Origin of the sequence: Treponema sp. OMZ 857 (assembly GCF_024181085.1) — a bacterium.
GTDB lineage: Bacteria > Spirochaetota > Spirochaetia > Treponematales > Treponemataceae > Treponema.
Genome location: NZ_CP051147.1, coordinates 922745 through 980415 on the forward strand (window position 1 = coordinate 922745; position 57671 = coordinate 980415).

Below are 57671 nucleotides of genomic sequence, written 5' to 3' on the forward strand. Positions count from 1 at the left end.
AACTTTTTCGGAACGGTATGCTGCAGTTGTGTGTTCAATATAATAATTGAAAATATCGATTGTTTCTTTTTTATATTTTGCAGTCAGCCTGTTAAAATGTATATTCATAAGGACATCTCCATACGTCTTGTATAAAAATAGCACAAAAATTTACCCTGTTCTATTATATGTATTGTAGCGGTATTATCTACAGCAATAATCGTAAAAGCTCACTGTAAATGCTTTTCCCAATCGCGCCAGCTCACATAGGAAGTACCGTTGATGTCCATACTCATATCGGATAAATAAAACACTGCATTTTTTGCCGTTTCATCATTCAGCAGCTGCAAATATTTTTTTGTGCTGCGCGACAGCTTTGCATCCGGGGCATTGGAGCTTTTTATCTCAATCGCAAAAGTACGGTTCCAATCCGCAATCGTATCTACCTCCAAACCCTTGCTGTCTCTAAAAAAGGTTAGATTCGCTTTTTTGCCCTGATTCAGGCGATATTTCAGTAATTCCGAAACGGCAAAGGTCTCAACCGCTGCTCCCTTGTATCTGCTCAAGAGCAAATCCTCTTTTGTCTCCAGCCGCAAAAGATGACACAGCAGCCCGGAATCAACAAAATAGAGCTTCGGCGTTTTTACAATACTTCTTCCAAGATTATTGGTGTTCGGTTCAAGGAAGTGGATAATAAACGAAGCCTCTAAAATAGAAAGCCAGCTCTTGACCGTCGGTGCGGAAATGCCGGTATCCCGCGCAATGCTATCCATAGAAAGCAGCTGCCCGCTCTGCACCGCGCAGATTTGAACAAACTTCTTAAACAGCGAAATATTACCGGAATTAATCTGATCCCGTATGTCCAAGTCCAAGTAGGTATCGATATAATTTTCATACCAATCCTCCGGAATAAAATGCCGGGCAGTATCATAGAGGGGCGGATATTGACCCGAAAAAATCAGCGTATACGGATTGTCTGGCAGCACACCGCCCGTCTGTAACTCGTGAATAGAAAATGGCAGCAGCTTCAAAAACGCCACCCGTCCAGCCAAACTGTCCGTCATATTTGCTTTTAACCGGAGCTGACTGGAACCCGTTACGATAAACGTTCCCGGCGCGCTCTGTTCCCGATCCGCATGCAGTTTTATCGCATCAAAGATTTCCGGCACTTTCTGCGCCTCATCAATCACCGCACCATCGGGAAACGCCATAATAAAGTCATTCGGATTCGACGCTGCAAGATCCCGCATTGTCCGGTCATCAAACGTCACATATTTTTTATTAGGGAAAACCGCTTTTGCCAGTGTTGACTTCCCGCTCTGCCGCGGCCCGGTTATCCCAATCACCGGAAACTGAGAAGCCAACCGCCGCAAGGCCTCTTCCGCTGTCCTTTTAACCATATCGCCGCTCCCTTTTTAATCCGATTACGAGTAAACCTGCTTGCCTCTTCTGTTACTGAATAGGTCTAGCATTGGTGGTAATAATCCAAAGTATACTATGGGAGAATCCTAAAGTCAATATTGGTAATAATCCAAAGTTTTATATGGTAATAATCTAAAGTTTTGACGGGTTGTAATCCAAAGTTTTATGTAGTGATAACCTAAGTTCTTGTCTTTATATGGAGGTTCCCCTCACTCCGTTCGGGTCGCTACGTTCGCTGTTTCGCTTTCGCTCCATTCCTCCGCTTCGTTTCTATACGGACAAGGATGTCCGTGATGTGAATCAGAAGCTCCCATCGCTAATCCTATTGTAGCGGTATACATTATCTCTCTATAGACTAAGGCTATGGGCAAGGGGCGGAGCGGTTTGTTACATTATACCGCCCGCCTATGATATTATTTACTGTACTTCTTTTCTATATCGCCGATCATATTGACGCGTTTTGTGTAGCTGCCGCCTTCAAACTGTGCATCAAAAAAAGCATCGACAATTGCTTTTGCTATTTCAGGGCCTACGATACATACACCCATAGAAACAATATTGATATCACTGTGCTCAACAGCCAATTTTGCGGTGCACGGTTCACTACACGCGGCAGCGCGGATTCCCGGAACCTTATTTGCAGCGAGGGAAATACCGATACCTGATCCGCAGATCAATATTCCTTTTTCAACCTCCTTCGATTTAATTGCCTCAGCAACCTTTAAACCGAATTCGGGATAATCGACCGGAACCTTCGGATCTGTTGTTCCGTAATCGACACATTCATACCCTTTGTTTCGTACATGTTCCATTAAGATATGTTTTAATCCAACCGATGCATGATCGCATCCAAAACCGACCTTCATAGTATGCTCCCTTTGTATCGTAAGATTTTTGATCATTTTCTACAAACCGGAATCTTATAGAAAAGATCGTAATTATTGCAGCTTCTATTGAAGTGCTACAACATAATAACACATTTATAGCGAAAATAAAAATACTATGGATAGGATATCTCTAAAAAACTCGCATAGATTTGTTTCGCATCCTTCGGAATAGATACCTTCATCCCCTTGACACCTACCGCGATCGGTTGTATGTTTATATGTGTTAGCTAACACTGTATGCCAAAGAAGGTACCCATGCCGAGAGACAAAACCGCCAATCATATAAAAATCATAGCCGCAGCAAAAGCCGAATTTATGGAGATGGGCTTTGATAAGTCTTCCATGCGGAGCATTGCTGAACGCTGCGGTATGACGGCTGCGGGAATATATCGGCATTGTGTCGATAAAGCAGATCTCTTTGATCAAATTGTCGCTCCTGCGGTGGATCGCATAAACGCTTGGTTGGATGCGCACGTTGCGCGGTATGTGGATGCAGTTCATCACGAAGAACGTATACAGTGGCGGGATTCTGAAATCGACATGATGCGTGAGATTATCTATCCGAATATGGAAGAATATCATCTATTGCTGGCAAAATCGCGGGGGAGTAAGTACGAGCATTTCCTCCATGATCTTACAGAGGGGCAGCAAGCGCAGCTTTTACAATATATGCCGATGCTTAAAGCGCAAGGCTACGCGGTGAAGGACATTACGCCAAAGGAGCTGCATCTTTTGCTTTCGGCATATACGACCGCGCTCTTTGAACCGGTTATCCATAATTACAGCGTGGAAGAAGCGCTCCGCTGCTTAACAACGGTAGAGGCATTCTTTGTTCCGGGCTGGAAGCAGTTATTCGGGTTTTAGAGATTTTTAATAGATAGGACTTCTAAAAAATTAACCGCCAAGACGCAAAGAGCGCAAAGGGAAATTAAGGGGAAGCTGAACAGGTAATCCTTTAAAAACTTTGCGTCCTTTGCGCCTCTGCGGTGAGTAATTGAAAGTTACAGTTTTTTAGAAGTTCCCGTAAGGAGAATTGCTTATGAAGGAAAAAGAAAAAAGTCCTTCGCCTATCGCGTGGGCTTTGGGACAAACAGGGGAACACAAAGGACAATATGTATTGAGTGTTATCCTCGCAGTTATCGGTGTGGCTTTTTCCATCGCACCGTATTTTGTTGTTGTCGGCATTGTACACGGTTTGATGAGCGGAAACAAAGACCTATCATATTATATGATACGCTGTCTGATTATTGCAGCGTTCTGGTTTTGCCGTGTACTGTTTCATGCGCTTAGCACATCGACAAGTCATAGAGCAACGTTTGCAGTACTCGCTGAACTCCGAAAACGCTGCACGGAAAAACTGACAAGAATGCCGCTGGGTGCGGTGCTGGAGCAAAGTTCCGGGGCGCTCAAAAATACGCTCATCGAACGTATCGACAGCATTGAAACAACACTGGCGCATATCGTTCCGGAGTTCACCGCAAATTTACTGATCCCCGTCATCATTTTGATCTACATTTTTACCATTGACTGGCGTATGGGGCTGGCATCTCTTGCAACGATACCGGTGGGCTTTTTCTGTTACGGTCTTATGATGAGGGGCAGTCCGCAATTCTATCAACGCACGGTTACAGCCACAAAAGCGCTCAATGATACGGCGGTTGAATATATCGGCGGTATTCAAGTCATCAAGGTTTTCGGAAATACAAAAAGTTCCTACGACCGCTTCGTGCATGATGCGTATGAAGCCGCTCACAGCTATATCGATTGGATGCGCTCCTGCATTCTCACCTTTACATTCGCCACGGTAATCATGCCCGCCACAATGGTTTCCGTGCTCCCCATCGGCGGTCTTTTGGTAAAGGGAGGATATCTTCCTCCGCAGAATCTGGTAACAATTATTATTCTGTCTGTCGGCATCATCACACCGCTTATAACCTTGATGAGTTATTCGGACGATTTTCGAACCATGGGAACCATCTTCGGTGAAGTTCAAAGTATTTTGTATGCGCCGGAAATGGAGCGCCCTGTAGACGGAACTGTTCCAATGGAAAACACGTTGAAGCTGCAAGATGTTCATTTCTCGTATAAGGAAAAGGAAGTGCTTCACGGCATTTCTCTGGAAATCCCGGAGGGCAGCTTTATTGCGCTGGTCGGTCCCTCCGGCAGCGGAAAGAGTACCATTGCGCGCCTTATCGCTTCGCTCTGGGATGTGAGCAGCGGCTCAATTTTGCTGGGAGATACGGACATTCGTGAAATTCCGCAAGAAGCATATTCGGATAAGATTGCCTTTGTTTCGCAGGATAATTATCTATTCAATATGACGGTCAGGGAAAATATCCGCATCGGGCGGGCGGATGCAACGGATGCGGAAGTGGAGGAAGCGGCAAGGCACAGCGGTTGCCATGAATTCATTTTGGAGCTGGAGCACGGTTACGATACCGTGGTAGGCACTTCCGGCGGACATCTTTCCGGCGGCGAGCGGCAGCGTATTTCCATTGCCAGAGCAATGCTGAAAGCGGCGCCCATTATTATTTTGGATGAAGCAACCGCATACACCGATCCTGAAAACGAGGCAGTTATTCAGCGCTCTATCTCTAAGCTGACGGAGGGGAAGACGCTCATCGTGATTGCGCACCGGCTCTCGACGATTACCGCTGCCGATTGTATTTATGTCATTAAAGACGGCGCCGTTGCAGACAGCGGAACCCATGATGAGCTTCTTTCTCATCACGGGTTATATGAAACGATGTGGAATGCACATATGGAGGTGAAAGATCATGCTTAAAGTTATTAGAAAGTTTTTTGCGTTCTGCGATGAAGAAAACCGCCGGAAATTTATCACTTCCATTCGGCTCAATGTTATCCAGGCTCTGTTTGAGGCGCTAAAGATTCCGGCGATTGCGGTGATGATTCGGGCGCTGATGAATGGAACGGTAGACACAAAAGATATCCTGCTCTCGTTAGGGATTATGCTGATCAGCATTGCCGGATCGGGATTGCTAAAATCAAAGGCCGTTATGTTACAGACCGAAGGAGGCTATAACACTTGTGCGAAAAAACGGGTGGAGATTGCGGAGCACATGCGGTATCTTCAGATGGGATACTTTAACGCCAACAGCCTCGGGCAGATTACGTCTATTACAACTAATATAATGGAAAGCCTTGAAAATATCGCGGCTCGTGTGGTAATGCTTGTCTGCGACGGCTTGCTTACAACCTCGCTTATTATCGTCATGCTGTTTTTCTTCGACTGGAGAATCGCCTGTGTGCTGCTCTGCGGTTTTTCGCTGTTTCTTTTTGCAAATAGCCGTCTCCGGATTGCTTCCGAAAAGGTGTCGGGAAAAAAGATACGCGCAGATGAAAGACTCGTAGAAAAGGTTCTAGAATACCTGCAAGGGATGACCGAGGTTAAGGCTTACCGGTTGACGGGAGTTAAGAGCAAGGAATTAAATGAGGCAATCTCGGAAAACAGTAAGATCAATATCGATATGGAAATGACACTGGTGCCCCGCATAGCATTGCAGAGTTTTATCGCCAAGCTTACCGGTGCGGCAATGGTAGCTTTTTCATGCGCATTTTATTGTGCCGGAAGCATGGACGCGCTGAATGCTGTTGTCATGGTAATCTCCGCATTTATCATCTATACCAGTCTGGAAACGGCAGGACAATATTCGTCACTGCTGCGCGTGGTTGATATGAGTGTTGACCGGGCGCAGGAAATTCTGAACACGCCGCAGATGGATATATCCGGAGAAAATATTACACCGTCAGTACGCGATATTACTGCGCAGGATATAGCGTTTTCTTATGAGAAACGAAAAATCATCGACGGTATTTCATTGCATATTCCTGAAAAGACCACGACGGCGATTGTCGGTCCTTCCGGCGGAGGCAAAACTACCTTGGTAAATCTGCTTGCACGGTTCTGGGATGTAGACGGGGGTACCGTTATGCTGGGCGGCCGGAATGTGAAAGATTACGATATGGATTCTTTGATGGCGAATTTCAGTTTTGTGTTCCAATCGGTTTATTTATTCCACGACACCATCGCCAACAATATCCGCTTTGGTCAGCCCGGCGCTCCGATGGAGGATGTGATCGCTGCGGCAAAAAAAGCCTGCTGCCATGACTTTATCTCAAGCCTTCCCCACGGATACGATACGGTAGTCGGTGAAGGCGGCGCAAGTCTTTCCGGCGGCGAAAAGCAGCGCATCTCTATTGCCCGCGCCATGATGAAAAACGCACCTGTCATCTTTTTGGATGAGGCAACCGCCAACGTCGATCCCGAAAATGAAAACGAACTGATGCACGCCGTCCAAGCGCTTACCGCCGAAAAGACCGTTATCATGATTGCCCATCGGCTGAAAACCGTAGAGAGAGCCGATCAGATCATCGTCGTAGACCACGGCAAGATTGTGCAGCACGGCACCCATGCCCAACTTTTGGAGCAGGACGGCATTTACCGAAACTTTATCGGCGAGCGTCGCGAAGCTGCAAGCTGGAAGGTACATAAATAATTATATGGAGGTTCCCCTCACTGCGTTCGGGTCGCTACGTCCGCTGTTCCGCTACCGCTCCATTCCTCCACTGCGTTTCTGCACGGACAAGGATGTCCGTGATGTGAATCAGAAGCGAGTTCGCATTGCGAACTCGTAGCCCAAGGATGTACAAGACGTACATCCTTGGGCGCAGCTACCATCGCTAACCTGGGGGAAAAATCTGACAGTGGAAAAAAGCCTTAAAAATAGTATAATATCGGCAAATATGTAGAGAGAAAACTGTGAAGAAAAAGGTGGTGAGTTCATTTGCTGAACTCAATAACCGGAACTTAGAAAGCAAAGAAATAAATCAAGTGTATAAGTTGGCCAGTAAATTTATTGTCTGACAAATTTGAATTTAAGGGGAAATTTATGAGTCGAAAAAAAGCAATTTTCCTTTATTTATTAGGAACCTTAGGGCAAATATGGATGATATTTATTATAGTTTTTATATTGCGTAATTTGGGTATGGTTGTAGATTATACGATGCCAATGGGAATGGTTGCTATTGGAATAGGTGGAGTTTCATCTGCTCTATGGGGAACTGTTATTGCAGTTAGATACAAAAAGTACAGTACGAAGAAAATATTAAAGGATTTTTTCGCTATAAAGCAAAACACCGGCAGTTATTTATTCGTTATGGTGTTCTTGTTTTTGGATTTTTGCTATGTTGCATTTGATGGAAAATTAGCGTTGAATGCGTGGTATATTCCTATTATCTTATTTCTTAAAGCAATCCTTTTTGGAGGGATTGAAGAAGTAGGGTGGAGATATGTTTTTCAACCAATTATGATGGAACGCCATAGTTATATTAGTTCAACTTTAATTACTTTTGTTCTATGGGGAATATGGCATTTTTCTTATTTCTACATTGAGGGAACATTGCCACAAGTACGGGCGTTTGGATTTTTGCTTGGACTGTTGACTAATTGCTTTATTTTATCCGCATTATTTATAAAGACAAACAGTTTGTGGATATGTGTGATGACACATTCGTTAACAAATGTTTTCTCACAATTAGCAGTAGGTGGTAATCAAAATATAGCTTATGCTTGTAAAATACTTATTATAGTAATGGCAACTGTTCTTTCGATTAGAGAGCAAAATAAAAAAGCAACTGATGTGTCAGTTCTTTAAAGAGCGACAAATTTCAGTTTGTCTAACTTAATTAAACAATTAAATAAGTAGTAATTCACGAAGTAGTAAATCTGACACTGCATTGACACGCGGGTTGGGTGCTCCGATAAAGTGCACTAACATCTGCCGTATCGGATTTCGAGTGCAGGATTTGATACTGCTGGTTATCTACCTCGCCGCTGTTGTTATGTGGATTTTGGAGCTTTGCAGAGTAGACGGCAAAAAACAAAAAATAACCTGCGCTTCCGTAAATGTATCCGAACCGAAAATCATACTGCTCTCGTTGTAACCCACGACAGCGAACTTATCCGCTCCTGCTGCACGAGGCGTATAACCGTATAAGTTTTTTCCACATCACCAAATATACGGAATGATTTTGTATTTTACCTTCTTTTTATATTCGGTGTATCCGTCTAAATCTTTTTCAAGCACTGCTTCTTCGTTTATAATTCTTTTTGCAATAATGACAGGATATGCAAGAAAAACGACAAAAGAGATAAGAGAACCCAGCACCAAAGGCATCGACAGAAATAAAAAAATCGTTATGGTATACATAGGATGGCGAACGATCCCATATAATCCGGTATCAACGACCTTTTGCCCCTTTTGGACTTCAACCGTTCGTGATAAGTAGGCATTCTCCTTTAATACTTCCGCATAAAGCATATATGAAAGCAGAAATATAGCGGTACCTGTCCATGACAACCAATCGGGTGCTATTATCCATCCGAAGCGGAAATTCAATCCAGCTAAAACAAATCCCAAAAGAAACATTGCGGCACTTAAGTTTATCACCAGACGTTGTTCCGCTTGCGATTCTTTTGTATTCAAGCGTTTTTTGAGCAAGTCCGGATTTTTCAACAGTAATACAATTCCTGCGAAGAGCATCGGAATAAATAATATCCCCATCAACAACCATGCTTTCCAATAATGAAAAGTTCCTGCAGGTAAAAACAATAAAATTCCTATGGCCACCACGCCGAGAGAAAACTTTAACAGTGCTTTAAAGCATAAATCTTTTTCCATACAACCTCTTTTATATTCCCCTTCGCTCAGTTCTTTATGAGCTGTATAATTTTTTCACAATGCCTTTCTGTTGTTTTTACGGAAACTTATCTACGGTTCTGTATATATTCTTTTCTGAGCTTATCGGCAATACCGCTCTTTTGAATATGGTGAATAAGATTTGCATGCGGAAACGGTATGGTTTTGATATCTTTATCATATTCTGTAATTTTTCCGGTTTCATTAAAAAGCGGACGCCCTTCTATTTTGCCGAACTTAATAAACTGTATCCAGTCCTTTTGAATTGCAATAACGGCAGCCTTATTTTCATCGGTAATGTGTATATTCATGTTATCTATGGTGCCGAAGAAAAATGCAAGTTCCGCCCCATGATATGAGCCGCGAAGTCCATTATATAGATTAGGAATATAATTCATTCTATATCCGTATACGGGAGATTTTTCTCCGATTTTTTCCATGAGGAACAGTGCACTTGAGTGAAATACAAGCAACTCCATGATTTGAATTTGTAAGTCTACGATTCCGTTCGCTTCCGGTTTTAGTTCGGATTCAAGAGAATCTGCAAATTCTCCGTATTTTTTCAACAGAAATTCTTTTAAATGTTCTTTGTTCTTTGTAATTCCAAGGGCTTTGTAGTACATCGGTAATTCAATCATGGAAAATTCATCTTTATTTGACCCTATCAGTACCGGCATACAAGGGAATGATCCTCGTTCCAACAGATTCATCGGGTGCTCTGTAAAAAACTTGCCGTCAATGATATCATTTTGACCTCCTTTTAGTTTCATCAATTTTTTAGCCGACAATTTTTTCAGGTCTTCAAGTCCGTTTAAATGATTTTTTGACAGCATTTTTTCATATTCATTTTTTGCGAAATCATATTCAGACAGTATCGGGACATTTCCCGCACAAAGCATGAGTTTATGAAACAGATTATTACTCAGCGGATTTAAATAATGATACAGGGCTGCGACTGCGCCTCCGCAATGCCCCATAAGTGTAATGTTTGTATTATCTCCGCCGAATGAGTTGATATTATTATGAATCCAAGTTAAAGCTGCTTGCTGATCAAGGTAGGAAAGCGACCCTCTTACTTCTCCTTTTTCAAAAACAGGCATATAGCCGAAGTTTCCTATTCGATAAGTAATTGTAACCGCTACAATACCTTGTTCGGCAATATGCGCCATTGTGTATATCGGAACCGTTCCCGATCCTTCTCCTCCGCCGTGTAAAAATACAAGCACCGGTTTCTTTTTCGTAAAATTGTCAGGTGCCCATATGTTTACTACAAATGCATTTTCCGTTTGGGTATCTTTTAACGGTTGAAATTCCGGACGCAGCATATGATGTTTCATTAAAATATTTAAAAACAGCGGATATTTTCTCTGCGGAAAGCATACTGTCTCCGTTCGGTTAATTACTGTTTCCGGTGTATAGTCTTTTTTATTAAGAATTTTTGCATATTCAAATCTTTTTCCTTGTGCATAGGGGACGCTCAATATAGAATACACTGTTCTGCCTTCTTCCGTTTTTCCGACTATATCCGCATATACTCTGCCGATTTCTGTCTGTACTGTTTTCATTTTATATCTCCGTTATGCCAATTTTTATCTCTTCTTATTTATAAATAGTATATCGTTTTTAAGATACATTTTCTATCAGTCGGCAGATCAACGTCGGATTGCCTATATTCTCAATACTTATATTTTTTTGTATAATCGCAGAGTGTCAATTAAAAGCGATTTTTTCAGGGGATTCCGAATAAGTGATAGGGCATCTCGAAAACCTGACCTTGAGCGAATTTGTTCGAGACTTAAAGAAACGATATGAGAGAATCAAATCAATTAAAAGAATGTCAGAAACTTTGGGCAGTACATAAGTATCTCGTTCTCAGCAAGTCCGGCTCTATTTATAACGAGATTCGCGAGTATTTAAAGCGGGAGAATGCACAAGTGCAGCATGTGTTGACTCTCATTGATCAGGCGTGCACTTTACCGGAGGATCGAGGACAAGTCTGCAACGCGTTTCAGCATATCTGGGGATATTTTAAGAAGCAGGCTACTCAGGATGAAAAGGCGGAGTTTATGTATTGTTTGGAGCAATATCGCAGCGGTCAGGCGGAACAGGAAATTTTGTTGGGCGCTGTGCGCAAGCTCCTTGCAGTCTACCCTAACAAGTATTTGCAGCAATCGCATCTATTATTCGGAGAACAAGATGAGACTGTGGCATCAAGATATGATTAGCAAACTCCCGCGTCAACAGCTGTTGGGACAACATAGGGAGTGTTGTGCCTTGCGCGGAAACGGCTGGGGCAGGCAGCATGCAACTGTCAATTATGTTTTTCGTTATTCACCCTATCTGCTTTATTGTTATCACCGACTCATTATGGCAGAGATGAATCGGCGAGGCTACAGGGTCAGTCCGGAGTGGTTGGACAAAGACTATCGCGGCAGGAGATGTCCGTCATATAACAATTTAGCGGTCATCGAAGTACTCAACCCCATATATACTGAACATGATGATTGCTATTATCGTGAGTGTCTCAAGAATTTGGAAACCAAGGGAATTCATTTGGATTAAGTAGGGTAACATCAAATGTATGGAACTTTGTATGGATAAAAGCGAAAAGCTCATTAAATATATACTGGGGGACTCCATAGCCCTAGACATCACTCTTTGTGTATGCTTTGTTATCGGTTTTTCACTGGGACTTGGAAGTGTGGAGATCGGCTTTTTTATGGTAGGTCTTGTTTTCCGGTACGGACTAACCATAGCCATCATCAGCATTTTATTGAAGTTTGCTGTTATTGCTTTGAGTTTTCAAAGAGATACAAATATAAAAAGAAAGTCATGGTCCATCGCTTTTCTTTCTCTGGTAAGGTTGTTGATTATAGGCGGAGTAATCTGGGGAATTTATTATATCGGTAAAGTGATGACTGCCGTAGGATAACCCATCGCTAACCCTTTTAATATCTTTTTTTGCTCATCTCTTGCAGCAACAAAGCTCTTCAAACAAGAATCTACTGAATGAATCTTTTAAACATAGATAGTGCTCAATACTTGTGGTATAATACGGGCAGCTGAAAATCGGTCGGGGTGTTGTGGTTATGGTAAGAGAAGCGGTTAAAGAAGATTTATATGAGTTATTGGATCTATCTCTGTTTTTGCACGAAAAAAATATTCCGGAAAATTCAAGCCGCCTGGAAAATACATGGAACGCAATTATTGAAGATGAGAATCATCATATCATCGTCAATGAAATAAACGGTAAAATCGAAATCCGAGGAGATGATTTTTAGACGATGGAAACAGTGATTATACACGGACAAAATCATAAGGGATCAACATATCATATTGCGAACAATCTGGCATTGAAAGTCGGGGGAAACATAAAAGAGTTTTTTTTGCCGAAAGATTTCGGTGAGTTTTGTACCGGTTGTACAAAGTGTTTTTTAGAATCGGAAAAACAATGTCCGCATTTCGACAGACTTAACCCTATTACCGAGACGATAGACAAAGCCGATTTGATTATTCTTGCAAGTCCCGTATATGTAATGCACCCAACGGGTTCTATGAAAGCATTTTTAGATCATTACGGATATCGTTGGATGGTACACCGGCCGGAGGAAACAATGTTTTCGAAGCAGGGTGTGTGTATTTCCACTGCCGCGGGTGGGGGTATGAAATCTGCAAATAAAGATATGGCAGACAGTTTGTTTTTTTGGGGAGTTGCTGAAATTTACACATACGGCAAAGCTGTTCAGGCTGTAAAATGGCAAGATGTAAGTGAAAAAGATAAAAAATCCATAGATAAAGCATTAAGCTCTCTTGCAAAAAAAATTACCGATAAGTACGGTAAAGCGAAGCCCGGAATAAAAACAAAACTGATGTTCAATATCATACGCCTCTTACAAAATAAAATCCGGAATCGGGCAGATACGGATTATTGGCAGGAAAAGGGATGGCGGGATAAAAACCGTCCGTGGAAATAATGATAAACTTTCGAAATATTCTATAGGGAACCTTTGAAAACCAACGGGATTTTTAGAGATGCCGCATATTAACTTGAAAGTTTAGTTGAGAAATTCAACGATCCACCCTTTTCCCGAAATTCAGCTTTCCAATATTCTCCCTATATGGCGTTTTTCAAAGAACATATCTTTGTTTGTAAAAACAATAATTACAGCGGCAACTGTAACACAGATTGTTTCGACGCATTTTGTCGTTTGGGTCATCGCAATCTTTTCCTGCATGAAGTTTACAAAAAGGTGAAAAATAATACTTGCAAGCATGCTTCGGTTATTTTTTACATAAACCCATGTTGTTATAAAACCGAAGGGAATAACGGAAATAAAAAAATTGAACATATACAAAACATTCATTTCATGTATTGCAAAATGGTAGGTGCCTGGGATGAAAAACAGCGGTAGGTGCCATAATGCCCATACAAAGCCGAATATAATAGATTCTGTGAACCAACTGCAATATTGAGCGATTGAGTCTTCACCGTAACCGCGCCAACCGACTTCTTCTAAAACTGAAGCAAGCAAAATCGTTAAAAATGCAGAACTGATTCCAGCCCCGGTAAAAGAAAATCCTTCTGTAAAAGAAAACTGATTTAAAGACTGTCCCCAGAAGGTTGAAAGCAAAATGGAGCAGCCGACTATCAGTGAAAAAACAATTACGGCAGCAAAAATGTATTTCGGTCTTAATTTATAAAACCTGCAAATCTTGCGTTTAAAGTCCGCTTTTAGTTCTTTGTTTTTTGAACCGAACACGGTGATGAGTGCAATTATTGCCGGCGAAAGGAGTCCGAGCAGCATTGTGAGTGTACAAATAAAACCTTCTTTAAAAATAAGCGCGCAAAACCAAAATCCCCATGTTGCTAGAATGGTTGTAACATAAAACCTTACGGGTCTGTATATATAGGGTTTGTTTATGCAATCTACCGATATGGTCGTTGCATGACGATTTGTGCTGCATTTTTCTGTAAGTTCTTCCTGCACAAGATTTTTTTGCTTTTGCAAGGTTTCTGATTTTTCCGAAAAGTTCATAATTCATCTCCTTCACGGATGTTCTTCGGCATCCGCAATATTAGACGGATAATAACCTTGCAGCTGCAATTATGAAAGAAATGATACATTACAATCCGAGAAATTTTCGCTACTTATAGTAGCAGGGGATGTCTCAAGACATCAATTTGTTATAAATGGCTTCATCCTGTTTGCTGAATACATTAAACACGATTTTCATTGTGCTGTTGTTTTTTGCTTTCCAGTCTTCAACCATCGCGATGGCAATCTCCGCAGCTTTTTGAGCAGGGAACCGGAATACACCGGTTGAAATACAGCACAAGGCAATAGATTTTACGCCGTTTTCGGCTGCGAGGTTCAGGCAGGACGTGTAGCAGTTTGCAAGCAGCATGCAGTCGCGGTCGGTAAGTTGACCGCTGATAATCGGCCCTACGGTATGCAGCACATACTTGCACGGTAAATTGAACGCAGGCGTAATCTTTGCGGTTCCGGTCGGCTCTTCGTGTCCTTGTTTTTGCATGATGCCGGCACACACGGCGCGCAGCTGCACCCCCGCGAAGGTGTGGATGCAGTTGTCGATGCACGCATGGCAGGGCTGCCAGCATCCGGTCATACCGCTGTTCGCCGCGTTCACAATCGCATCGACCTTAAGCGTTGTAATGTCGCCCCTCCACACATACCAATCCCCGTTGCCCCGTCCGGTAACCGGTTTTAAATCGGCAAGGTCGGTAATGCCGCGCTGCCGGACCGCTTCCTGTAAATAGCTGTCCTGTATGCGCAGGAACTCTTCGCTTGTATGCTGCGGCGGCCGAATGTTCATCAGAGAGCGAAGCAGATTCTTCTGTTCATCCTCATCATCCGGCATCTGCACATCGCGATAGTTGGTATTTTCTTTTAAAAGATATTTGATTAAAAAAATACGCCGTTCCTTTTGTGTCATCTTTCCCTTCCATAAAATGCAACAGTTGAACAAAGTTTCAACTTTGGAAACTGTTGCATTGGTACGCGATAGCGTACATACAATAAGTAAGTTTTCGGTAGAAAACTTGACGGTTAACGAGGCTGCGCAATGTTAGCAGCCGAAGTTATACTTTCTGATAAATGCATCAATATTTTGGAAATATACGCCTCTCGTTCTACCGCTGCTTACTATCGCCCCAGCCGTGCCAATGCCCGTGTATCGGGATCTACATCGTATTGTATTTCTTCATAGAGATTATCGTCAATACAGCGGCGTTCAATCATCTTTTCAATAATGGTGTTGCGGCAGAGGGAATATTTGAAAAAGGAATTCAACACACAAAGGATTCCGTGTTATTGGCGGCTTTTGAGCTTACTATCACTGATCACCACTGAATCTTCGATTGACAAAGAACGGCAAATAATTATAATCACGCTAATAAAACCTTGTTTTGTAAATTCGATTTTACAAAACGAGGTTTTCACTTCTTAATCTAAAGAGGGGTGATTCGTTGGATTCGATTATTGGCATTGGTAAAGGTATGTTTTGTTCGAGACCTATTCCAATGCACTTCTAATGCTTGATTCTAACACATTTTTATTTTAGGAGTTTATAATGATACACACCTACAAGGCGCGGATTTACAGGATTCTTGTAAATATCGCTATGGGATTGGCGGTTGCTGCAGTTATAAGTGCGGTTGCAGGTTTTTTTATATCGAGCAATATAATAAGAGCCCTTATTTTTATTGCTGTTCTGGCGGGATATGTTTGGCTTGTTATTATTGGTAATCTGATTACTATAGAAGTCGATGAAAAAACGCTGACTGTAAAAAAAGGCAAAAAAACGGATGTGTACGATCTTGCAACAACGGCTGTCAGAGCAGAACTCGTTACCACAACATACGGCCGATCTCGAGCTGGCAGCGATACATCCTGCACACTGTATTTGACGAGGCAGGGTGAACAGGAAGTATCCGTTGATTGCGAACTTATCGGTGTTTCCCAGTTTAACGAGCTGTTGGGGAATTTGGGGATTACGGGAGATACCGTAACTAAGCTCGAAGAACCGGTACACACTAAAGACAATAACTAGGAGAATTCAAATGGCACGATTTTATTATTTTATTATTCTTCCAATAGCGGTGGCTATCTATCTGGCGTATATGTTTTTTAAAACGAAAACCGATAAAGCGCGTATCGCCGGTTGGCTGAATGAAAATCCGAATGCGGCAAAAGTATATATCGCCAAGCCCACTTCATTACTCGGCTTCCTGTCCAAAGCATGGAATCATCTGAACGTTATTAGTGTAGACGGACAGCGCCCGCTGTTTTTTAGAGAAAAACTTTCGGTAGGTTTCTATGTCGCTGCCGGAACACATGTTGTTGAATCTTCTTTTTCAAAAACACGTCCCGGATTTTTTTACCGTACCGTTACAACATCCTACGGACCGAGCAAACAGGAAATCAGCGTAGAGTCTGCAAAATCGTATAACTACACCTTTGATAAAGGTGAAGAATCCTACCATTTTGAACAAATAAACGAGGTATTATAGGTATTGATTTGTAATTCGGTTCGGATCAAGCCTATGAAAATGATATGGGAAACCTCTAAAAACAGAAGTTTTTAGAGGTTTCTCTTTTATCACTGCGTACTATCGCCCCATCCGTGCCAATACCCGTGTATCGGAATCTACGTCGTATTGTATTTCTTCATAGAGATTATCGTCAATGCAATGGCGTTCAATCATCTTTTCAACGATTCCGTTGCGGCAGAGGGGGCATTTCATGTTACGATACAGTATCCGGAGAATATCGTTAAACACGGGATCTTCGGCTAACGCCTTTGACTCTAGAGCCGTATGTTTTATCTCATGTATATCGAAGATAGTGCACAGCTCAAGCAAGTTAAAAAGCTCGGTCTTTTTGTTTTCAGAGTAATATTTCAAGCAGACTTTTATAAAGGCATTTCTGGTATTGTCGTCATACCGGTCTTTTAAAAAATCATAGACGGCAGGATCATTGAAGGGAACAAGTGCTTCGATAATATCTTGCCGAAACGACTTATTTTCAGTTGCTTCAAAAGAATCGAAGAGTACCTGTGCAGGAATTTTGATTTGCCGTTCGCCGAATAATCGGATAAGTCTTTTTTTCAACGGCAGTTCAGCTTCAAGAAATACATTCGAAAGTTTTTGGATATCGGCTTCGCTTGCACGTCTTCGTACCCATCTCCAAAGGCTGATACGTTCCAGTCGGGTTGGGGAGGGTTTTCTTTTCAACAGTGCAATGGCTGTATCCGCCGTATACTGTTTTTGTTTTTTCCTTCGTGTCTTTCGTTTTATGTGCGCGATTGCGAGATAGCGGTCGATTGCCGCATCATGTTCGTTGCGGAGCTTTTCTGTCAGCTCCGCTTCAGTGTATCCGATATCTTCCGCATATATATCGTAAAAAGTAGAGTCGATAAACTCTTTTTTATTATCTTCTGTAATATGGGTACCGAAATAACGAGCGAGGTATACAACCGCCTCATATTTATCGAGCAGCAGTAAATCGCTCAAGCCGATCATGCCATTATACATATCTTCTTCGGCATACTGTTCGAATTTTTTGTACAGCTCGGTCTTATCGAACCGCCTCGACTCGGCGAGCTTCCGTACAAATCCGAATACCTGCAATTCGCCCCAATCTCTATCGTCCATTGTGTTAAAATATGCGATAACGCGCTCGTCGATTTTTTCTCTGTGCGGATATAATTCCAAGAGATCGTACAGATATTCGGTGCGGCTGCCTTCACATTGCGGATCGTAGGCTTTGTTTTCTATAATGTTAGCATATAAGATTTCTTCAATTTGCTCCGAAGGTTGAATACAGCCTTTTCTCAGCAAAAGATACGGTACACCGGTACCCTTCTCAAGTTCCTGTTCAAAAACGGTAATCATAGTTACTCCTATTTTCAATACTCCAATTGTGTAATAACCCCGACATCAACATTGAGCCCGCGGATTTTCAGTGCATTAAAAATGATATTTTCCACATCTACTGAATATTTTTGCGTAAAAGCGCAAAAATATTCAGTAGCGGTTTTGCTTATTCTATAAAATCTTTCCTATTTTGTCTCTTTTCTTTCTCAATAAGGCTGAAAAAAAGCCGAAAATCATAAAGACGAACGTTTATTTTCAGCCGTTGAAATAGCGCGGCTGAAAAACACTGCGAGTTTGCTTTCGCAAACGTCGTAGATTATATGTGCGCTTTTCGCGCACGAATGCAACAGTTTCCAAAGTTGATACTTTGTTCAACTGTTGCATTTTAAGGAAAGTTTATCTATATAGAGGCAAATTGGAGGTTCAATACATGCAAGCACTTGATGTCCAGAACGATATGCAGCCGGTCAATTACACGGATGCAGTACAGTCAAGTAATCAGGATAAAAAAAATGCAAAAGAACCTGATGTGAAGGGCTCATCCTTTATTGATATAATAAAAAAGCTGATGGCGGAGGAGACCGACAGCCGTACTGCGGGAGAAGAAAAAATATCCGGCAGCACCGCATTGGCTCAAGAGGCGTCGGAACAGACTGAGCGTAAAAAAAATGCTGCGGCGCAAACCGAATTATCCCGGCTAAAGAGCAAAGCGGGAAAGCAAAGCGATACGCGCGCACAACACCTTGCCGAAGCAGATGCACGGGAAGGGGAGGCTGTCGAAGCGCTTGCAGACGCGGATGTTTTGCTTGCCTTTGAGGACGGGATCGATGTAAAGAATGCGCTTGAAAACGACGCGGATAAGCAGCTTCAAACTTCGATGTTTGCTCAAGCGGAGACGGATGCCGTGCCTGAGGAAGCCGCGGTGCTCTCTGCCGAAGAAGCTCAACTGTTAAAAAAGCAGAAAAACGGCAAAGCGGAATCCGGCATGGCTGTAGGTATATCGGCTTCCGGTACGGCAGAGCTGTCCGGAAAGCTGAAAAAAAATGCCGATGAGCCCGCCGCGGATCATTCTCTCGAAAAAAGCACAAAGGCGCAGCAGGTAAAACAGCACAAGCCGGTGTTTACCATTATAGATGAGCGCACGGTGAATGCCGCTCCGGTTGTTGCGGACGGTTCTGTACACGAAGCGGGCGCCGCCGTGCGGGTTACCAATGCGCCGTCGGTTGATATGGCGGCGGACTTCCGCAGTATGACGGCAGGTTTGGGCACCGCTGCAAACGGTACGCAGACAGCACAGGAGAGCGGCGCACCGAGTTTTGCCTCGTTGGTAGCGCAGCAAGTGCAGGATATGGCGCCCGACTTTGTGCAGGCAGGGCGGATTGTGCTGCAGGATAACAACGCAGGCGTCATCCGCTTGCAGATGCAGCCCGCGCATCTCGGCAATGTCAGAATCAATTTGGAATTGGCCGGCGGGAAGAAAATCGTCGGGAAGATTATCACGGGATCAAAAGAAGCATACGAAGCATTTAAAGAAAGCATCGAACAGCTTGCCAAGGCCTTTGAACAGGGCGGATTTGCAAGTGCGCAGTTTGATGTCAGCTGGTCGGGCGAAGGCGGCGGGCAATTTGATGGTGAGAACGGTCAATTTAATGAATTATTTGCACAAAATGACCGGCTTGAGGTAATGCAGGGTAATCGTTATGCCGATACTGAAACTGTCTATGCCTTCGGGCAAGATCAAGCGGTGAATGTATTTGCGTAAAATGGGGGATAAAGAGATATGAATATCGGTATGGTAGCGCAGGGAAACGGAATTCCGATGCCTTCTTTTGACATGAGTCCGGAAGAAAAAGCCCGGCTCAACATGGAAGTAGACACAATCAATAAACAGAATTTTCCGGAAGGGAGAAAGCCTAAGCAGGAGCTGGGAAAGGACGATTTTCTCCAGTTGCTCGTAGCACAGCTGACTCATCAGGATCCTACCAGCCCGATGGAAGATACTCAGTTTGTCGCTCAGATGGCACAGTTTACGTCGCTTGAGCAACTGACGAATATGAACCAGAGCTTCGGAATCTTGAACAGGCTGATCGGAGATTCTTCGGCGGTTAATGTGGTCGGTAAGCAGGTTGATATCCAACAGAGCAGCGGTACCGTTTCGGGAACCATTACGGCTGCGACCCGCGGAGAAAACCCGCAGGTACAGGTTAACGGCAAATGGTATGCATGGTCGGATGTACAGACCGTCTATGCAAATAACTAAGATATAATAGAGGAGATTACAGATATGATGCGGTCATTATTTTCCGGCGTTTCCGGAATGCAGAATCACCAAACGAGAATGGATGTTATCGGTAACAATATTGCAAACGTGAATACCACAGGCTTTAAGCGCGGACGGGTTAATTTTCAGGATTTGATTTCTCAGCAGTTGAGCGGCGCTTCCCGTCCGAACGAAGAAGTCGGCGGCGTGAACCCGAAAGAAGTCGGCCTCGGTGTTATGGTTGCCAGCATCGACACCGTGCATACGCAGGGCGCTTTGCAGTCAACCGGCATCAATACCGATATCGCGGTGCAGGGAAACGGTTTCTTCGTACTCAAGTCGGGTGAAAAGAGCTTTTATACTCGCGCCGGTGCCTTCGGTGTCGATAAAGACGGCACGATGGTGAACCCTGCAAACGGTATGCGTGTTCAGGGCTGGATGGCACAGGAAGTAGACGGCACCCGCCTTATCAACACCTCCGCACAGACGGAAGACCTCATCATTCCGATCGGGCAGAAGATCGACGCCCGTGCAACCACATCGGTGAACTATGCTTGTAACCTCGACAAGCGGCTTCCGGAACTTCCCGAAAATGCGAACCGCGCGCAAGTGCTGGAATCGACATGGACAACCGAGTTCAAAGTATACGATACTTTCGGCGAAACCCATGAACTTAATTTAAGCTTTTCGCGCGTCCCGGGCACACAGAACCAGTGGCTCGCGACGGTCAATGTTGACCCTGAAAACGCAGAAGCAACGGCAACGCGCACGGGCGTCGGTACTATCGAAGGCACCGGCAACACGTTTACCGTTACCTTCGACAACTACGGACACCTTGCTTCGGTTACCGATACGGCAGGAAATGCCTCCGCCGCAGCAGGACAAGTACTTGTGCAGGTTTCCTATAACGTTCCCGGTGCAACAGCCGGTGAAGATGGTGCTCCTGTCCGCCACACCTTCGATATTAACTTAGGCGAGATCGGTACTTCCCGCAATACGATTACCCAATTTGCCGAACGCAGCACCACCAAGGCTTACGAACAGGACGGATACGCAATGGGCTATCTTGAAAACTTTAAGATCGACCAGAGCGGTATTATCACCGGTGTGTATTCCAACGGCGTAAGCAACGAGATCGGTCAGCTTGCAATGGCAGGCTTTGCAAACCAGGGCGGCTTGGAAAAAGCAGGTGAAAATACCTATATTCAGTCGAATAACTCCGGTATTGCGAATATCACCACATCGGGTGTTATGGGAAAGGGTAAACTGATTGCCGGTACCCTCGAAATGAGTAATGTCGATTTAACCGATCAGTTTACCGACATGATTATTACACAGCGCGGGTTCCAAGCAGGGGCAAAAACCATTCAAACGTCCGATACAATGCTTGAAACCGTATTGAATTTGAAGCGGTAATAAGGTAATATAAAGGATACATTATGGTAAAGGTTACGCGGCTTAACGGTACACAGTATTGGATAAATCCCCATCAGATTGAAACGATAGACTGTAATCCCGATGTAACGCTGCACATGCTGTCGGGTAAAAGCTTTGTGATAAAAGAAACGCCCGATGCGCTGATCGATGCTATTGTCGCGTACCGCAAATGTATCGGTATCTTTAAAAACGAAATGTAAGGGAGCTGTCTTAAGTTATGGATATAGCATCATTTATAGGTATATTCGGCGGTATTGCTATCGTTCTGTTCGGAGCTTTCATGGGAAGCTCGTTGGGCGGACTTATCGACGTTCCTTCGATGTTCATCACGATCGGCGGTTCGTATATGTGTTTGTTCTTAACCTATCCGCTTTCTTACGTTATTGGTATTTTCAAGGTTATGGGCAGGGTGTTCAAAGTTGCCGACTATAAAGAGAAAGAAATGGTACAAAAACTCGTCGCCTTGTCAGAAAAAAGCCGCCGTACCGGTCTTTTAGCTCTGGAAGAAGAAATTCAAGATTTTGAAGATGATTTTCTCCGTACCGGATTACGCAATGTTATCGACGGTATCGACGGGGCTGCTATCCGTGTGTCGATGGAAAACGAATTAACACAGATGGAAGAGCGGCATAACAAATGGATTTCGTTGGTAAACGCATGGGCAACCCTCGCACCGGGCTTTGGAATGTTGGGAACGGTTATCGGTCTTATCGGTATGTTGCTGAACATCGAAGATAAGAGTTCATTAGGTCCAAACATGGCTGTTGCATTGGTTACGACGTTCTACGGTTCTATGATGGCAAACTGGATGCTTATTCCGATAGCGTCAAAGCTTGCTTATCAGAATAATCTGGAGGTACGGTCAAAGGAAATGATTATCGAGGGTATCCTTGGTATTCAATCGGGCGATCACCCGCGTATCCTTGCGCAGCGTTTGCTGACGTATCTTGATCCTAAAGACCGAAAGGTTTTGGAATCCGAGCTTGTAAGGGATTAGTTCATGGCACGGAAAAAGAAAGGCGCGAGCGCTCCCGGCAGCGGATGGCTCACAACGTACGGTGATATGGTTACGCTGATGCTCTGTTTCTTTGTTATGCTCTATGAACCGAGCGAAGTAGATATAACTCGGTTACAGGCGTTATCGGCATCTATCAGCGGCGACCCTACCGGCGGTTCCATCTCGTTATCGGCGGGCAAACTTGCCGACCTCGGCAATACCATCAGTTCAATGCCGTCTATGGAAAAAGGGAAGATGCTTGGAACCGCCTTAAAAAAGGCTGTTTCGATTTTTACGCCCGAAATAAAGACGACTAAGATTGCTGTTACGAGCGATGAACGCGGTATTGTTATTTCACTTATAGCTGAGTCCTTTTTTGCCCGGAACAGTGCAGAGCTGAATATCGAAGAAAGCCGCGAAACATTATTGAAAATTGCGCAGTTTTTATCCGATAAAGAATTAGCGGCTCGCCGTTTCCGCATCGAAGGACACACGGATTCAAGCGATGCGCTTGCGGGAAAGTGGACAAGCAACTGGGAACTGTCGGCCGCCCGTGCAATCAGCGTATTGCACAATTTGACTGACTTCGGTGTGCAGGAAGATAAGTTTTCCATTGCCGGCTATGCAGATACTCGTCCCATCTATTCCAACGAGACTGCAGAAGAGCGTGCATATAATAGACGGGTTGATATTATCATTTTGGATGATGCACATTTTTAGTGCTTCCCTAAAGATTTACTTGAAGAGAGAGGAGTAACCACAATGGCTGACGAGCATACAAATTTGACTGATGAACACGGAATGGATGAAAACATCGGTGTCGATAATCCGGTAAAGGCTAAAAAAGCGGGGCTTATTCCGACGCTTCTGAAATACATTGCCATCACGCTCGCTGCTTTGATTTTTATTGTAACGGTTGTCGTTATTACGGTTAATCTGATGTCAAAGCGAGGGCAATCTCAGTCCGAATATCCCATTGCTGAGGAATATCGCGACTCACGCGAAATGCTGCAATATTATTCTGCAATCGGTGCTGTAAAGACATTTACCAAAGATGTCGTGCCGGGTACCGTTGTGGTTAACGTCGAGCTGGGATATCCGCAAAACGATAAGACAACTTCGCAGGAACTGACAGCACGGTTGGTTGAGTTGAAGGATTTTCTTCGTGGTTATTTCCAGAGTAAAACGATTGCGGAACTGAAGCAGGAAGAGAAGATTAAAATCGAAATCCGTAATCAAATCAATGACAATATACTATCAAAGTCGAAGATAAAAGCAGTTGCTTTTACCCAATATGATATTATAGAACAATAGGGATTGTATGACTGAAGTATTATCGCAGGACGAAATAGACCAGCTTCTCACTGCAATCAGCTCAGGGGATACCGAAGCGGAAGAGTTTAGACCGGTTAATGATACTCGTAAAATCAAAATTTACGATTTTAAGCGGCCGGATAAATTCTCTAAGGAGCAGATGCGTACCGTTTCAATTATGCACGAAACCTTTGCGCGTTTGACTACCACCGCTCTTTCTGCTCAGCTGCGGAGTATGGCGCACGTACACGTTGCCTCTGTCGATCAGCTGACATACGAAGAGTTTATCCGTTCAATCCCTACGCCGACTACGCTGGCTGTAATTAACATGGATCCGCTCAAGGGTAATGCCGTTTTAGAAATAGACCCTTCCGTTACCTTCTCTATAATAGACCGTCTTTTCGGCGGTACGGGGCAGGGGACGATGGTACAGCGGGAATTAACCGACATCGAAGCCTCCGTTATGGAAGGAGTTATCGTGCGTATCTTGGCGAATATGCGTGAAGCATGGACGCAGGTTATCGACTTGCGCCCCCGCTTGGGTCAGATTGAAACCAATCCGCAGTTCGCGCAGATCGTACCGCCTTCCGAAATGGTCGTTTTGGTTACGCTTGAAACCAAGGTTGGCGAAGAAGAAGGAATGATGAACTTCTGTATTCCCTACATCACGATAGAGCCGATTATTTCAAAGCTGTCCAGCCAGTTCTGGTTCTCGTCCGTGCGCAGAAGTTCGACAACTCAGTATATGGGTGTACTGAAGGAAAAGCTGTCTACGGTAGATATGGATGTCGTCGCCGAAGTAGGTTCGTTAAAACTGCCGGTACGTGATGTGCTCAATCTGCGTGCAGGCGATGTGGTTCGTCTTACCGACACCAGGGTAGGGCATCCGTTTACGCTGAGCGTTGGCAGCAGAAAGAAGTTCTGGTGTCAGCCCGGCGTTGTGGGAAATAAAGTAGCCGTACAGATATTGGAAAAGATTGAGGATATCAATCAAGATGAATTTGAAGAGCTAAGTGCTGATCAGGAGGAATTATATGAGTGATGGTTCCATTTCTCAGAACGAAATAGATGCGTTGTTGTCGGGTATGGGCGGTTCCGGCAGTGCGCCTGCGGATGGAGCGTTTACGCCGGCACGTCAAGAAGCATTACAGAAGTTTTTTGACGGGAATGTTCCCGCGCTCTCTGCAAATCTGGATTCGATGACGGGTAAAACCGTCTCCGTGTCCAATCCTGTGATCGAGCTGAGCGGTCGTGAAGCCTTTTTGCAGAAAGTGCCGGATATGGCGGTTGCCGTTACCATTGACTTTGAAGGTGCACTGACGGGCGATCACTTGTTTGTGTTGGCCCCCGAATTTGCGGAAAAGCTGGTAGGGCTTGTAAACAATGAGGAGAGCGTTACAATCGATGATATGGCGCTTTCGGTTATCAGTGAAACCATTGCGCAGTATGTCGGAAAAGAAATCAGCGCGTTTGACGGTCAAGATATTAAAGGTGTTACCAATATGCCTGCCGAAGCTCATCATGTGCCCAAGGCAATGGTACGGCTTTCGCAGGACTTTGCACTTTTAACATATTCGGTTACAATTGATGATACAACTTTTAATTTATGGGAGATTATCTCCAAAAAAACAGCGGAACAACTTGCCGATAAATTAAGCAATATGGAGAGCGCTTCGCCGGTAACACCTGTGCAGCCTATTCCCGCACAGCCTGTTCCTGATCAGGGAGGCGCAATGGGGGCAATGAATATGCCGATGAACGGAATGAATGGAATGCCGCAAATGGGTCAGCAACCGATGGGCATGGGAATGCAAATGCAAGGCGGAGTACAGGCTCAGGGCGGAATGGTGATGCCCGGTATGAACCCGAATGTACAATCCGTGCAATTTTCTCCCCTGTTAAATGGAGTAACTGAATCGGAACAGGGAAATATCGGGCTGATTATGGACGTGTTCATGGAAATGACCGTTGAACTCGGCCGTACCCGCAAGATGATTAAAGAAATTTTAAGCATGGGTGAAGGGCATATTATCGAATTGGATAAGCTTGCCGGTGAACCGGTTGATATATTAGTTAATCATAAACCGATTGCAAAAGGGGAAGTCGTCGTTATCGATGAAAATTTCGGTGTCCGCGTTACCGAAATTTTGTCGCCGGCGGAACGTATTAGCGATACATAGCGGATCTGTGAGTACGGCTTTTGCATACTGCGGCCGTAGAGCACATGGGGTGGGAAATGTATAGCAGCTTTTATAAAAGTATATTATTCTCTTTTCTTTTACTCTGCAGCGCCGTGTGTGCGTTTGCGGATAACGGAACAGCAGCAGAACCCGGTAATCCGGCTGTCTCTCAGACATCACCTGCAGAGACTAATATTGTTTTACAGACGGATGAATCGACATTGCCGGTACAAGATGTACCTGTGCCTCGATCTTCAAGAACTTCAACTGTTTCAATGCTGTTTCAGTTGATCATATCATTAGCGGTTGTGTGTGCGCTTATTTACGGAGTGCTGTATTTTATCCGGCGTTCAAAGCAATTTACCGCCGCAGATGATCCTTTCTTAAAGAATGTTGCCAATTTACCGCTTGCGCCTAATAAAACCCTCCACATTGTGACTCTTATTGATAAAGCATATTTAATCGGCGCATCGGATGCTTCGTTGTCGCTGATTGCGGAAATCACCGATAAAGAGCTCATCGATGCGATGAATCTGCACGCGGCGCAAACACCCGGTCCAAAGCAGAGCTTCAACTCATTGCTGCATACCTTTTTCCCTGCAGCAAAACCAAAAGAAGCCGATGCGAATCCCTTCGACTCGTTTTTAGCTAAGCAGCGGGGACGTCTGCAAAATTCAGGTGCGGTGCAGGAAAACGGAACTCCACGAGAGATGGAAATCGGCGGCACGGGGAGGGAAGGCCGATGAAAAAACTTGCACTATGTATTGCGTGTATCTGCTTGTTTTGTATTCCTGCGACACTGGCTGCGCAGAGTAATACCGGTACCTCGCAGACCGGACGTACTGAAATAGACGCCACCCGTCAGGCAACGCGTATTCCCTTTGTCAACCTGAATATCCGCGAACCTCAAAATAATCAGGAAGTAGCGTTTTCCATTCAGCTGCTTCTGTTAATAACACTGATCACTCTTGCGCCGAGTATTCTCCTTTTGATGACATCGTTCTTGCGGCTCAGTATTGCGCTTGACTTTATTAAGCGTGCGCTGTCGCTGCAGCAGGTACCGCCGACGCAGGTACTCAACGGCATTGCTCTTTTTTTGACGATTTTTATCATGTGGCCGACTTTAACGGAAATATACGATAAATCGTTTAAGCCGATGGCAGACGGGCAAATCAATATCGAAACCGCTTATACCGAAGCGGAAAAACCGTTACGTCTCTTTATGTATAAACAGATGGCGCATGATCCCTCTCATATCAGACTCTGCATGTCGCTTGCCCGTATGGAAAAACCCAATACACTCGCCGACGTTCCCACTCATGTGTTAATCCCTGCATTTATCCTGCACGAGTTAACCATTGCTTTTCAGATAGGCATCTTCCTTTATTTGCCGTTTATCATCATCGACATGGTGGTTGCAAGTATTCTAATGTCGATGGGTATGATCATGCTGCCGCCGGTACAAATTTCGATGCCGTTTAAGCTGATTTTATTTATACTGGTTGACGGCTGGAATTTGTTGGCCGGTCAACTCTTTCAGTCGTTCTTGTAAGATTGCCCGGCGCCTCTAAAAATCTAACAAGAGGGTTTCTTTGATTATAAAATATAAGGAGGAAAGCAATGAGTATCGGGATGATTGTCAGTCTCTTGCGGGAGGGTGTTTTTCAGGTATTTATATTAGCCGCCCCTATTCTGCTGGCTGCATTAGTTGTCGGTTTAATCGTAGCAATTTTTCAGGCGACCACCTCCATTCAGGAACAGACGCTTACCTTTGTACCGAAAATTTTGACTATTTTGGGTATGCTTGCGCTTTTGGGCGGCTGGATGATCAGCGTATTGCGGGATTATACCGTCCGCCTTTTTGACATTATTCCTCAGCTGGTGCAAGGTTAGCTAACCCGTAGGCGGCGTGACTAATGGAACCTAACCCCTTCTCTTTTTTACTTGTTAAGGCTCCTCTCTTTTTTTTGGTATGCGTACGGATATTCGCGATAATTTCTACGACGCCGCTTCTTTCGACGAGGGCGGTGCCGCGCATTGCAAAGATTTCACTGGCGGGATTAATCGGTTTTTTGGTGATGCCGGTTGCCTATGGTTCCCCGCTGGACGTGCAAGGATTTAATCTTGACTATGTGCTGCTTGTTGTCGGCGAAGCGCTGCTCGGAGTGCTGACCGGCTTTTTTATCAGCATTATCTTTGCCTCGTTTAGTACGGCCGGTCAATTTTTTTCGTATCAAATGGGATTCGGCGCATCGGAAGTGTATGATGCACTTGCTCAAATTGAAAATCCGCTGATGGGACAATTTTTAAATTTTATTGCAGTGCTGCTTTTTTTGCAGATTAAGGGATTCCAGACGTTGTTTTTAGGCGGTATGGTTCGCAGCTTTCAGTCGATCAACTGTTTTATGTTTCTGGAAAAACGGGAATTGCTTGCTTCATTTCTTATAACAAATCTTAGCAGTCTTTTCTTAAATGCAATGATGATTGCGCTGCCGGTGATGGGGACGCTCTTTTTAGTACATGTTTCGATGGGCTTGCTGTCAAAGGCCGCGCCGCAGATGAACCTTTTATCGGAAGGCTTCCCGATAACCATTTTGCTGACCTTCTTTCTTTTAACCGTTTCGCTGCCGTTTATGGCAAATTTATTTGTACGGATTATGGAAAACGGATTCGCGGCATTTGAGTCGCTTCTGGGCCGTGTCGCCGGAGGTGTATAGGATGCGGAAACTCGTGATGGAGACTGCAAGCGGATATACCGAACAGAACTTTTTTATTGACTTGCAGTGGTTTGCAGCAGAGGATGAAGGACGTACCGAAGACCCAACCGACTATAAGATACGCAAAGCCCGTGAAGAAGGACGTGTCGCAAAAAGTCAGGATATCAATGCCGCTTTGGTAATGCTTTTTCCCGCCGGAGCCCTGATCTTCCTTTCTTCCTTTTTTTTGGAAGAGTGTATGGAAATCCTCCGCTTCTTTTTTTTGCGGAGTACACAGGCTGATATCCGTAGCGGTATTTGGTTCGGAATCTTTGTGCAATATTTTTTAAAGCTTGCGCTCCCGCTTGCACTTATTGCAATGATTGCAGGTGTGATTGCCAATATCCTTCAAAATAACGGTTTTTTATTTTCTACTAAACCCATTCAACCTCAGTTTAATAAGATTGTTCCCAATTTTATGCGTTTTTTTAAGCGGGCACTTTTTTCTGCGGAAGGTTTATTCAATTTTGCAAAGTCGTTGACAAAGGTTGTCGTATTGGTATTTGTTGCCTTTTTGATGATACGGGCAAACCTGCCTCACTTTATCGAATTGCTAACGGTGAGTTTTCCCCAGGCGATTTTTTTTATCGCGGGACTTGCCGCAAAATTACTCGCAACCGCTGCTCTACTGCTGTTGATTCTGGCAATCCCCGACTATTTTTTTCAGCGTAAGCAATTTATCGATTCGCTGAAGATGACAAAGCAGGAAATAAAAGAAGAATACAAGGAGTTGGAAGGAGATCCGCAGGTTAAGGGGAGGATCCGGCAGCAAATGCAGGCAATCCTTTCCCAAAATGCAATCCGCAATGTGCCAAAGGCCGATGTCGTTATTACAAACCCGACGCACTTCGCTATTGCAATGCAGTGGGATTCAAAAACGATGGCGGCGCCGATGGTGCTGGCCAAAGGTGCCGATGCGATGGCGCAGAAGATAAAGGCAATCGCCCGCGAGCATAATATTCCATTAATAGAAAACAAGCCGCTTGCCCGTGCGCTCTATGCTAAAGTTCAAATCGGTGATATAATACCGGAGGAATATTATCGGGCGCTTTCGTTAGTGTTTGCAGAAGTGTACACCCTCAACAATAAAAAACAGGAATTTTATAGAAGATAATCATGGCAGCAAAAAAGTATAATATCGATATCGCAGTTGCATTTACCGTCATCCTCATGGTGCTGATGTTTATTATCCCGCTTCCTACCGTGTTGCTTGATTTTTTTATGGCGTTGAACCTTACATTCAGCCTTGTCGTATTGTTGATTGTATTGTTTACCGCACGTGCTACCGACTTTTCGGTCTTCCCTTCATTATTGCTGCTTAGCACTATTTTCGGATTAGTGCTGAACGTGTCTTCTACCCGCCTTATTCTTTCAAAGGGAGAAGCCTTTGACGGAGCGATGATACGGGCATTCAGTTCATTTGTTATCGGCTCGACCGGCAGTCAAGGTCTTGTTATCGGCTTTGTCATCTTTATCATCCTTATTGCGGTACAGGCCTTTGTTATTACGAAAGGCGCTAAGCGGGTTGCCGAGGTTTCCGCCCGTTTTAAACTCGACTCTCATCCGACAAAGAGTATGTCCATCGATGCCGAATACAATGCGGGTATTATTACCGATGAAGAAGCCCGGAAGAAAAAAGAGCAGCTGCAGCGGGAAGACGACTTTTACGGCGCGATGGACGGTGCGAATCAGTTTGTGTCAGGTAACGTAAAAGTCGGTATTTTTATTACGGTTATCAACGTTATTGCCGGTTTGATTATTGGGATGGTGTTCCGGACTGAATCTTTTTCCAACGCACTGCGTACCTATACGACGTTGACTATCGGAGACGGCTTGCTTGCGCAGCTGCCTTCCCTCTTTTTGTCGGTAGCAACCGGCTTGCTGGTTACCCGTATGATCGACGAAGGGTCATTCGGGCAGGATATTAAAAAGCAGTTTTCCCAAATCGGGTGGATTTACTTTGTTGCTGCCGGTACGCTTGCCATTATGGGCGTACTGCCCGGATTTCCTCATGTTGTGTTATTTATTATCGCGTTTGTTTTGGCTTTTGTCGGCTGGAGAATCATCAAAGAAGAACAGACATTTAAAGCCGGTAAAGAAAAGCAGACTGCGCAAAAACAGGCTGGGCAGCAGCGCACAGGAAGCGGAGGAGAGCCTGGGGCTGCCGGAGAAATTGCTCCCATCGTACCGCTTGATCCTTTGTCACTGGAGCTCGGCTATGCGCTGATTCCGCTTGTCGACAAGGACAAGGGTGCGGAACTGCTTGAGCGTATTACGCGCATTCGGCGGGAGGCTGCCCTTGACCTCGGTTTGGTTGCCCCGCGCATCCGTATTATCGACAATATGCGGCTTGAACCGAGTGAATATTGTTTTAAGATTAGGGGCGTAGAAGTGGCGCGGGGAAAAATCCGTATGGGTTGGTACCTCGGTATAAACCCCGGCGGCGTTTCCGAAGAAATTGCCGGCGAGCGTACTGTCGATCCTACCTTCGGCTTACCCGCTGTGTGGATATCCGAGGAAAACCGCGACCGAGCCGAGCGAGCCGGTTATACCGTGGTAGATCCTCCTGCGATTATCGCGACACACCTCACCGAGGTGATTAAAAAACACGCAGCTGAAATTCTTGGACGGCAGGAAGTACAGGGGATTATGGATGCGCTGCGTAAAGACTATCCGGCGGTTATCGACGAAGCGGCAAAAGTATGCAGTCTCGGCGAGGTGCAGAAAGTTCTCCAAGGTTTGTTACGGGAACAAGTGTCTATCCGCAACACAATTGTTATTTTGGAAACGCTTGCAGATTTCCGCCCTATTACATCCGATATTTCCCTTCTTGTTGAAAAGGTTCGGCAGGCACTCGGACGGCAGATATGTTTACAGTACGCCGATGAAAATAAAACACTCCATGTGCTGACGGTTGAGCCTGCACTTGCTCAAAAAATTATTGAAAGCAGAATAGATACGGTAAATGGGCCGATGGCGGCGCTTGAACCGTCCGAGCAGCGGATGTGGATACGCTCGCTTATTCAAGCGGTTACAACGATGCAGAAAAACGGCTTTCTGCCTATTGTACTGGCGCCCGAAGCTTCCGCCCGTGTTTTGATTAAAAATTCAACCGATAGGGAGATTCCTGATCTTGTTGTACTCTCCATCCCCGAAATTGCGAAAGATATACAGGTTGAAGTGATCGGCGAGATAAAATTGGAACAGGATAAGAACTAATGGAACTTTTTGTTGAGCAAGATTCGACGTATGACAAATGTCTGAAAAAAATTACAAAAAAGCATGGTGATGCCGTTACCATCTGGAGAAGGAAAGACGCTAAAATCAGCCGCCTTTTTGGACTCTTCGAAAAAGATGTGGTTGAGGTAACCTTTACGGTAAACGATAAAATACCTCCGCGGCCGTCCTTGCTTTCAGAACAACAACCGGTGATGAGACCTCCAACCAGATTGTCCGGTGTGAGCAATCTGAACGATGAAGAAGAGCGGCTGAAAATCGTAACACGGTATGCAAATAAAAATCCTGCTGCTGCCGATGAGCTGCGCCAATATGTCGATATGACTTCGAAAAAAAATCCCGAGAAAAAGTCCGTACCTGTTTCTACACCGAATGAGGAGAAGTCTGTAGAGAAACTTGCCGAAACGGTTGAACGGCTTGTGACGGAAATGAAAAAACAGAATGCGTCGCACGCTGATGCTGAACATGCACATATCGTTAAAGTGCAGAAAATTCTCGAAGAAAATGATTTTTCTCCTTCATATATCAAAAAATTGTCCGCCCGTTTGAAGGATGAGTTGAGCTATACGGAAATCGAAAGTTTTTTAACAGTACAGAAAAAACTCTTTGAACTGCTTGCCGAATCGATCAAAATTAAACCTGCCGACAGTCAACCTAAAACACGGGTGGTGCTATTGGTCGGCCCTACAGGGGTTGGAAAAACAACGACACTCGCAAAAATTGCCGTACAGTATATCCGTAAAAATTCCGAGCATCCATTACGGGTTAAAGTGATTACGATTGATAACTGGCGTATTGGGGCAGCGTATCAGATGAAGCGTTACTGTGAATTGATGGGAATTCCTTTGATGGTAGCGTCAAGCCCTGCCGAAGTACGTAAATATATGGCATTGTATCGCGAAGAAGCCGATGTTATTTGTATCGATACCATCGGGCGGAGTCCGAAAGACCGAGAAAAGATTTCGACCATGCAAAATTATTTTACCGAACTGGGTGACGACGCCGAGGTATATTTGACAGTATGTGCCGGGACCCGAATAAACGACATTCGGGAAATTATGAAAGAGTATGCGGTTTTTAAATACAAATCACTGATCATTACAAAGTTTGATGAAACCTCATATATCGGCAATTTATTGAGTATTATTTCGGAAACGAATATACCGATAACGTATATAACAGCGGGGCAAGAAGTTCCGCAGGATTTTATGCTTGCCGATGTCGAAGTCTTTTTAAGAAAACTAAAAGGCTTTTCAATCGATGACGAATATATCAATCAACTGTGTAATAAAGATAGAGAGCAACTGCTCAAAGTTTCTGCTTTATAGGAGCTCGAAACACAACCGATTTGATAAAAGTTCAAAGTGTGGAGAAAAAAATGGGTGATCAAGCTGACGGATTACGTCTCTTAATGAAAGAAATAAATAAAGGCGCCGACAATACCGGAGGCGGGCAGGATACGGCGCAAAAGACTCGGATTATTGCTGTGACCAGCGGCAAGGGGGGCGTGGGCAAAACCAATGTTGCTACCAATATGGGAATTGCGTATGCTCAGATGGGAAAGAAAGTTATCGTTATCGATGCGGATCTCGGGCTTGCCAATGTCAATGTTATTCTGAATGTCATTCCGCAATATAATTTATATCACGTTATTAAAAAGCAAAAGAGATTGTCGGAAATTATTATCGACACCGAATACGGTATTAAGCTGATTGTCGGCGCTTCCGGTTTTGCAAAGATTGCAAATATGGCAGAAGCGGAACGCAATGAATTTATTAACGAAATGTATACCCTTTCCGATGTCGATATCATTATTATTGATACCAGTGCCGGTGTATCTAAGAATGTATTGAGCTTTGTGGCTGCTGCCGATGAAGTGGTTATTATAACGACCTCCGAGCCGACCGCAATTACCGATGCCTACGGTATTATCAAGGTGATTGCAACGGAAGTCGATAACATGAACCTCAACCTCAAAATGATTATCAATAGAGTTGATTCTGCAGCCGAAGGCAAGCGGATTGCAGACCGTATGATAAAAATAGCTGCACAGTTCCTAAATCTTAAAATTGAATATTTGGGCTTCATCTATAATGATCCTTTGGTAACAAAAGCCGTACTCAAACAAAAACCTTTTATTATTGCAGAACCCAACGGTAAAGCGGCAAGCTGTCTAAAGCATATCGTATCCCGTATGGAAAAAACCGAAATTCCCGAAACCGGCGGTTTTGCGCACTTCGTAAAAAAATTATTCGGACGCAGCTGGGAAACGGAGTAGGATAGCAGACTGCATACAAATTTTATGAGTATATAGGGAAATTCCTGATAATTTTCGTCTTTTTGAGACTGTCTTTATTAACAAAAAGGAGAGCAATATGATGGCGTTTGCAATCGCTTTGTTCGATTGGATTATTATCGGACTTGGTGTGTACTTTTTTTGTCTTTCTGTGAGTAATGCTTTGTGGTTGGCAAAGGAATCTCGTCCTGCCGATTTAACCGATGGCCCGCTCGTTTCGGTACTTATTCCCGCTCGTGATGAAGAAGTACATATCGAGCAATGTATACAATCGTTTATGAATCAGACCTATACAAATTATGAAGTACTTGTATTAAACGATAATTCTACTGATAAAACAGGTGAAATATTAAACAGCCTCCAAGCGTTATATCCCGATAAGCTGAAAGTTTTTCAAGGCGTGCCGCTGCCGCCGGATTGGCGAGGTAAGCCATTTGCGATGGATCAGCTTTGCAAACAAGCAAAGGGAAAATACTGGCTGTTTACTGATGCTGATACTATTCATTCTCCTCGTTCCATCTCACTTGCAGTTACCAATATTATTTATCATAAGGTTGATTTTTTATCCGGGTATATTACACAAAAAATGAAAACGTTTGGAGAAAAAATAACAGTCCCGTTGATGTATTTGCTTAGCGGTTTTATTTTGCCATTACAGATGTGTAAATGGAGTAAATTATCGGTTTTTGCAGTAGCTATTGGACAATATATTTGTGTGAAAAGTGATGCGTTTATGGAGTGTGGTGGGTTCAGTTTGGTTAAGGGGAAGACAACGGAAGATGTATTTATGGCTCGAACGATGAGGCGTCACGGGTATAAGACCGTTTTTTTAAATCTTAGAGATGCCGCATTATGCCGGATGTATACATCATGGCAAAGTGCTGTGAAAGGAATAAGCAAGAATATTTTTGATTTTATAGATAAAAACCATATTCTCCTTGTGTTTGCCGTACTCGGTATTTTTATTTTTTTAACTTTGCCTCCTTTTTTAGCGGTTGGATTAACGGCATATACACTCATTGGCACGCAGACTGTTTCATTTACGCTTGTAGCGCTATGGATTAATCTGATTTTAGTAGGCGGAACATGGGCGGTCATATTTAGAACGCAAGACATCGATAAAAAATTTATATGTATATACCCGTTACTGTTTACTAATCTGCTATATACTGCACTCCTTTCATGGGTTCATTCTGTAAAGAAACAAGGTTATGAATGGAAGGGGCGAATAGTTTATTGATGGAGATAATGCGTATATGACGATGACGGCACGGTTTAGGGCGGTATTTTTTGATAAAAATTTTTTACGAACGCTATTCACAATCGCTCTTCCGATTATGCTGCAAAATTTCCTCAGTGCCTTTGTCAATATTCTCGATACGGTGATGATCGGTAAGCTCGGTACTACCGAGCTTGCGGCTGTCGGTTTGGGGAACCAACTTTTCTTTTTGCTCAACCTGATTTTATACGGTATCGGTTCCGGCAGCATGGTATTTACGGCGCAGTTCTGGGGCAAGAAAGATTTTAAGGGCTTACATAAAACGCTCGGTATTTCTATGCTGGTGTCCGTATTCTTCGCTGTTTTGTTTACGGTTTGCTGTGTAAGTATGCCGAAAGAAATACTGTCACTGTATACAAAGGACAATGCCGTAATAGAAACCGGTGTGCACTATCTACGGCTGTCGGCGTTGTGCTTTATCCCATTTGCGATAAATTTTATGCTGATGATTACCCTGCGTTCTATCGAAAAGGTGAGAGTTGCAGTCGGTGCTACGCTCGTGTCTTTGGTTGTCAATACGACGCTGAATGCCATTTTAATTTTCGGGTTATTCGGCGCTCCGGCATTGGGTGTCCGCGGTGCGGCTATCGCAACCGTGATTGCCCGCTTTGTCGAGCTCTTTATTACGTTTACCATAACAAAGTATCGGAAATATCCTGTTTTAGGAACGTTAAAAAGTCACTTTACCTTTGATGCTAAATTCTTAAAAGTGTACCTCTTAATCGTATTGCCGGTACTGTTAAACGAAACGCTGTGGTCTTTCGGCATCACATTCCATCATAAAATTTTTGCAAGTATTAATACGTTCTCTTATGCAGCCTTTAATATTACTAATACTATTTCTCAGTTGACATGGGTTATCTTTATCGGCTTTGGGAATGGTGTGAGCGTTTTAATCGGAAAGAAAATAGGCGAAAAGCATGACAGCGAAGCGCGGCAATATGCTGCTAAAGTTCTGTTGTTTATTCCGATTGTTGCGATCTTTATCGGCGCCGCGCTGATTCCTATTTCCTATCTTGTTCCTTTTATCTTTAATGTGGAACCGATTGTGTTGTCAACGGTTAAAACACTGTTTGTCGTGTTGGCGTGCTGTTATCCCCTTAAAGCCTGCAATATGTGTATATTGATAGGTCTGGTGCGCGCGGGCGGCGATACCCGTTTCGGTATGATTTGCGACACCTTTATTATGTGGCTGATTGCGATTCCGCTTGCATCTTTCGTATCGATTCATTCAGTGCTTCCGCCGTGGGTTATTTATATGTGTCTCTTTAGCGAAGAGCCGCTTAAACTGCTGCTAGGGCTGTGGCGGATCAAATCCGGTAAATGGCTTCACTCTGTCACCGACTAGTCATATTTGCCCTGCTATGATATGCTTTAGCGTATGAAAGATATGCGCCGAACGGTTCTTTTTTTACTTTCCTTTTTTTTCATTGCAATTTCCGGTTTTACGGATCCGTTGACGGAGGGAATGTATACCCGTGAGCGGCTGATGCAGGTGTACCGCAATGAGATAGCGGAGGCATCTTCACATGAAATAGCGGCGAGTGAAGTCGGCGAATGGTATGATATTATCGAAACGTCTCTCTTTATGCTGATACGAAGAACCGAGCTCTTTCGCGGCACGATGCGTTTAATTATAACCGACCGAAAAAATGCCCGATGTGTGATGTATCCCGACGGGACGTTTCTTGTAAGTACCGGTCTTTTGGATTATATCGATTCTCTTCTTTTTATGGATACATCCGGTTCTGCGCGCAAGATACGGAATTTGAACAACGAACGGGAGAATTTTTTTGCTCCTATCGCTGCCGTGTGTGCGGCGCAGTTTGCGCTCAACTATTACAGTACCGCTAAAAATACCGCATTTTTGCCTGAGCAAGTGTACACCGCCGACATCATGGCAAGTGTATTACTCACTATTGCCGGTTATCCTCAAGGGTTATTGGAGACATGGCTCGATCGGCTTGCTTCGCTTTCCGCCGATACGGGAACGGCAAAAGTCTTTGCAGCGTTTTCAACCGGTTCCATAAAACCTGCTGCACGGCTTGAGCAGTTGAATGGCAACGGAGAAGATATTACGCATCTCTACGAAGAAATTTCCGGAGTGCTCTTTGCACTGCAGAATCGTAGAGGAACCGCCGATGCCCGTACCGTGTTGGGTAATGTACTACAGATCTTCCCGCAGAGTCTTTATATCAATCGCTTGAATGCCTTGGTAGCTCATCAGGAGTGGCTGAACAGTCTTGATAAGCGGGATACGGAGATGGCAACTATTCTTCCTGCTGCAGTGTATGATAATGCATCGGTTTTTGCGTTCTTTCAGTCGGCGGATTTTATGTTTGAAAATGATGACGATGAACAGTCCGACTACTTTTCAAAGACAATGCCGGCACGGAGTAACAGTGCTCTATATGAGCAGGCAAAAAAAGCATATAGCGATTATCTTACTATGATATACGAGGCTGGAATCGCATCGAGCTATGCGTATCTGCTCGCATCCTCTCCGTTGACTCATGAGCGGAATGCGGTACTCAGTATTGCGGAACAGGCTGATCTCTTTCATACGGGAGCCGATGATAAAACCGCACGGGCAAACTATGCTGCGCTATTGTCTCTGCTAAGAAAAGACTATACCAAGGCGCAGCAGCTGCTTGCCGATTGCCTCTATTCATCTGTCCGAAAAACAACCGGTAAAGTATTGTTTATAACAACGGGATTTCCTGCCGATGAACGGCTGATCCGCTGCAATTATTTCCGTATCCTAAAAAAATTACACAATAAAACAGGCGCTGCAAAAGAAAGGCAATGGCTTGCCGATATTTTAAAAGAACCTGAAACCGCTGTTCCGATTGTTCTCCGCAAGGTATCCGTCGGCGATACGGTCGATAAACTATTGAGCGCTTGGGATAGACCGTCTACCATTATCTACAATTATTACAGTGAACGTTGGTTGTATCGTCTGCTTAATACCGAGATCATCATCCGTTCTAAAGATGAGGATGGTGCGGTACTGCAAATAAGTATCGGCTTTCCATCGTCACTCTCGCTCTTTAACGAAATACGTACCGGAGATTCCCGTGAGGCTTTTGAAAAAGCATGCGGAAAGGCGGTGTATCGCAGCTGCGATGCTCTGATGTATCACAAACAGGGAAATCTCTTACAAGTGATATACGGTAATAACAAAGTACGAAACATTACAATCCGGAACATCAATGAAAAAAGGTAATCTTGTCCTCTATAAGAATCAACCTGCACTTATTACCGATGTGCAAGCTGATAAGTTTGAAATTACGCTGGAAGCCGGCACAAAGAAAGTTCGCGAAAAAGATATTGTGCTGCTCCATGGCGGAGAATGCCGGAGTATTAAAGCAGCGCTCGATGCCGCAGTACCTGCTGCGGATTTTGCCGAAGCAGCGGATTTCTTTGAAGGAGAAACGCCGTCTTTCGCTGAGCTTGCAGAGCTCTTGTGGGGAACGTATACAGCGGAGCAAAGCTGGAAGGTATGGCAAACGCTGTGTACTTCACCGTATTTTATTTGTACTTCGCCGGCAGAACCGATCGGTATCCGTTCTCAGGCGGAAATAGAACGGCTCAATCAAAAGGAAACTGAAAAAGCTCAGGCTGAAAAACTGAGGCAGGATTTTATCGCTGCACTCCGCACCTGTATGCAGGGAAAGCCTTTTACCGAAAGCAAAGAGTTATACACGCCGTTTTTTCAAGAGCTTGAGGCGCTTGCGCTGGGGAGTTCTTCCGCTTCCAAAATATTAAAAGATGCAAAACTGGAGCAAACGCCCGAACAGGCACACGATATTCTGTTAAAAACGGTTTTTTGGCCTATTGAAAAAAATCCCTATCCGGCACGCTTCGGGCATTCGCTTCATTCGTCAAAAGCGGATATTCCCGAGCCGGTGTTTCCCGCAGCGCCGCTCGATTTGACGGCAATTCCTGCGTATGCAATCGACAATCCCGGCAGTACCGATCCCGACGATGCGGTTTCTTTTGACGGGACATACTTGTGGATTCACATCGCAAACCCTGCCGACACCATTCAGGCCGATACGCAAAGCGATACCGATGCCTGCGCCCGCGGTGCAACGCTGTACACGCCGGAAGGAGCTGCCCGAATGCTCGGCGAAAAAGCGGTTGACTATTTTGCCCTTGGGCTAAAGCCGATATCTTATGCGCTTTCCTTTAAGCTGATCCTCGATGCCGACGGTGCAATCGAAGAAGTAGGTATCCACCGCACTCAGCTTTCGGTTATCAGGATGACGTATGAAGAAGCGGATGCTCAAAAAGACTCGTCCGCATTAGCGCCGCTTTTTGCCATAGCGGAGAAAAACCGCATCAGGCGGGAAAATGCAGGCGCCGTATCCATCGATTTTCCCGAAGTATCGATTACACTGACGGAGCAGGACGGCACAAAACGGGCGCAGGTTCAGCCTGTTGACCAGACCGAAGCCGCTGCAATGATTAAAGAAATGATGCTGCTTGCAGGAGAGGCAGCAGCCCGTTTTGCCTTTCAGCATAGTATTCCGTTTCAATACATCAGTCAGGAGGCGCCCGAACTGCCGAATAAGCTGCCGTCCGGCCTTGCCGGGGAATACAGGAAGCGGCGCGCCATGCGTCCGCGCAGCGTGGGTACCATTCCGTCGATGCACGCTGCGCTCGGGCTTGCGATGTACGGACAGGTAACAAGCCCGCTCCGCCGCTATGGGGATTTAGTCAGCCATCGCCAGCTGTTAAACTATATTGACGGTAAACCGCTAACGCCTGCAGCAGAACTCATCCTTAAAATAGCAGCGGGGGATGTGGCGGGGCGCGCTTGCGTTTCTGCGGAACGGGCATCCCGTCAGCATTGGACGCTCGTGTACTTGCTGCAAAACCCCGATTGGCGCGGTACGGCGGTTGTGCTTGAGGCGATGGGCAAAAAAGCTCATGTTTTTATCCCGTCCCTTGGATACGAAGGCGATATCACGCTGGATACCGAACCGGAACTTAATCAGGAACTGACCGTAAAGGTACGCCGTATCCGCCTTGCCTATCTGCAAGCTTCGTTTGAACAGGTATGAGTTTTATAGGCTGAACGTTGATTAAACGCTCAACAATACTTTCTCAGATTTTTCTGAAATTGTCCCTTTAGGATATGTGATAATTTTTAATCCCATGCCAAGACTATCAAGATAATCTATCAAAGTAGAAAGTTTTATATCTTTTCTTTTTTCAATTTTAGAAACTGACGATTGGGTAAAATAAGCCATATCCGATTGTTTTATATTTTGTTCTTCACGGATTTGAGCAAGTCGAATTGCCATAATATCCTGCTCGGCTTTTATGTGTGCACGTCTTACCGATTCGGGAGACATCTTACTTTCCATCATTTTTATTGCGTCTTTCATTTTTCAACTCCTTTTCGTGCCTTTCAATGATTATTTCGGATTCTGCAATCAAATCCCTATAAAATTTATCATGCACTTTCCCTTTTTTATCTCCACCGGTAAGCAAAAATGCTTTTCTAGCCGAATCAAAATAATAAGCAATTCTTAGCACGTGTTTTTGGGTTTGATTGCGAAGTTCTTTGAGGTTCTTATATTTTTTAGAACCATGGAGCACATCTGCATACGGACGAGGAAGATTGGGGCCGTATTGTTTGAGTAAAAGGACGCGTTCTAATACAGCTTCTTTACATGCCTCATCTAAAGTTAGAAACCAAGAATCGTATTCATCCGATGAATCAACATACCACATATCTTTGTTGTTGATTATATGAACTAAAGTGCATAATTGTCAAGATTCAAAACAGGACTCCCGATAATTCCATTCCGCAACCTTCCCAAAATCGTAAAAGACAGGTATACTAAAGAAGATAATCAGGACAACCCCCTAAGGAGTATAGATATGGCGATGCAAAAACAGTATGCCCGTGAACTGATGCGGTTTATCGATCAAAGCCCGTCGGTGTATCATGTGATTGAAAATGCCGGTAAAAAGCTTGAGGCTGCCGGTTTTACCCGTCTCAATCTTTCGGATGCCTTTCAGTTAAAACCGGCAGGAAAGTACTTTGTCACTGCAAACGGCAGCGCTCTTATTGCATGGCAGATGAGCCGCGGGAAGAAAGCGCGCGGGTTTAAGCTCGTCGGCAGTCATAGCGACTCCCCCTGCTTGCGGATAAAACCGCATCCCGAAGTAACGGTGCAGGATCATTATCTCAAGCTGAATACCGAAGTATACGGCGGGGCAATTCTTTCAACATGGTTTGACCGGCCGCTTTCTGCAGCGGGACGTGTGGTTATACGGACTGATGATCCGCTTGCGCCTCAAGAAATGCTGTTCTCGTTCAAAGGCTCTCCGCTCATTATACCGAACCTCGCTATCCACATGAACCGTGAGGTAAACGACGGGTATAAAATTGAACGACAAAAAGATGTGCTGCCGCTGCTCGGCATCATCAATAAGAAATTTGAAAAAGACGGGTATCTCGTTTCGCTCATATCCAAGCAGCTGCATGTACCGGTGAACGCAATCCTCGATTTTGACCTCTATCTGTACGATACGCAGCCGGGAAGTTTTTGCGGTCTTTCCGATGAATTTTTTTCGACGGGAAAAATCGACAACCTCGGTATGGCCTATGCTTCCCTCGATGCGCTGATTGCACAAGATGCTCCGTTAGACTATGTTAAAGCCGCCTGTATCTTTGATAACGAAGAAGTCGGCTCGGAAACAATGCAGGGCGCCGGAAGTCCGTTCCTTGCGGATACGCTCAAGCGGATTACGATTGCGCAGTGCGAGGCAGGTGAGCAGTGGTTTGAGCTGTTCCAGCAGCAGTTGAGCAGGTCTTTCCTTATTTCCGCCGATCAGGCGCATGCTTACCATCCCAATTATCCCGAAAAAAACGATATTACCAACTTCCCGCTTGTAAACGGCGGCCCCGTAGTAAAACTTGCCGCTTCGATGAGCTATGCGAGCGACGGAATTTCGGCAGGGATATTTAAAGATCTCTGTGCAAGAGCCGGCGTTCCGTGTCAGAACTTTGTCAACCGTTCGGATATAAAAGGCGGTTCAACCATCGGGCCGATTACGACGACAAACTTGCGGATTAAGACGGTCGATATCGGAAACCCCATCTTGTCGATGCATTCCATTCGCGAGCTGGGCGGCGTGGCGGATCAAGCCTATATCACGCAGGTATTTAATCAGTATTACAAAGAATAATCCGGCTCCCCGCATCCGGCGGGAATTGCTAGGGGGATGACAAAAAGGCAATAGGCTTTTGAGGCGCCCCCTGTACGGCGCTTCCTTAAGATATATGCTAAAAATACCGAAATTACAAGAGAAAGGGGCTTTTGTGCGCGTTTATGCCGAATTTAAATGAAATTACGAAGTTTAGAGAAGATCTGAAAAATATTGCTCATGAAGATGAAATAACCGCTCGGTGGGGTGAACGAGTTTATGACGAACTCCCTCCTCCGGATCCGGCAGAGGTACCTGATATTGATCTTGATGCCTTGCTGCCTGCAACGGAGCCGGAGCAGACGGCTTCCGTAAGCGATACCGTTGACGAATCTTCCGAGTCTATACCCGCATCGCAACAGCATACCGAACCTACCTCCGGTATGTTTGATACCGTGCCGGTTACGGATGCACCCGACATATCGATGGATACCCCCTTTCCCATTGATTTTGATAATCTCGGTACCAACGGCACTTCCTCACAAAGTAATAGTATCTCTTCCGATGATACCGTTGCAGCGCCGCAAAAATCCGGCAAACCGAGTACTGCGTCCGATGAACCCGAAGTGGTAACTGGAGACGCGTATCCTGTTGACGAAGAAGGAATGCCGGATACCTCAGACATGGACGCATTTCTTTCTTCGTTTAATTTTGACGATCTTCCCGGAGGCGACACAGGTGCTTCAGATACCGCTGAATCGGAAGGAGCGGATGGAATATCCGATGGATTTGACGACTCTTTCGGCTTTGATACCGGTTTTGACGATGCCGATTCCAGCACCGGTACGGATTCTTTCGACGGTTTAGGGGAATTGAGTGCACCCGATTTCGATGAAGCCGGACTGTCTGCCGGTGATAGTTCGCAAGATGTACCGGAAATGTCCGAAGCCGGTGATCTGCCTGAGGTATCTGATGATACCGCTTCGCCAAGCGCTGACGATCCGTTTAATTTTGACGATATGCTTTCTTCCTTTGATTTTGCTCCCGAACCGATAAAGGTAAATGAATCTGCGTCAGCCGATGACGATATTATTCCGGAAGATGTGGAAACGCTGGATGAACATGATGAAGTGCCGGCGGGTGATGATACACTTCAAGAAGAACGTACCATCCCCGATATTACTATTCCCGATATCGATTTATCGGCTTTCGATTCCCTTTCTGAGGATACTTCAAGCGATTCTGATATTCCCGATGATTTGGATGCAATGGAAGATATTTCACATTTCAATATTCCCGATATAGATATGGGAGAAGATGAAGAAAGCGCTCAATTTCCGGTATCAGATGAAATGACAGGGGGCGATGCTTCTACTCATTCCGATACTGCAGTCGCTGGTGCCGATTCATCGGATAATTTTGAAAATATGGATGAGCTTGCACTTTATTCCGAAAACAGGGATGAGCCTATATCATCCGATGCCGAATCGCCGGATGAGGAAACGGATACATCGTCATTTGAATTTAGTATGGATACTCCGGATACCGAACCTATCGGTATTCCGCCGATTTCCCAGGCCGATACGGGGTTTGACGGTATCGGGATGCCGGAGCACATAACCGATACCTTTTTTAGTCAGCCGGAGAGCGATAGCGGCGACCAAAGCGGTTTTTCTTTGGAAGAAAATCCGCTTGACAGCAATATAACCGAAGTCGTTGACGATCAGTTCAACCTTCCCGATAACTTTAAAGATTTCTCGGCAGATGCTCATTCGCAGATGTTCGATTCCGTTATCGCCAAGAGCACCGGTTCTTCGGATGACAGTGAAGCTTTAACAATATCGGATGATGATTATTTCAATTTCTTAAACAAGCTTGAAACCTTCCCGTTTAATGTGCAGCTTGCTATTCAGGACTATATCGCCAACGGCGATGACCGTCCCGAAAATAAGATGAACTTTATCCGCTTTGTATTGGAAAAAGATTCTCTTAAAAAAGTTGTCAATAAGCTCGAAAAGATAATCAATAGATCGATTCCTATTCCGCGCGGATTTCAACGGCAGAGTGTTGAAGACTACGAAAAAGAAAAGCAGACCTTTAAATATTGGTTCATGCACCGATTCTTGCCCGTGGCGGTTATGACCGCGATTGCACTGATTCTCGTATTCTGTATTTCAGTTTTGTCGTGGCAGTTTATTTATAAACCGGTAAAGTCGGAATCTCTCTATAAGACCGGATATTCTTATCTGGAGAACGGTCAGTATGAAACTGCAATAGAAAAATTTAATCGGGCAGGCGAGTATAAGCGGAAGAAAAAATGGTATTTCTCGTATGCCCGTGCTTTTAGAGCAAAAAAACAATTTACTGCTGCAGAAAAAATGTATCTCCGCCTGATTTACGACTTTGCTAACGATAAGCAGGGCGGCTTGGAATATGCAGATATGTTGAGCACCGATCTGCGTAATTACGAAAAAGCTGAGGCGGTTTTGCGCCGGCGTGTTCTTGATCAGCATATCAATGATAAAGATGGAATGCTCGCCCTTGGTGATGTGTTTATGAATTGGGCTGATGAAGAGCCTGAGAAGTATGGTGAGGCGGTAAAGATTTACAGCAGGTTGATCGAGCTATATGGTGAAAACGATATCTTCCTTGCGCGGATGATGCGCTATTTTATCCGCACGGATAATCTGGCAGAAGTGCTGAACCTCAAAGATCATTTCTCTTCCCGTATAACGAAAATCGGAGCGGCAAATCTCACTGAGTTGAGCGGTTATTTACTCGAAAAGCGGTATAATCCTAAACCGCTCGATTCCGAAAAACTCCGCTCAAAAATCGACGATGTCCGTATGCTATTGGAAAAAGCCGTACAGACGGATAAAACGATGCCGGAAGCCTATTACAATTTAGGCCGCTTCTTTATCTACAATAATAAGCAGGACGGCGCGATCGAAAATTTGACTGAGGCGATTAAGTTGTTCAAAACTGCCGCCCCCATGACTGCGCGGCGTACCGGTAATTATGTCGATGCAATGCGCCTGTTGGGAGAGCAGCTGGTAGATCAGAAAAAATACCTTGAGGCTCAAACCCTTTATGCTGATGCACTGAATATATACCGGGAATATACTGCCTTTAAACCGCTGCCGCCGAACAGAGCTATCGGAAAACTCTATGCAGATTACGGCGACATCGACTACTTTATTTCGTATAATTTTGATTCGGCGCTCGACAGCTATCAAAATGCGGTGAAGGAACTGTATAACACGCCGTCGGTAAATTACCGAATCGGCTATATACATTATCAACAAGAAAATTACCGGCAGGCAATAGAAGCCATGAGTCATGCGTATGCAGAAAAAGCACACGATAAGAATTTGCTGTACGGATTCGGAAATGCGTTCTTTAAGCGGGGTGATTATTTTGCTGCTTTGGCTGCGTATGAGGAGCTTTTAACATTGCTGAATGCACAGCGTGCGCGGAAAGAACAAGCTTTGTCCAATACCCGCCCTGATGATGCTGCGTTTATTGAACGCTATATGCATACGGCTAATAATTTGGGTGCGACGCTGAGCAGATTGTCCGAGCGAACCGGCGACTCTCAGAAGAATGGGCGTGCACTTGCGCTATATGCGGAATCTACCCGTGCGTGGGATGCGTTAACCAGAAATCCTCAGACGATGATCCGTGCAAAATCAGTCGGCTTAGCCTATTTGAATACCCAAAATATGCTGAATACAAAGAGTCCGTATCAATCAGAGATTTACACGGATATACCGATGATTCTTGAAAACGAGAGAGCGCTGGAACAAAAAGAGGATAAATAGTCTATGGATACCGAGATTTTAAAGTATGTTACAGCCGATACGGCAAATGGTATTACGGGCGTATTATGCACAATTATCGAAGCGCATGGTTCTTCGCCGCGGGAAGCCGGAACGTCGATGTGGGTAACTCCGGAGCGTATCCGCGGTACGGTAGGCGGCGGTGGTTCCGAACATGAAGTTATCAAAAAGGCACGTGAAATGCTGAAAACAGGCGATACTACCTGTATCATAAAGAAAAATCTTACTGCAGAGGAAGGTCTCGCGTGCGGAGGTTCTATCCAAGTGTATCTTGAAAAGATCGGGAATGATCCTGAACTGTTTATCTTCGGCGGCGGACACGTCGGCCGTGCGCTTGCGAAGATTGCCTCTTTTATCGGTTTCCGCGTTACCGTTTGGGATGACCGTGCCGATTGTATTACGGAAGATTTGTTTCCGACAGCGCGGCGGCTCTGTTGTCCGCTGGAACAGCTCTTTCTCAAAGAAACGGCTGCATCGGGTCAAAATAATCAGGCAGCGTACGATAATTCGCCGTCCTGCGGCATCGCTGCGCCTCAAGGAGCTGTACCGGCATCTCATACCGTCCTACAGTTTCACGAAAATGTATACTGTGTTGCGGTAACCCGCGGGCATCGCTGCGATGCGGATGTCTTGCGGTATCTGTGCGGTAAGAAACTTGCCTATATCGGCATGATCGGCTCATTTGAAAAAAATGCTGCGGTTGTAAAGCTGCTTGCCGATGAAGGTATCGGCAAAGAGTACCTCGATTCCATCTATAAACCGATCGGGCTGCCCATCAGAGCGGAAACACCTGAAGAAATTGCCGTTTCCATCGCTGCCGAGCTTATCGCAGTTCGTCACCACGGGAACCCCGCACTATTACGCAGCGGCTACACCGAATCCCGTCACGGATAGACTTTTCGGAGGATACCTGACGTTCCTCGTCTTCCGCTGCCCCGCAGGCATTCATGTAATTCATAATTAAGAATTATGATCGGATGCGTTTTCGTTTTCCGCACCTCTTATCATTTGCCCCCGTTTTTGCTATAGTTTTAGGTATGCCTCAAGATTTTGTTCATTTACACGTGCACTCCGACTATTCGTTGTTGGACGGCGCTTCTTCCATAAAACAACTGGTAACAACCGCTAAGAACCTCGGACAAACAGCCCTCGCGCTGACCGACCACGGCAATATGTTTGCCGCCTTGCGCTTTTTCCGTGAATGTAAGGCGCAGGGAATAAAGCCAGTTATCGGCTGCGAAGTGTATGTTGCGAACGGCAGCCGCTTCGGAAAGCCGGAGAATACCAATACCGGCGTCCGCAAATACTTTCACCTTATCTTGCTTGCCGAAACCGAAACCGGCTACCGGAATTTGATGGTGCTGTGCTCCAAAGGCTACACCGAGGGTATGTACTATAAACCGCGTATTGACGAGGAGCTGCTGACACAGTATTCGGAGGGACTTATCTGCCTTTCAGCCTGTCTTGCGGGAGAATTGCCGTCGCTGCTGTTGCAGGGTAAAAAGGCTGAGGCCGAAGCGCATGTCAGACGTTACCGCAGTATATTCGGCATCGACAATTACTTTATCGAGCTGCAAAAGCATGGCATCGCCGACGAGGAGAAGGTTGCGCCGATGCTGATTGAGATGGCACGCAAGATAGGCGTGCCGATGGTGGTAACGAACGACGCTCACTATGCGGAGCAAAAGGATGCGGTTGCGCAGGATATTCTCCTCTGTATCGGCACAAAAAAGAACCGCTCCGACACCAACCGCATGAAGTTTGAAACCGATCAATTCTATCTTAAATCGGCGGAGGAGATGGAAAAGCTCTTCCCCGGTTATCCCGAAATGCTGTCCAACACCTGCCGTATTGCAGAGCGCTGTAATTTCGAAATTCCGCAGCCGGGGCCGCTCCTTCCCGTGTATCAGATACCGGAAGATTTTGCAACAAAAGAAGAGTACATTACCCACCTCGTACACGAGGGCTTAAAAAAACGCTACAATCCCGTTACCGAAGAGATGACCCAGCGTGCCGACTATGAACTCGGTATTATCATGAAGATGGACTTTGTCGGGTACTTTCTTATCGTATGGGATTTTATCAACTGGGCGAAGGAGCACGGCATTCCGGTTGGACCGGGGCGCGGTTCCGGGGCGGGTTCTATTGTCGCCTACGCGATGCGGATCACCGACATCGACCCGCTCAAATACAAGCTGCTGTTTGAGCGCTTTCTTAATCCCGAACGTATTTCCATGCCGGACTTCGACGTTGACTTCTGCTTCGAACGGCGGCAGGAGGTTATCGACTATGTCCGCAGAAAATACGGTGATGAAAGCGTCGGTCAGATTATCACGTTCGGAACATTGAAGCCGAAAGCCGCAATCAAGGATGTCGGGCGGGTATTGGAAATTCCGCTCGGCGAGGTAAATGCCATCACCAAAATGATGCCCTCCGATCCCAAGCTCACGTTTGAAAAAGCCTTTGCGGATGTCCCCGAACTCGCCGAAATGCGTTCCGACCCACGGTACACGGAGCTTTTTTCCATTGCGGAAAAGCTGGAAGACCTCAACCGGAACACGAGCCTCCATGCGGCGGGTATCGTTATCGGTAAAACGCAGCTGACCGATTATGTACCGCTGTACAAGGATTCCAAGACAGGCAAGACCGCTTCTCAGTTTACGATGGATTTAATAGAAGATTGCGGTTTGGTCAAGATGGACTTCCTCGGTCTCAAGACATTGACGCTGATTAAGCACACGGAAGACCTTATCAAAAAGCGGGGAGGGGAGTATGCGAACTTCTCTATTGCTCAAATTGATGAGCAGGATGCGGCGACGTTTAAAATGCTCGGCGAAGGGAAATCCGCTGCAGTCTTTCAGTTTGAAAGTCAGGGTATGCAAAACATCCTCAAACGCGCAAAGCCCGATAAAATAGAAGACCTTATCGCTTTAAACGCCCTCTATCGTCCCGGGCCGATGGCCTACATCGATCAGTTCATCGAATCCAAGTTTGATCCGTCCAAGATACAATATCCCGATCCCTGTCTGGAGGATATATTGGCGGAAACCTACGGTGTTATCGTCTATCAGGAACAGGTTATGCAGGTTGCGCAGCGCATCGGCGGCTACAGCCTCGGGCAGGCGGACTTGCTGCGGCGCGCAATGGGAAAAAAGAAAAAAGAGGTAATGGAAAAGGAAAAAACGCGGTTCATCGAGGGCGCCGTAAAGAACAATTTTAAGGAAAAAGACGCTGACCGTATCTTCGAAATTCTGATTCCCTTTGCCGGTTACGGATTTAACAAGAGCCATGCCGCCGCTTATTCGGTACTGGCGTATCAAACCGCCTATCTCAAGGCGAATTTCCCTGCGGAGTTTATGGCGGCCAACCTCACCAATGAAATTACCTCGACGGATAAGCTGCCGGAGTATATCAGTGAAGCGAATAAGATGGGACTTGCGCTTCACGCGCCCGACATCAATACCTCGGAAGAATATTTTTCGGTCTATGAGGGAGATATCGTATTCGGGCTGCTCGGGATTAAGGGAGTAGGGGAGCAGGCTGCCCGCGATATTGTCGCTGAACGCATCGCGCACGGCCCCTACAAGTCGTTTATCGATTTTCTCGATCGGCTGGACTTGCACACCGTGAATAAAAAGAACTTGGAAGTGCTTATCAAGACGGGGTGCTTCGATAAGCTCGGTCAGAATCGTTCCGAGCTGCTGGATAATCTTGAAGCGGCAATGGCGTTCAGCGCACAGAAAAAGGCGGGCTCGGCAGTCGGTCAAACCAGCCTCTTTGAGGACACCGGCATTAAAGAGTTTTCCGATTTTACCTTTAAGCAGGTCAACGATTTGCCGCAAAAGGAAAAGCTCCGTATCGAAAAAGAGCTGATGGGGTTTTATATTTCCGGCCATCCCCTCGATGAGTACAAAAAGGCAATTGACCGCAGCGCTACTTTGGAGCTGATTAATTTCCGGCGTGCGCAGAAAGAAAAGCTGTATACCATCGTCGGGATGATTACCGGCATCCGCCCCTATCAGACTAAAAACGGCAAATGGATGGGCTTCGGCACCTTTGAAGACCGTACCGGTACCATCGATTTAACCTTCTTTTCCAAGGTGTGGGAAGAAAACCGCGCCAATGCGCTGCCTGAAACAGTGTGCGGCCTTATCGGGAAAGTGGACTGCTCGCGCGATACGCCGTCGTTCCTCGTTGAATCGATGGTCAGCATCGATGAGCTAAAAGAGCGTTCGATTAAAGAGGTGCACCTTGAGCTTGATCCGCTCATCGAAACCGATTTACAGTTCCAGCCGCTCAAGGATTTCCTGTTCGGCGCGCAAGGCACTTGCGATATTTTTATCCATATTACCGATAACGATACCGTCTATCAGGTGAAGGGCTCTTCGCAGCTGAAAGTATCTTCTTCCGATGAATTTATCGAACAGCTGGGGAAGCAGCCGGGGGTTCTCCAGGTCTGGAAAGAATGAGTCCTTTTGAAAATATACGACGCATCTACTGCGTCATACGGTAAAAAAGTGTCCTCAACGTATCAAAGATACGCCTGCGGTACTTTTTTACCGTATTCCTTGTATCTGCATCGTCTATTTCAAAAGGCTAACGGCAAATGGTATTTCAGAACGGACAAGGATGTCCGTGGTTCCATGCAGAAGCAAGTTTTTTGCCAAAAAAACTTGTCGTTGAAAAGCGTACACGGAAGTACGCTTTTCAACAGCCTGCGGGTGTTATTCGCTCTGCGCCTCGTATCTGCACTGCCTATTTGCAAAAGCGCTGGAAAGGCGGGGCATCTGCGTTGTCGCTACGCCGAAATAAATGCTCGACGTACAAAAAGTACGCCTCCGCTTTATTTCGGCTAGGCTCCTAGCGTCTGCACCGCCTATTTGCAAAAGCGTTGGAGGAGCATAACCGCCACGGACGGCGGTGGTTCTAAACAGCAGCGATGTTTTTGCGTAGCAAAAACTCGCGTCCAGAAGTGTACATCCGTGTACACTTCTGGACAGTCTATTTCAAAAGGCTTACGGAAAAGTTTCTTTCAACGGGCGCTTACCGGTATGTTCTCATAAGGTGGTTGCAGTCGGGCTTTAATACCCTCATACTACGCCTACGATCTACGCCGCAACATGAGAGGCTTAAAGCCGACTTATGAGAACATACCGGTTGAGGTCAAACTTGCTGCTCAAAGACATGCATGCATTTTGAATGATGCGTTTTTTAAACTTTCCATCTCCTCTGTCTTCGTTGTGTTTATTCCATACTCTTTTCAACATTTAAAAGACGAGCAGGTAAAAACGGATGAGTTGAACAGATTTCAGTAAACCATACGGCAAAACTTCGGCGTTGCGCTGCGTTTTCAATATAAGTCCGCATATCAACACATTTATAGAGCTTTTTTCCCGAAGCCAACACTAAAAGCCCTGCAACAGCTCCGTTATCGGATAAATCGCTACCAATATTATCGCAGGTAAATTCGCAACTCCGCGAATAGGCCGCCGTTAGAAACGGAATGAAGGAAGATAAAAATGTCCAAAACCGTTTCGTTTGGTGATTCCGTTTAACATGCCCCAATTCATGGCCGATGATGAATTTTAGAGCTTCAATATCGGAGCTGACTAATTCAAAAACATCAGAATAAACCGCAATATAATATTTACCGGAAAACTTTATGGTAAAAGCATTGAGTATGCCGCCGTGTTGAATAACAAACAGCGGAGGCATTTTTTTAATGCCCAGTTTTTCAACCATTTCCTTATAAGCGGTAAAAACTTCAGGAAATTGCACGTTATTTACTTCTATGCCGTTGCCTTTTAAAAAACCGATCAAGAAGAGCTTTAAAAAAATAATAATTGTAAAAATTACCTTCAGTGCAAAAACATCGCTGCTGCGTGGAACCACCGCCTTCCTTCTGCGAAAAATTTTTAAAATTTTTCGCAATTTATTTCCAAAGCCGAATAAACGTATCAGACGAGTAAACATAAATCGCAAAATCAGGAGATTGGGCAAGCATTTGAACCGCAAAGAGGTTCAACTCTGCTTGAACAGTCTCCTGATTTTGCGGGGATGTAAAAAACGGCCTGATACGTTTATTCGATGCGCTTTATTTTTTCTTCAAATACTTCACGCTGTCGAGGGCGACGGCGGCGATGATGATAAAGCCTTTAAACACGAACTGTAAGTTGGTGTCGATGCCGAGGAAGGTTAGGCAGTACGTTAAACCGGTAAAGATGATAACGCCGAGCACCGCGCCTTCCAGCTTACCGATACCGCCGTTAAACGAAATACCGCCGACTACGCAGGCCGCGATTGCGTCCAGCTCATACCCCTGTCCGGTACCTGCACTCGCATTCGCCTTAAACGCCTCGAAGAAGGCACCGAAGCCGTAGAAAATCCCTGCCATAATAAACACGCTCATCGTTACCTTGAATACGCTGATACCGCTCACGCTTGCGGCTTCGGCATTGCCGCCAACCGCGTACATATTCTTGCCGAGTACGGTCTTATTCCAGATAAACCACGCAATCGCAATCGCGATAACCGCAGGGATAATCAGCTTGGGGAAGGTTACCAATTCGCCGCCTACAACGCCGAGCACCCACCGGCCGCCGAAAAAGTCCTTAATACCGGCGTCGATGGAACCGACCGGTGTACCGCTCGTCCCGAAGAACAAGAGACCGTAGATAATCAGCTGAGTCGCGAGCGTCGAAATAAAGGGGTGAATTTTCAGCCACGCTGAAAAGAAGCCTGCAAAAGCGCTGAATATCACACAGAGGATGATGGAAATTCCAAGCGAAAGCACTACCCGTACCGGCATCGCCAGCGCGGTAAAATCCCACGGTCCCATACCGAAGAACGTTACGATATTCGTTCCCGGATGTAAGATTAAACCGGTAACCACCGCGCCCATCGCGACCATACGCCCGACGCTCAAGTCCGTACCGGCAAGCAAGATAAGTCCCGCAACACCCAGCGCGTAGAACATACGCACCGAAGATTGTTCCAAAATCGTCAGGATATTGGAAATTGTCAATAAATTGCCGCTTCCCGAAAGCGGAGCAACGATAATACAGACCACAAAGAAGATCGCAATCGCAATATACAATCCGTTCGCTAAAAAGAACTGCGCGGGGGTAAACTTATAGGCGTAATCCTTTAAGCCGAGTTTAAAGTCCTCGGCAAAATTGGTTTTACTGTTGCGCAAATGGATATTTTTCTGTACCCGATCGACATACACCTGATGTTTTGCCGTTTTACACTTTCCGAGCGCTGCCTCATACTGATTTTTCGCATCGAAAAGCGCGGACTTAAACGCATTGTGTGCAGCGGTCAGTTCCTGCTGTACTTCCCGCCGTTCTTCCCCGGAGTTTTTCCCTGCAAAAGCGGTGGTAATCTCTTGCTTCTTTTTCTCCGCCGCCTCCGTAATGCTCTGTACCTTCTCCGCGTATTCCTGCTTATACCGCGCCGCCTTTGCATTTTCATTCTTTTTTACTTCCTGCTCAAAAGCGTCGGAAAGCGCATTCACCCGCTGTATCGCTTTATGCGTCAGTTCTTTTTCTTCATCCTTATACCGCGCCGCAACGGTCTTAGCCTCTTCAATCTGCTTGCGATACGCTGCAATCCGGGTGTTTTTTTCCTCGGCGCTTATCAATTTATTTTTGCGTACGGCGGCAATTTCCTGCGTCAATGCGGAAACCTTGTTCACTCCGTTTTTGCGCAATGCATCAAGCCGCTCCGTATACTCGGCAAGAACGGCATCTTCCTCCAAGAGCTTTGCCGTATCCGCCTGCGCAATTTGTTCCTGCGTAAACGTGTACTGTGTAGTATTTTCGGGTGTATCTTTCATCCTATCCTCCGGTAAATTTCCGTGTTCAATTATATTCAATGATTTTCAGCTGTCCAATTATAAGTACCGAGCGGAAAGACGCAGCAGCGCTTCCTGATCGGTGGTAGCAGTATCGACAATACCGGCAAGGCGGTAGTTCGACATAACGGCAATGCGGTTCGTAATGCCTAAAATTTCCGGCATCTCACTCGAAACAACGATAATTGTCTTTCCCGCTTTCGCCATATTGATGATAAGCTGATAAATTTCGTACTTAGCTCCGACGTCGATACCGCGGGTCGGTTCATCCAGCAAAAGAATATCGGGCTGGCGTTCAAGCCACTTGCCGATAATCACCTTCTGCTGATTCCCCCCGCTCAATGCGCTAATCAGCTCATCCGCAGAAACACACTTTGTGTGCATCGTCTTTATTTCACGGTCGGCAGCCTCCTGCATTTTGCGGTTTGACAGCACGCCGAATGTTTTATAGGTTTCAATATTCGCAATAACGGTATTAAATTTAATGGACGCTTTGGCGAACATCCCGTTAAACTTCCGCTCCTCGGTTACCAGCGCAAAGTTATAGTCCATCGCCTCCTTCGCATTGGAAAAATGAAGCTTTTTACCGTCCAAGAGCATCTCGCCCGACGCAATAGTGCGAAGGCCGAAGATACTTTCCAAAAGCTCGCTCCGCCCCGCGCCGACCAGCCCGTACAGTCCGAAAATTTCTCCCTTTTTTACCGTAAAAGAAATATCCTTTAGCTGAGGTTCATAGCGGGTCGTAATATTCCGCACCTCAAAATAATCTTCTCCAACCTCATTATCCACATCGGGGAAGCGCTTTTCCAACGAACGTCCGACCATCGCCGAAATCAATTCATTCATATTCGTATCGTGAATATTTTTTGCCAGCGTCAGCCGCCCGTCACGCAGCACTGCCACCTCGCTGCATATCTGAAAAATCTCATCCATCTTATGAGAGATATATACAAACGATACGCCCTTCTTGCTTAACGACCGTACAATAGAAAACAGTTTAATAACTTCCGGTTCCGTCAAAGAAGAAGTCGGCTCATCCAGCACGATAACCTTCGCATTATACGAAACAGCCTTCGCAATCTCTACCATCTGCCGCTGCGAAACGGACATCGTGCGCATAATCGTGCGTGCATTCACATTCATTTTAAGAGACGCAAACAGCGCATCTGCATCCTTTTGCATCTTCACTTCATTCACCGCGCCAAACCGGACAGGATACCTTCCTAAAAAGAGATTATCCATCACAGTACGGTCAAGGCATTGGTTCAGCTCCTGATGCACCATCGCCACACCGTTTTCCAGCGCATCCTTGGGAGACTTAAAATCGATCAAGTTATTCTCAAGGAAAAAGCGTCCTTCGTCCTTCGCATAAATCCCGAACAGACACTTCATCATCGTCGATTTTCCGGCGCCGTTTTCTCCCATCAGTCCGACCACCGCCCCTCTTTTCACCGTCAAACTGATATTTTCCAATACCTTGTTTTTAGCAAAAGACTTTGAAAGATTTTTAATTTCAAGTACCGTGTCTTCCATAGCTATTCCTTACATGGTTTTTTTCGGTTTCGGAGCGCAAAGCCCCCTGTGCAGTACATTCAACAACTTTTTTTCTTCTTTATACCTTTGATACATTCTACGGTAAACATTGCTTTCGCCATAGGACAATATGTATCGAATGACGGAGAACAATGCCTGAAAAAAAAACGGTAATGCATAACTTATCATCTGAAAATTATGCATTACCCATTATACATTACCAATTATTAATACTTCAGCTTGCCGGTGTAGTCTGCGCCGGAGTTGGTCTTTACCATATTGACGGCGAATGCGTCAAAGTTGTTCAGGTTGGTAAAGCGATCCAAGCAGCTGGACTCGTTTTGTCCGTCGCCCTGTACGATGGTCAGGTCGATGTTCAAAAGCGGAGCGTAGTATTTCAGCGCCGGAACATACGAAGAAGAAAGGAAGTTATCGGCAGAGTTGTAGATTGTCAACAATACCTTTTTCTTATCGGCCTGTGTCTGCTTGATGCCCATGTCGCGGCTGCCGCCGGAGTAGTTCTGCCAGTTTTCGGCATTTACGCCTGAGTTTTCCGCCATAACGGCTTTTACGTCTGCCCAATACTGTACGGGCGCGGTGATCTTATTGCCGTATTTATCGGCGACGGAGATACCCTTGGTGTATACGTCCTCTCCGGTTAAACCGTCGAGCAAGTTGCGTAATACCTGCAATGTTGCGGTTGCCTGTGCGTCTACGTTCTGAGAAACGGTTCCCGAAAGTTTGCCGTTTCCGATTGCTTCGATCGCGTCTGCGTTTGCATCATAACCGAAAATCGGAACGCCTGCCGGATAGTTTGAAGCCTGTAAACAGCCCATTGCCATACCGTCGTTGTTGGAAACAACCATGTCGATCTGGTCTGCAAATTTGGTTGCCCAGCCGCCCATTGCTTCGGTCGCTGCGTTTGCATTCCAAGTAGAACCGTCGGTTCCGGTCATCGCCTTTCCTTCAAGCTCTACGACTTTTAAGGTTTTTCCTGCGATGGTGAGAGAACCTGCCTGAACTACTCCCGGATCGGTGGAACCTGCCCACGTACCGAGCGCCCGTCTGATACCTTCGGTTCTCGCCTTGGAATCGTTATGTCCGACGTCGCCGATGCACAGTACATAGCCCAAAACACCGTCGCCGTTGCGGTCGATTGAGGCGTCAGCCTTTGCAAGGAAGTTCATAATCAGTTCCCCTTGAACGGCTCCGCCGCCAGCAGCGTCAAAACCGACATAGTAGGTCTTGTCGTTCCAGTTCATCGTCGTCATGTCGATTGCACCGGTCGTCGGATCGGACGGCTGCCGGTTAAAGAATACGAGCGGCTTATCCTTGTTGAGCGTCGCGGTACTTTTCCCGCCGCAGCTTGCAAGAACCAATAGACTGCACGTCAGTACAGCCAATACAACTTTGTGAGATACTTTTGAAACATAGTTCATAGATATCTGCCTCCTCAAAATAAGTCATGCTTAACCGTGGCTCCGTTTTTGGGAAGCCAAAGCTAAACCTCTGTATCTAACAGTTTTACCATTATTTACGGCTCACTGCCAGTACAATTCCGTATTATACTATATAAGTGCAAAATTTTCAAAATATTTTTTTATTTTTAATAGCACAA

At 45.3% G+C, this 57671-nt stretch carries 52 protein-coding genes (1 of these 52 cut by a window edge); 37 read left to right on the forward strand and 15 right to left on the reverse strand.

The genetic code is table 11. The annotated features are described in order from the left end of the window. From E4N66_RS04315 to rpiB, 3 genes are all read right to left on the reverse strand, one after another. A protein-coding gene (locus E4N66_RS04315) for a GNAT family N-acetyltransferase (protein WP_253729091.1) crosses the window boundary here: on the reverse strand, window positions 1–108 show its 5' portion. Its footprint begins 393 nt before the window's first position; only the first 108 of its 501 coding nucleotides appear in the window; its start codon is at window positions 106–108; its stop codon lies beyond the left edge, outside the window. A 101-nt stretch (window positions 109–209) separates the two neighbouring features. Beyond that, on the reverse strand, window positions 210–1379 hold the full coding sequence (locus tag E4N66_RS04320; protein ID WP_253729092.1) for an ATP-binding protein: 1170 nt from the start codon (window positions 1377–1379) through the stop codon (window positions 210–212). Between the two features lie 435 nt (window positions 1380–1814). Further along, complete coding sequence (rpiB, locus tag E4N66_RS04325; protein ID WP_044015656.1) at window positions 1815–2267, reverse strand: ribose 5-phosphate isomerase B; 453 nt, start codon at window positions 2265–2267, stop codon at window positions 1815–1817. A gap of 276 nt (window positions 2268–2543) precedes the next feature. Here rpiB and E4N66_RS04330 point away from each other — a divergent pair, with 276 nt between their 5' ends. The 5 genes from E4N66_RS04330 (at window position 2544) to E4N66_RS04350 (ending at window position 8252) form a co-directional block, all read left to right on the forward strand. Next, window positions 2544–3152 (forward strand): TetR/AcrR family transcriptional regulator, encoded by a 609-nt coding sequence (locus tag E4N66_RS04330; protein ID WP_253729093.1) that lies wholly within the window; start codon window positions 2544–2546, stop codon window positions 3150–3152. Window positions 3153–3327: 175 nt separating this feature from the next. Then, window positions 3328–5073 (forward strand): ABC transporter ATP-binding protein, encoded by a 1746-nt coding sequence (locus E4N66_RS04335; protein ID WP_253729094.1) that lies wholly within the window; start codon window positions 3328–3330, stop codon window positions 5071–5073. After that, the gene (locus E4N66_RS04340) at window positions 5066–6805 is read left to right on the forward strand and encodes an ABC transporter ATP-binding protein (protein ID WP_253729095.1); all 1740 of its coding nucleotides are present in this window, start codon (window positions 5066–5068) and stop codon (window positions 6803–6805) included. Before E4N66_RS04335 ends, E4N66_RS04340 begins: the two co-directional genes overlap by 8 nt. Window positions 6806–7198: 393 nt before the next feature. Then, complete coding sequence (locus E4N66_RS04345; RefSeq protein ID WP_253729096.1) at window positions 7199–7963, forward strand: CPBP family intramembrane glutamic endopeptidase; 765 nt, start codon at window positions 7199–7201, stop codon at window positions 7961–7963. Window positions 7964–8105: 142 nt separating this feature from the next. Then, a complete protein-coding gene (locus E4N66_RS04350; protein ID WP_253729097.1) occupies window positions 8106–8252 on the forward strand; it encodes a hypothetical protein in 147 nt (48 codons plus the stop codon). Between the two features lie 65 nt (window positions 8253–8317). On the opposite strand, the gene E4N66_RS04355 is transcribed toward E4N66_RS04350, so the two are convergent. Continuing rightward, window positions 8318–8989: a methyltransferase family protein gene (locus E4N66_RS04355; RefSeq protein WP_253729098.1), complete on the reverse strand. Its 672-nt coding sequence runs from the start codon at window positions 8987–8989 to the stop codon at window positions 8318–8320. 86 nt (window positions 8990–9075) lie between these two features. Continuing rightward, window positions 9076–10572 carry a carboxylesterase family protein gene (locus tag E4N66_RS04360; protein ID WP_044015672.1) on the reverse strand — a complete coding sequence of 499 codons (1497 nt, stop codon included), beginning with the start codon at window positions 10570–10572 and terminating at the stop codon, window positions 9076–9078. Window positions 10573–10815: 243 nt separating this feature from the next. Between E4N66_RS04360 and E4N66_RS04365 the strand changes: the two genes are divergently transcribed. The 5 genes from E4N66_RS04365 to E4N66_RS04385 all read left to right on the forward strand — a co-directional run bounded on the left by E4N66_RS04365 (window position 10816) and on the right by E4N66_RS04385 (window position 12981). After that, complete coding sequence (locus E4N66_RS04365) at window positions 10816–11232, forward strand: YbgA family protein (RefSeq protein WP_044015673.1); 417 nt, start codon at window positions 10816–10818, stop codon at window positions 11230–11232. Continuing rightward, a complete protein-coding gene (locus E4N66_RS04370; protein WP_230978144.1) occupies window positions 11225–11569 on the forward strand; it encodes a TIGR02328 family protein in 345 nt (114 codons plus the stop codon). Before E4N66_RS04365 ends, E4N66_RS04370 begins: the two co-directional genes overlap by 8 nt. A gap of 31 nt (window positions 11570–11600) precedes the next feature. Next, window positions 11601–11939, forward strand: coding sequence for a hypothetical protein (locus tag E4N66_RS04375; RefSeq protein ID WP_253729099.1), 339 nt, complete (start codon window positions 11601–11603; stop codon window positions 11937–11939). Between the two features lie 157 nt (window positions 11940–12096). Then, complete coding sequence (locus E4N66_RS04380) at window positions 12097–12288, forward strand: acetyltransferase (protein ID WP_253729100.1); 192 nt, start codon at window positions 12097–12099, stop codon at window positions 12286–12288. 3 nt (window positions 12289–12291) lie between these two features. Then, a complete protein-coding gene (locus tag E4N66_RS04385; RefSeq protein ID WP_044015679.1) occupies window positions 12292–12981 on the forward strand; it encodes a flavodoxin family protein in 690 nt (229 codons plus the stop codon). 120 nt (window positions 12982–13101) lie between these two features. On the opposite strand, the gene E4N66_RS04390 is transcribed toward E4N66_RS04385, so the two are convergent. The 3 genes from E4N66_RS04390 to E4N66_RS04400 all read right to left on the reverse strand — a co-directional run bounded on the left by E4N66_RS04390 (window position 13102) and on the right by E4N66_RS04400 (window position 15321). Next, on the reverse strand, window positions 13102–14043 hold the full coding sequence (locus tag E4N66_RS04390; protein ID WP_253729101.1) for a CPBP family intramembrane glutamic endopeptidase: 942 nt from the start codon (window positions 14041–14043) through the stop codon (window positions 13102–13104). A 133-nt stretch (window positions 14044–14176) separates the two neighbouring features. After that, window positions 14177–14962, reverse strand: coding sequence for a protein-ADP-ribose hydrolase (locus E4N66_RS04395; RefSeq protein ID WP_253729102.1), 786 nt, complete (start codon window positions 14960–14962; stop codon window positions 14177–14179). A 209-nt stretch (window positions 14963–15171) separates the two neighbouring features. Beyond that, window positions 15172–15321, reverse strand: a complete 150-nt coding sequence (locus tag E4N66_RS04400) for a hypothetical protein (protein WP_158506663.1) — start codon at window positions 15319–15321, stop codon at window positions 15172–15174. A gap of 277 nt (window positions 15322–15598) precedes the next feature. On the opposite strand from E4N66_RS04400, the gene E4N66_RS04405 reads away from it, so the two are divergent. Further along, window positions 15599–16078 carry a hypothetical protein gene (locus E4N66_RS04405; protein ID WP_253729103.1) on the forward strand — a complete coding sequence of 160 codons (480 nt, stop codon included), beginning with the start codon at window positions 15599–15601 and terminating at the stop codon, window positions 16076–16078. 10 nt (window positions 16079–16088) lie between these two features. Then, entirely contained in the window at window positions 16089–16538 is a 450-nt protein-coding gene (locus tag E4N66_RS04410; protein WP_253729104.1) for a hypothetical protein, read from the forward strand. Between the two features lie 99 nt (window positions 16539–16637). Here E4N66_RS04410 and E4N66_RS04415 read toward each other — a convergent pair whose 3' ends face one another. Then, window positions 16638–17921 carry a hypothetical protein gene (locus E4N66_RS04415; protein ID WP_253729105.1) on the reverse strand — a complete coding sequence of 428 codons (1284 nt, stop codon included), beginning with the start codon at window positions 17919–17921 and terminating at the stop codon, window positions 16638–16640. A gap of 412 nt (window positions 17922–18333) precedes the next feature. On the opposite strand from E4N66_RS04415, the gene E4N66_RS04420 reads away from it, so the two are divergent. The 21 genes from E4N66_RS04420 (at window position 18334) to E4N66_RS04520 (ending at window position 40728) form a co-directional block, all read left to right on the forward strand. Beyond that, entirely contained in the window at window positions 18334–19665 is a 1332-nt protein-coding gene (locus tag E4N66_RS04420; protein WP_253729106.1) for a flagellar hook-length control protein FliK, read from the forward strand. A gap of 18 nt (window positions 19666–19683) precedes the next feature. Continuing rightward, a complete protein-coding gene (gene flgD, locus E4N66_RS04425; protein ID WP_253672665.1) occupies window positions 19684–20163 on the forward strand; it encodes a flagellar hook assembly protein FlgD in 480 nt (159 codons plus the stop codon). A gap of 24 nt (window positions 20164–20187) precedes the next feature. Next, window positions 20188–21579, forward strand: a complete 1392-nt coding sequence (gene flgE, locus E4N66_RS04430; RefSeq protein ID WP_253729107.1) for a flagellar hook protein FlgE — start codon at window positions 20188–20190, stop codon at window positions 21577–21579. A 23-nt stretch (window positions 21580–21602) separates the two neighbouring features. Next, on the forward strand, window positions 21603–21800 hold the full coding sequence (locus E4N66_RS04435; RefSeq protein ID WP_253672663.1) for a flagellar FlbD family protein: 198 nt from the start codon (window positions 21603–21605) through the stop codon (window positions 21798–21800). Window positions 21801–21817: 17 nt separating this feature from the next. Next, the gene (locus E4N66_RS04440) at window positions 21818–22597 is read left to right on the forward strand and encodes a motility protein A (protein WP_253672662.1); all 780 of its coding nucleotides are present in this window, start codon (window positions 21818–21820) and stop codon (window positions 22595–22597) included. A gap of 3 nt (window positions 22598–22600) precedes the next feature. Continuing rightward, the gene (motB, locus tag E4N66_RS04445) at window positions 22601–23317 is read left to right on the forward strand and encodes a flagellar motor protein MotB (protein WP_253672660.1); all 717 of its coding nucleotides are present in this window, start codon (window positions 22601–22603) and stop codon (window positions 23315–23317) included. A 42-nt stretch (window positions 23318–23359) separates the two neighbouring features. After that, complete coding sequence (locus E4N66_RS04450; RefSeq protein ID WP_044015703.1) at window positions 23360–23911, forward strand: flagellar basal body-associated FliL family protein; 552 nt, start codon at window positions 23360–23362, stop codon at window positions 23909–23911. Between the two features lie 7 nt (window positions 23912–23918). Beyond that, entirely contained in the window at window positions 23919–24953 is a 1035-nt protein-coding gene (fliM, locus tag E4N66_RS04455) for a flagellar motor switch protein FliM (protein WP_016523505.1), read from the forward strand. After that, window positions 24946–26091 (forward strand): flagellar motor switch protein FliN, encoded by a 1146-nt coding sequence (fliN, locus tag E4N66_RS04460; protein ID WP_253729108.1) that lies wholly within the window; start codon window positions 24946–24948, stop codon window positions 26089–26091. Before fliM ends, fliN begins: the two co-directional genes overlap by 8 nt. A 44-nt stretch (window positions 26092–26135) precedes the next feature. Further along, window positions 26136–26837 carry a FliO/MopB family protein gene (locus E4N66_RS04465; protein ID WP_253729109.1) on the forward strand — a complete coding sequence of 234 codons (702 nt, stop codon included), beginning with the start codon at window positions 26136–26138 and terminating at the stop codon, window positions 26835–26837. After that, window positions 26834–27643 carry a flagellar type III secretion system pore protein FliP gene (gene fliP / locus E4N66_RS04470; RefSeq protein ID WP_253729110.1) on the forward strand — a complete coding sequence of 270 codons (810 nt, stop codon included), beginning with the start codon at window positions 26834–26836 and terminating at the stop codon, window positions 27641–27643. Before E4N66_RS04465 ends, fliP begins: the two co-directional genes overlap by 4 nt. A gap of 68 nt (window positions 27644–27711) precedes the next feature. Next, a complete protein-coding gene (gene fliQ / locus E4N66_RS04475; protein ID WP_044015710.1) occupies window positions 27712–27984 on the forward strand; it encodes a flagellar biosynthesis protein FliQ in 273 nt (90 codons plus the stop codon). 23 nt (window positions 27985–28007) lie between these two features. Continuing rightward, complete coding sequence (fliR, locus tag E4N66_RS04480) at window positions 28008–28808, forward strand: flagellar biosynthetic protein FliR (RefSeq protein ID WP_253672654.1); 801 nt, start codon at window positions 28008–28010, stop codon at window positions 28806–28808. Window position 28809: 1 nt separating this feature from the next. Next, window positions 28810–29961, forward strand: a complete 1152-nt coding sequence (gene flhB, locus E4N66_RS04485; protein WP_253729111.1) for a flagellar biosynthesis protein FlhB — start codon at window positions 28810–28812, stop codon at window positions 29959–29961. A 2-nt stretch (window positions 29962–29963) separates the two neighbouring features. Beyond that, on the forward strand, window positions 29964–32066 hold the full coding sequence (gene flhA, locus E4N66_RS04490; protein WP_253729112.1) for a flagellar biosynthesis protein FlhA: 2103 nt from the start codon (window positions 29964–29966) through the stop codon (window positions 32064–32066). Continuing rightward, window positions 32066–33412, forward strand: coding sequence for a flagellar biosynthesis GTPase FlhF (gene flhF / locus E4N66_RS04495; protein WP_253729113.1), 1347 nt, complete (start codon window positions 32066–32068; stop codon window positions 33410–33412). Before flhA ends, flhF begins: the two co-directional genes overlap by 1 nt. A gap of 50 nt (window positions 33413–33462) precedes the next feature. Then, entirely contained in the window at window positions 33463–34362 is a 900-nt protein-coding gene (locus tag E4N66_RS04500; protein WP_044015715.1) for a MinD/ParA family protein, read from the forward strand. Between the two features lie 97 nt (window positions 34363–34459). After that, entirely contained in the window at window positions 34460–35620 is a 1161-nt protein-coding gene (locus tag E4N66_RS04505) for a glycosyltransferase family 2 protein (RefSeq protein ID WP_253729114.1), read from the forward strand. A 16-nt stretch (window positions 35621–35636) separates the two neighbouring features. After that, window positions 35637–37007 carry an MATE family efflux transporter gene (locus E4N66_RS04510; RefSeq protein ID WP_253729115.1) on the forward strand — a complete coding sequence of 457 codons (1371 nt, stop codon included), beginning with the start codon at window positions 35637–35639 and terminating at the stop codon, window positions 37005–37007. 33 nt (window positions 37008–37040) lie between these two features. Further along, the gene (locus E4N66_RS04515; protein WP_253729116.1) at window positions 37041–38885 is read left to right on the forward strand and encodes a hypothetical protein; all 1845 of its coding nucleotides are present in this window, start codon (window positions 37041–37043) and stop codon (window positions 38883–38885) included. Further along, a complete protein-coding gene (locus tag E4N66_RS04520; RefSeq protein ID WP_253729117.1) occupies window positions 38872–40728 on the forward strand; it encodes an RNB domain-containing ribonuclease in 1857 nt (618 codons plus the stop codon). The genes E4N66_RS04515 and E4N66_RS04520 overlap by 14 nt, the downstream gene beginning before the upstream one ends. 21 nt (window positions 40729–40749) lie before the next feature. On the opposite strand, the gene E4N66_RS04525 is transcribed toward E4N66_RS04520, so the two are convergent. Beyond that, a complete protein-coding gene (locus E4N66_RS04525; protein WP_253729118.1) occupies window positions 40750–41055 on the reverse strand; it encodes a helix-turn-helix domain-containing protein in 306 nt (101 codons plus the stop codon). Further along, entirely contained in the window at window positions 41024–41404 is a 381-nt protein-coding gene (locus tag E4N66_RS04530) for a type II toxin-antitoxin system RelE/ParE family toxin (protein WP_253729119.1), read from the reverse strand. Before E4N66_RS04530 ends, E4N66_RS04525 begins: the two co-directional genes overlap by 32 nt. Window positions 41405–41554: 150 nt before the next feature. Between E4N66_RS04530 and E4N66_RS04535 the strand changes: the two genes are divergently transcribed. The 4 genes from E4N66_RS04535 to dnaE all read left to right on the forward strand — a co-directional run bounded on the left by E4N66_RS04535 (window position 41555) and on the right by dnaE (window position 51134). After that, a complete protein-coding gene (locus E4N66_RS04535; protein ID WP_253729120.1) occupies window positions 41555–42868 on the forward strand; it encodes a M18 family aminopeptidase in 1314 nt (437 codons plus the stop codon). 143 nt (window positions 42869–43011) lie between these two features. Continuing rightward, a complete protein-coding gene (gene flcA / locus E4N66_RS04540) occupies window positions 43012–46647 on the forward strand; it encodes a periplasmic flagellar collar protein FlcA (RefSeq protein ID WP_253729121.1) in 3636 nt (1211 codons plus the stop codon). A gap of 3 nt (window positions 46648–46650) precedes the next feature. Next, window positions 46651–47559, forward strand: coding sequence for an XdhC family protein (locus E4N66_RS04545; protein WP_253729122.1), 909 nt, complete (start codon window positions 46651–46653; stop codon window positions 47557–47559). A gap of 143 nt (window positions 47560–47702) precedes the next feature. Continuing rightward, entirely contained in the window at window positions 47703–51134 is a 3432-nt protein-coding gene (dnaE, locus tag E4N66_RS04550; protein WP_253729123.1) for a DNA polymerase III subunit alpha, read from the forward strand. A gap of 775 nt (window positions 51135–51909) precedes the next feature. Here dnaE and E4N66_RS04555 read toward each other — a convergent pair. From E4N66_RS04555 to E4N66_RS04570, 4 genes are all read right to left on the reverse strand, one after another. Beyond that, the gene (locus tag E4N66_RS04555) at window positions 51910–52557 is read right to left on the reverse strand and encodes a M48 family metallopeptidase (RefSeq protein ID WP_253729124.1); all 648 of its coding nucleotides are present in this window, start codon (window positions 52555–52557) and stop codon (window positions 51910–51912) included. A gap of 202 nt (window positions 52558–52759) precedes the next feature. Continuing rightward, window positions 52760–54502, reverse strand: a complete 1743-nt coding sequence (locus tag E4N66_RS04560) for a galactose/methyl galactoside ABC transporter permease MglC (RefSeq protein ID WP_253729125.1) — start codon at window positions 54500–54502, stop codon at window positions 52760–52762. Between the two features lie 57 nt (window positions 54503–54559). After that, the gene (locus tag E4N66_RS04565) at window positions 54560–56053 is read right to left on the reverse strand and encodes a sugar ABC transporter ATP-binding protein (RefSeq protein WP_253729126.1); all 1494 of its coding nucleotides are present in this window, start codon (window positions 56051–56053) and stop codon (window positions 54560–54562) included. 227 nt (window positions 56054–56280) lie between these two features. Further along, window positions 56281–57492, reverse strand: a complete 1212-nt coding sequence (locus tag E4N66_RS04570) for a substrate-binding domain-containing protein (protein WP_253729127.1) — start codon at window positions 57490–57492, stop codon at window positions 56281–56283. Window positions 57493–57671 lie beyond the last annotated feature (179 nt).

What these genes read in the sequence shown, in the direction of transcription:
- E4N66_RS04320 (WP_253729092.1), bottom strand. Translation starts at nt 1,379, where the DNA reads ATGGTTAAAAGGACAGCGGAAGAGGCCTTGCGGCGGTTGGCTTCTCAG.
- rpiB (WP_044015656.1), bottom strand. Translation starts at nt 2,267, where the DNA reads ATGAAGGTCGGTTTTGGATGCGATCATGCATCGGTTGGATTAAAACAT.
- E4N66_RS04330 (WP_253729093.1), top strand. Translation starts at nt 2,544, where the DNA reads ATGCCGAGAGACAAAACCGCCAATCATATAAAAATCATAGCCGCAGCA.
- E4N66_RS04335 (WP_253729094.1), top strand. Translation starts at nt 3,328, where the DNA reads ATGAAGGAAAAAGAAAAAAGTCCTTCGCCTATCGCGTGGGCTTTGGGA.
- E4N66_RS04340 (WP_253729095.1), top strand. Translation starts at nt 5,066, where the DNA reads ATGCTTAAAGTTATTAGAAAGTTTTTTGCGTTCTGCGATGAAGAAAAC.
- E4N66_RS04345 (WP_253729096.1), top strand. Translation starts at nt 7,199, where the DNA reads ATGAGTCGAAAAAAAGCAATTTTCCTTTATTTATTAGGAACCTTAGGG.
- E4N66_RS04355 (WP_253729098.1), bottom strand. Translation starts at nt 8,989, where the DNA reads ATGGAAAAAGATTTATGCTTTAAAGCACTGTTAAAGTTTTCTCTCGGC.
- E4N66_RS04360 (WP_044015672.1), bottom strand. Translation starts at nt 10,572, where the DNA reads ATGAAAACAGTACAGACAGAAATCGGCAGAGTATATGCGGATATAGTC.
- E4N66_RS04365 (WP_044015673.1), top strand. Translation starts at nt 10,816, where the DNA reads ATGAGAGAATCAAATCAATTAAAAGAATGTCAGAAACTTTGGGCAGTA.
- E4N66_RS04370 (WP_230978144.1), top strand. Translation starts at nt 11,225, where the DNA reads ATGATTAGCAAACTCCCGCGTCAACAGCTGTTGGGACAACATAGGGAG.
- E4N66_RS04375 (WP_253729099.1), top strand. Translation starts at nt 11,601, where the DNA reads ATGGATAAAAGCGAAAAGCTCATTAAATATATACTGGGGGACTCCATA.
- E4N66_RS04380 (WP_253729100.1), top strand. Translation starts at nt 12,097, where the DNA reads ATGGTAAGAGAAGCGGTTAAAGAAGATTTATATGAGTTATTGGATCTA.
- E4N66_RS04385 (WP_044015679.1), top strand. Translation starts at nt 12,292, where the DNA reads ATGGAAACAGTGATTATACACGGACAAAATCATAAGGGATCAACATAT.
- E4N66_RS04390 (WP_253729101.1), bottom strand. Translation starts at nt 14,043, where the DNA reads ATGAACTTTTCGGAAAAATCAGAAACCTTGCAAAAGCAAAAAAATCTT.
- E4N66_RS04395 (WP_253729102.1), bottom strand. Translation starts at nt 14,962, where the DNA reads ATGACACAAAAGGAACGGCGTATTTTTTTAATCAAATATCTTTTAAAA.
- E4N66_RS04405 (WP_253729103.1), top strand. Translation starts at nt 15,599, where the DNA reads ATGATACACACCTACAAGGCGCGGATTTACAGGATTCTTGTAAATATC.
- E4N66_RS04410 (WP_253729104.1), top strand. Translation starts at nt 16,089, where the DNA reads ATGGCACGATTTTATTATTTTATTATTCTTCCAATAGCGGTGGCTATC.
- E4N66_RS04415 (WP_253729105.1), bottom strand. Translation starts at nt 17,921, where the DNA reads ATGATTACCGTTTTTGAACAGGAACTTGAGAAGGGTACCGGTGTACCG.
- E4N66_RS04420 (WP_253729106.1), top strand. Translation starts at nt 18,334, where the DNA reads ATGCAAGCACTTGATGTCCAGAACGATATGCAGCCGGTCAATTACACG.
- flgD (WP_253672665.1), top strand. Translation starts at nt 19,684, where the DNA reads ATGAATATCGGTATGGTAGCGCAGGGAAACGGAATTCCGATGCCTTCT.
- flgE (WP_253729107.1), top strand. Translation starts at nt 20,188, where the DNA reads ATGATGCGGTCATTATTTTCCGGCGTTTCCGGAATGCAGAATCACCAA.
- E4N66_RS04435 (WP_253672663.1), top strand. Translation starts at nt 21,603, where the DNA reads ATGGTAAAGGTTACGCGGCTTAACGGTACACAGTATTGGATAAATCCC.
- E4N66_RS04440 (WP_253672662.1), top strand. Translation starts at nt 21,818, where the DNA reads ATGGATATAGCATCATTTATAGGTATATTCGGCGGTATTGCTATCGTT.
- motB (WP_253672660.1), top strand. Translation starts at nt 22,601, where the DNA reads ATGGCACGGAAAAAGAAAGGCGCGAGCGCTCCCGGCAGCGGATGGCTC.
- E4N66_RS04450 (WP_044015703.1), top strand. Translation starts at nt 23,360, where the DNA reads ATGGCTGACGAGCATACAAATTTGACTGATGAACACGGAATGGATGAA.
- fliM (WP_016523505.1), top strand. Translation starts at nt 23,919, where the DNA reads ATGACTGAAGTATTATCGCAGGACGAAATAGACCAGCTTCTCACTGCA.
- fliN (WP_253729108.1), top strand. Translation starts at nt 24,946, where the DNA reads ATGAGTGATGGTTCCATTTCTCAGAACGAAATAGATGCGTTGTTGTCG.
- E4N66_RS04465 (WP_253729109.1), top strand. Translation starts at nt 26,136, where the DNA reads ATGGGGTGGGAAATGTATAGCAGCTTTTATAAAAGTATATTATTCTCT.
- fliP (WP_253729110.1), top strand. Translation starts at nt 26,834, where the DNA reads ATGAAAAAACTTGCACTATGTATTGCGTGTATCTGCTTGTTTTGTATT.
- fliQ (WP_044015710.1), top strand. Translation starts at nt 27,712, where the DNA reads ATGAGTATCGGGATGATTGTCAGTCTCTTGCGGGAGGGTGTTTTTCAG.
- fliR (WP_253672654.1), top strand. Translation starts at nt 28,008, where the DNA reads ATGGAACCTAACCCCTTCTCTTTTTTACTTGTTAAGGCTCCTCTCTTT.
- flhB (WP_253729111.1), top strand. Translation starts at nt 28,810, where the DNA reads ATGCGGAAACTCGTGATGGAGACTGCAAGCGGATATACCGAACAGAAC.
- flhA (WP_253729112.1), top strand. Translation starts at nt 29,964, where the DNA reads ATGGCAGCAAAAAAGTATAATATCGATATCGCAGTTGCATTTACCGTC.
- flhF (WP_253729113.1), top strand. Translation starts at nt 32,066, where the DNA reads ATGGAACTTTTTGTTGAGCAAGATTCGACGTATGACAAATGTCTGAAA.
- E4N66_RS04500 (WP_044015715.1), top strand. Translation starts at nt 33,463, where the DNA reads ATGGGTGATCAAGCTGACGGATTACGTCTCTTAATGAAAGAAATAAAT.
- E4N66_RS04505 (WP_253729114.1), top strand. Translation starts at nt 34,460, where the DNA reads ATGATGGCGTTTGCAATCGCTTTGTTCGATTGGATTATTATCGGACTT.
- E4N66_RS04510 (WP_253729115.1), top strand. Translation starts at nt 35,637, where the DNA reads ATGACGATGACGGCACGGTTTAGGGCGGTATTTTTTGATAAAAATTTT.
- E4N66_RS04515 (WP_253729116.1), top strand. Translation starts at nt 37,041, where the DNA reads ATGAAAGATATGCGCCGAACGGTTCTTTTTTTACTTTCCTTTTTTTTC.
- E4N66_RS04520 (WP_253729117.1), top strand. Translation starts at nt 38,872, where the DNA reads ATGAAAAAAGGTAATCTTGTCCTCTATAAGAATCAACCTGCACTTATT.
- E4N66_RS04525 (WP_253729118.1), bottom strand. Translation starts at nt 41,055, where the DNA reads ATGAAAGACGCAATAAAAATGATGGAAAGTAAGATGTCTCCCGAATCG.
- E4N66_RS04530 (WP_253729119.1), bottom strand. Translation starts at nt 41,404, where the DNA reads ATGTGGTATGTTGATTCATCGGATGAATACGATTCTTGGTTTCTAACT.
- E4N66_RS04535 (WP_253729120.1), top strand. Translation starts at nt 41,555, where the DNA reads ATGGCGATGCAAAAACAGTATGCCCGTGAACTGATGCGGTTTATCGAT.
- flcA (WP_253729121.1), top strand. Translation starts at nt 43,012, where the DNA reads ATGCCGAATTTAAATGAAATTACGAAGTTTAGAGAAGATCTGAAAAAT.
- E4N66_RS04545 (WP_253729122.1), top strand. Translation starts at nt 46,651, where the DNA reads ATGGATACCGAGATTTTAAAGTATGTTACAGCCGATACGGCAAATGGT.
- dnaE (WP_253729123.1), top strand. Translation starts at nt 47,703, where the DNA reads ATGCCTCAAGATTTTGTTCATTTACACGTGCACTCCGACTATTCGTTG.
- E4N66_RS04560 (WP_253729125.1), bottom strand. Translation starts at nt 54,502, where the DNA reads ATGAAAGATACACCCGAAAATACTACACAGTACACGTTTACGCAGGAA.
- E4N66_RS04565 (WP_253729126.1), bottom strand. Translation starts at nt 56,053, where the DNA reads ATGGAAGACACGGTACTTGAAATTAAAAATCTTTCAAAGTCTTTTGCT.
- E4N66_RS04570 (WP_253729127.1), bottom strand. Translation starts at nt 57,492, where the DNA reads ATGAACTATGTTTCAAAAGTATCTCACAAAGTTGTATTGGCTGTACTG.